38 protein-coding genes and 1 pseudogene are annotated in these 43,517 nt (G+C 71.0%); 23 read left to right on the plus strand and 16 right to left on the minus strand.

Annotation, left to right across the window (positions count from 1 at the left end):
* Both ACFUNE_RS36625 and ACFUNE_RS36630 read right to left on the minus strand, forming a co-directional pair.
* Nucleotides 1–513, minus strand: a 513-nt coding sequence (locus ACFUNE_RS36625) for an aromatase/cyclase (protein WP_383577161.1), incomplete at its 3' end; no start/stop codon positions are given.
* A 282-nt stretch (nucleotides 514–795) separates the two neighbouring features.
* On the minus strand, nucleotides 796–1,488 hold the full coding sequence (locus ACFUNE_RS36630) for an antibiotic biosynthesis monooxygenase family protein (RefSeq protein ID WP_383577163.1): 693 nt from the start codon (nucleotides 1,486–1,488) through the stop codon (nucleotides 796–798).
* A gap of 229 nt (nucleotides 1,489–1,717) precedes the next feature.
* Here ACFUNE_RS36630 and ACFUNE_RS36635 point away from each other — a divergent pair, with 229 nt between their 5' ends.
* From ACFUNE_RS36635 to ACFUNE_RS36645, 3 genes are all read left to right on the plus strand, one after another.
* Nucleotides 1,718–2,161, plus strand: coding sequence for a nuclear transport factor 2 family protein (locus ACFUNE_RS36635; protein ID WP_383577165.1), 444 nt, complete (start codon nucleotides 1,718–1,720; stop codon nucleotides 2,159–2,161).
* The gene (locus ACFUNE_RS36640; protein WP_383577167.1) at nucleotides 2,158–3,507 is read left to right on the plus strand and encodes a cation:proton antiporter; all 1,350 of its coding nucleotides are present in this window, start codon (nucleotides 2,158–2,160) and stop codon (nucleotides 3,505–3,507) included. Before ACFUNE_RS36635 ends, ACFUNE_RS36640 begins: the two co-directional genes overlap by 4 nt.
* 88 nt (nucleotides 3,508–3,595) lie before the next feature.
* Complete coding sequence (locus tag ACFUNE_RS36645) at nucleotides 3,596–4,135, plus strand: flavin reductase family protein (RefSeq protein ID WP_383577169.1); 540 nt, start codon at nucleotides 3,596–3,598, stop codon at nucleotides 4,133–4,135.
* Nucleotides 4,136–4,167: 32 nt separating this feature from the next.
* On the opposite strand, the gene ACFUNE_RS36650 is transcribed toward ACFUNE_RS36645, so the two are convergent.
* Nucleotides 4,168–4,590, minus strand: a complete 423-nt coding sequence (locus ACFUNE_RS36650; RefSeq protein ID WP_383577171.1) for a winged helix-turn-helix transcriptional regulator — start codon at nucleotides 4,588–4,590, stop codon at nucleotides 4,168–4,170.
* Between the two features lie 284 nt (nucleotides 4,591–4,874).
* Here ACFUNE_RS36650 and ACFUNE_RS36655 point away from each other — a divergent pair, with 284 nt between their 5' ends.
* The 5 genes from ACFUNE_RS36655 to ACFUNE_RS36675 all read left to right on the plus strand — a co-directional run bounded on the left by ACFUNE_RS36655 (nucleotide 4,875) and on the right by ACFUNE_RS36675 (nucleotide 11,952).
* Nucleotides 4,875–6,362, plus strand: a complete 1,488-nt coding sequence (locus tag ACFUNE_RS36655) for an MFS transporter (RefSeq protein ID WP_383577173.1) — start codon at nucleotides 4,875–4,877, stop codon at nucleotides 6,360–6,362.
* A gap of 15 nt (nucleotides 6,363–6,377) precedes the next feature.
* Entirely contained in the window at nucleotides 6,378–6,782 is a 405-nt protein-coding gene (locus ACFUNE_RS36660) for a pyridoxamine 5'-phosphate oxidase family protein (RefSeq protein ID WP_383577175.1), read from the plus strand.
* A gap of 199 nt (nucleotides 6,783–6,981) precedes the next feature.
* Nucleotides 6,982–8,457, plus strand: coding sequence for an FAD-dependent monooxygenase (locus tag ACFUNE_RS36665; protein WP_383577177.1), 1,476 nt, complete (start codon nucleotides 6,982–6,984; stop codon nucleotides 8,455–8,457).
* A 58-nt stretch (nucleotides 8,458–8,515) separates the two neighbouring features.
* A complete protein-coding gene (locus tag ACFUNE_RS36670; protein ID WP_383577179.1) occupies nucleotides 8,516–10,231 on the plus strand; it encodes an NAD(P)/FAD-dependent oxidoreductase in 1,716 nt (571 codons plus the stop codon).
* A gap of 194 nt (nucleotides 10,232–10,425) precedes the next feature.
* Nucleotides 10,426–11,952, plus strand: coding sequence for an FAD-dependent oxidoreductase (locus tag ACFUNE_RS36675; RefSeq protein WP_383577181.1), 1,527 nt, complete (start codon nucleotides 10,426–10,428; stop codon nucleotides 11,950–11,952).
* 64 nt (nucleotides 11,953–12,016) lie between these two features.
* Here ACFUNE_RS36675 and ACFUNE_RS36680 read toward each other — a convergent pair whose 3' ends face one another.
* Nucleotides 12,017–12,631 carry a TIGR03086 family metal-binding protein gene (locus ACFUNE_RS36680; protein ID WP_383577183.1) on the minus strand — a complete coding sequence of 205 codons (615 nt, stop codon included), beginning with the start codon at nucleotides 12,629–12,631 and terminating at the stop codon, nucleotides 12,017–12,019.
* 59 nt (nucleotides 12,632–12,690) lie between these two features.
* On the opposite strand from ACFUNE_RS36680, the gene ACFUNE_RS36685 reads away from it, so the two are divergent.
* The 3 genes from ACFUNE_RS36685 (at nucleotide 12,691) to ACFUNE_RS36695 (ending at nucleotide 16,579) form a co-directional block, all read left to right on the plus strand.
* Nucleotides 12,691–13,815 carry a helix-turn-helix transcriptional regulator gene (locus tag ACFUNE_RS36685; protein WP_383577185.1) on the plus strand — a complete coding sequence of 375 codons (1,125 nt, stop codon included), beginning with the start codon at nucleotides 12,691–12,693 and terminating at the stop codon, nucleotides 13,813–13,815.
* Nucleotides 13,812–14,657, plus strand: a complete 846-nt coding sequence (locus tag ACFUNE_RS36690) for an NAD(P)H-binding protein (RefSeq protein ID WP_383577187.1) — start codon at nucleotides 13,812–13,814, stop codon at nucleotides 14,655–14,657. The genes ACFUNE_RS36685 and ACFUNE_RS36690 overlap by 4 nt, the downstream gene beginning before the upstream one ends.
* A gap of 197 nt (nucleotides 14,658–14,854) precedes the next feature.
* Complete coding sequence (locus ACFUNE_RS36695) at nucleotides 14,855–16,579, plus strand: class I adenylate-forming enzyme family protein (protein ID WP_383577189.1); 1,725 nt, start codon at nucleotides 14,855–14,857, stop codon at nucleotides 16,577–16,579.
* A gap of 4 nt (nucleotides 16,580–16,583) precedes the next feature.
* Here ACFUNE_RS36695 and ACFUNE_RS36700 read toward each other — a convergent pair whose 3' ends face one another.
* Entirely contained in the window at nucleotides 16,584–17,861 is a 1,278-nt protein-coding gene (locus tag ACFUNE_RS36700) for a M6 family metalloprotease domain-containing protein (protein ID WP_383577191.1), read from the minus strand.
* A 260-nt stretch (nucleotides 17,862–18,121) separates the two neighbouring features.
* Here ACFUNE_RS36700 and ACFUNE_RS36705 point away from each other — a divergent pair, with 260 nt between their 5' ends.
* A complete protein-coding gene (locus ACFUNE_RS36705; protein WP_383577232.1) occupies nucleotides 18,122–18,784 on the plus strand; it encodes a TetR/AcrR family transcriptional regulator in 663 nt (220 codons plus the stop codon).
* Between the two features lie 191 nt (nucleotides 18,785–18,975).
* Nucleotides 18,976–20,496 (plus strand): MFS transporter, encoded by a 1,521-nt coding sequence (locus ACFUNE_RS36710; RefSeq protein ID WP_383577193.1) that lies wholly within the window; start codon nucleotides 18,976–18,978, stop codon nucleotides 20,494–20,496.
* An 86-nt stretch (nucleotides 20,497–20,582) separates the two neighbouring features.
* On the opposite strand, the gene ACFUNE_RS36715 is transcribed toward ACFUNE_RS36710, so the two are convergent.
* Entirely contained in the window at nucleotides 20,583–21,095 is a 513-nt protein-coding gene (locus tag ACFUNE_RS36715; protein ID WP_383577195.1) for a MarR family winged helix-turn-helix transcriptional regulator, read from the minus strand.
* Nucleotides 21,096–21,277: 182 nt separating this feature from the next.
* Between ACFUNE_RS36715 and ACFUNE_RS36720 the strand changes: the two genes are divergently transcribed.
* Nucleotides 21,278–22,060, plus strand: coding sequence for a dioxygenase (locus ACFUNE_RS36720; RefSeq protein WP_383577197.1), 783 nt, complete (start codon nucleotides 21,278–21,280; stop codon nucleotides 22,058–22,060).
* Here the strand turns inward: ACFUNE_RS36720 and ACFUNE_RS36725 are convergent.
* Nucleotides 22,008–22,589 (minus strand): annotated as a pseudogene (locus ACFUNE_RS36725) (GNAT family N-acetyltransferase). The gene ACFUNE_RS36720 and the pseudogene ACFUNE_RS36725 overlap by 53 nt on opposite strands.
* A 147-nt stretch (nucleotides 22,590–22,736) precedes the next feature.
* Here ACFUNE_RS36725 and ACFUNE_RS36730 point away from each other — a divergent pair.
* Entirely contained in the window at nucleotides 22,737–23,738 is a 1,002-nt protein-coding gene (locus ACFUNE_RS36730) for a sigma-70 family RNA polymerase sigma factor (protein ID WP_383577198.1), read from the plus strand.
* 115 nt (nucleotides 23,739–23,853) lie between these two features.
* Here the strand turns inward: ACFUNE_RS36730 and ACFUNE_RS36735 are convergent, their stop codons facing one another.
* Nucleotides 23,854–24,843 (minus strand): helix-turn-helix transcriptional regulator, encoded by a 990-nt coding sequence (locus ACFUNE_RS36735; protein ID WP_383577200.1) that lies wholly within the window; start codon nucleotides 24,841–24,843, stop codon nucleotides 23,854–23,856.
* 61 nt (nucleotides 24,844–24,904) lie between these two features.
* Between ACFUNE_RS36735 and ACFUNE_RS36740 the strand changes: the two genes are divergently transcribed.
* Nucleotides 24,905–26,476, plus strand: coding sequence for an MFS transporter (locus ACFUNE_RS36740; protein ID WP_383577202.1), 1,572 nt, complete (start codon nucleotides 24,905–24,907; stop codon nucleotides 26,474–26,476).
* A gap of 14 nt (nucleotides 26,477–26,490) precedes the next feature.
* On the opposite strand, the gene ACFUNE_RS36745 is transcribed toward ACFUNE_RS36740, so the two are convergent.
* Together ACFUNE_RS36745 and ACFUNE_RS36750 are read right to left on the minus strand one after the other, a co-directional pair.
* Complete coding sequence (locus ACFUNE_RS36745; RefSeq protein WP_383577204.1) at nucleotides 26,491–27,237, minus strand: DUF6227 family protein; 747 nt, start codon at nucleotides 27,235–27,237, stop codon at nucleotides 26,491–26,493.
* 154 nt (nucleotides 27,238–27,391) lie between these two features.
* Nucleotides 27,392–28,483 (minus strand): P1 family peptidase, encoded by a 1,092-nt coding sequence (locus tag ACFUNE_RS36750; protein ID WP_383577206.1) that lies wholly within the window; start codon nucleotides 28,481–28,483, stop codon nucleotides 27,392–27,394.
* Between the two features lie 173 nt (nucleotides 28,484–28,656).
* Between ACFUNE_RS36750 and ACFUNE_RS36755 the strand changes: the two genes are divergently transcribed.
* From ACFUNE_RS36755 to ACFUNE_RS36780, 6 genes are read left to right on the plus strand one after another with little or no spacing between them, the layout of a single operon-like run.
* On the plus strand, nucleotides 28,657–29,817 hold the full coding sequence (locus ACFUNE_RS36755; RefSeq protein WP_383577208.1) for an MFS transporter: 1,161 nt from the start codon (nucleotides 28,657–28,659) through the stop codon (nucleotides 29,815–29,817).
* Nucleotides 29,814–32,138, plus strand: a complete 2,325-nt coding sequence (locus tag ACFUNE_RS36760; RefSeq protein WP_383577210.1) for a molybdopterin oxidoreductase family protein — start codon at nucleotides 29,814–29,816, stop codon at nucleotides 32,136–32,138. Before ACFUNE_RS36755 ends, ACFUNE_RS36760 begins: the two co-directional genes overlap by 4 nt.
* Before the next feature lie 7 nt (nucleotides 32,139–32,145).
* On the plus strand, nucleotides 32,146–32,748 hold the full coding sequence (locus ACFUNE_RS36765) for a 4Fe-4S dicluster domain-containing protein (RefSeq protein WP_383577212.1): 603 nt from the start codon (nucleotides 32,146–32,148) through the stop codon (nucleotides 32,746–32,748).
* Nucleotides 32,745–33,545, plus strand: coding sequence for a ubiquinol-cytochrome c reductase iron-sulfur subunit (locus ACFUNE_RS36770; RefSeq protein ID WP_383577214.1), 801 nt, complete (start codon nucleotides 32,745–32,747; stop codon nucleotides 33,543–33,545). Before ACFUNE_RS36765 ends, ACFUNE_RS36770 begins: the two co-directional genes overlap by 4 nt.
* Nucleotides 33,542–33,946, plus strand: a complete 405-nt coding sequence (locus tag ACFUNE_RS36775) for a hypothetical protein (RefSeq protein WP_383577216.1) — start codon at nucleotides 33,542–33,544, stop codon at nucleotides 33,944–33,946. Before ACFUNE_RS36770 ends, ACFUNE_RS36775 begins: the two co-directional genes overlap by 4 nt.
* Nucleotides 33,947–33,967: 21 nt before the next feature.
* A complete protein-coding gene (locus tag ACFUNE_RS36780) occupies nucleotides 33,968–34,201 on the plus strand; it encodes a hypothetical protein (protein ID WP_383577218.1) in 234 nt (77 codons plus the stop codon).
* 29 nt (nucleotides 34,202–34,230) lie between these two features.
* On the opposite strand, the gene ACFUNE_RS36785 is transcribed toward ACFUNE_RS36780, so the two are convergent.
* From ACFUNE_RS36785 to ACFUNE_RS36810, 6 genes are all read right to left on the minus strand, one after another.
* Nucleotides 34,231–34,692 (minus strand): MscL family protein, encoded by a 462-nt coding sequence (locus ACFUNE_RS36785; protein ID WP_383577220.1) that lies wholly within the window; start codon nucleotides 34,690–34,692, stop codon nucleotides 34,231–34,233.
* Between the two features lie 119 nt (nucleotides 34,693–34,811).
* Nucleotides 34,812–35,372, minus strand: a complete 561-nt coding sequence (locus tag ACFUNE_RS36790; RefSeq protein WP_383577222.1) for an RcpC/CpaB family pilus assembly protein — start codon at nucleotides 35,370–35,372, stop codon at nucleotides 34,812–34,814.
* Between the two features lie 419 nt (nucleotides 35,373–35,791).
* On the minus strand, nucleotides 35,792–36,640 hold the full coding sequence (locus ACFUNE_RS36795) for an S-methyl-5'-thioadenosine phosphorylase (RefSeq protein WP_383577224.1): 849 nt from the start codon (nucleotides 36,638–36,640) through the stop codon (nucleotides 35,792–35,794).
* A gap of 89 nt (nucleotides 36,641–36,729) precedes the next feature.
* Entirely contained in the window at nucleotides 36,730–37,068 is a 339-nt protein-coding gene (locus tag ACFUNE_RS36800) for an FmdB family zinc ribbon protein (RefSeq protein ID WP_383577226.1), read from the minus strand.
* A gap of 66 nt (nucleotides 37,069–37,134) precedes the next feature.
* Nucleotides 37,135–38,415, minus strand: coding sequence for an MFS transporter (locus tag ACFUNE_RS36805; RefSeq protein WP_383577228.1), 1,281 nt, complete (start codon nucleotides 38,413–38,415; stop codon nucleotides 37,135–37,137).
* Between the two features lie 434 nt (nucleotides 38,416–38,849).
* Nucleotides 38,850–40,454 carry a potassium/proton antiporter gene (locus ACFUNE_RS36810; RefSeq protein WP_383577234.1) on the minus strand — a complete coding sequence of 535 codons (1,605 nt, stop codon included), beginning with the start codon at nucleotides 40,452–40,454 and terminating at the stop codon, nucleotides 38,850–38,852.
* Between the two features lie 244 nt (nucleotides 40,455–40,698).
* Here ACFUNE_RS36810 and ACFUNE_RS36815 point away from each other — a divergent pair, with 244 nt between their 5' ends.
* Nucleotides 40,699–43,446, plus strand: a complete 2,748-nt coding sequence (locus tag ACFUNE_RS36815) for a penicillin acylase family protein (RefSeq protein ID WP_383577230.1) — start codon at nucleotides 40,699–40,701, stop codon at nucleotides 43,444–43,446.
* The last annotated feature ends 71 nt before the right edge of the window (nucleotides 43,447–43,517 follow it).

Here is a 43,517-nt window from a genome sequence, read left to right on the forward strand (position 1 = left end):
GGAGCCGTTGATGTGGACGGTGTCCTCGAAGGAGAAGGTGACGTCGTCGGTGGCGTGGACCCGCTCGACGTTCTCCTTCAACGCCGCCAGCTCCGCCGCGGCCTCGCTCCCGACCTCCGCGGCCGCCCGGTCCAGCTCCGCCTCGTCGTCGCCCGGGACCCGGAACTCGTGCAGCAGCCTCACCCGCGCGGAGTCCTCCCCGAGCGGCTCGACGAGCCATGCGCCGCCCAGCGAGGACAGCGGCGGCTCGACGTGCAACCGCTCGAAGTTGACCCGGAGTTCGGCGTCCTGGACGATGCGGCGCAGTCTCCGGGACCGTGGCGTGCCGTCGCCGGACGCCTCCCAGACGCGCAGCAGCTGCTCACCTTCCGGCGCCTCGTCGTGGGCGACGTGGACGGTGTCGGGGAAGATCCTCGGCCAGTTCTCCACGTCGGCCATGAGCCGGTGGACGGTGGCGGCCGGTACCGCCACGGTGATCTCGTGCGCCGTCCGGCGCACGCCCGCTTGCTTCATGTTCGGACTCCTCGTCCTTGAAGGGCGCGGGGAGTACGGGTGCCGGATTCGCCGAAGGGGCCGTGTCCGTCGCCGCGTCGGCCGTGACGACGGCACGGACCCGGGGGAGCCGGCGCCCGTCTCGCCCGCGAGGGGGCATCTCCTGTGTGCCGGGCGGGCCGGAAACCGGGACTGCCGCTGCCGGTCGGTCCCGGCAGCGGCAGTGCGGCGGTCCCGCTCAGGCCCGCCCGAGGTGTACGTCTCCGTACGCGCGCCCGGCCGGAACACCGGCCGGGCGGGCCGTCACTCGCCCGCGGCGCGGGTGTGGACGACGCGGTAGGTGTTGGCGTCCTGCCAGGTCGACAGCGCGGCGACGCGGGCGTCGACCTTCTGCCGCTCCGGGGCGCGGTCCGCCTCCGGCGTGTTGCGGAAGGCGTCGTACGTCTCCTTGCTGTCCCACTGCGAGTAGGAGACGACGAACTTGCCCTCGATGCCACGGGCGCGCAGGCCGCGCAGCACGGTGTGCGTGCGGTAGCCCGGGACGTCCCGCAGCCACTCCTGGGAGGCGCCCAGCGCGTCGACGAGGTCCTCCTGCTCCTCCTCGGACACGCCGAACAGCTCGATGGAGGTGTAGTCGTCGCGGTCCGGGGAGATCTCGGTGCCGTCGAGACCCGGCTTCGACTGGGTGAAGGCGATCTCGTTCTGCAGCAGACGGATCGAGGTGGTGATCTCGCCGAACAGCGGCAGCGTGCGGTGCTTGAACTCCTCGCCGGCGTAGCGGGCCTCGAGGTCCTCGGTGCTGTTCCACTGGATGAAGTTGGCGGTGCCCGGCTTGTCCTCGCCCGCGTGGACGGTGCTGGAGATCCAGCCCTGGTAGGCGGCGGAATCGACGATCTCACGCATCGCGGCGAGGAGCTTGACCTGCTTCTCGGGTGCGTCGGTCGAGAACAGGTTGAGGACAGTCAGGTGCTGACCGTCTGCTGCAATCTTCGGCATTCTCTTCTCTTCCATTCGAGGAAAGGGGCTGCGAACGGCCATAAACACTCGGGCCGGGTGTTCCCGTCAGAGCCTGGCAGGAGAAAAGCGGCCGGGGAAAGGCCTCACTCGTCATGTTCCGGCGCGGTTCTGTCAAGTTTCCGGTGCGGGCTCCAAATCTTCCGCATATTCGTCAGGTCTCTGAAAAGCGGCCTTGGCCCGCCATTGGAACGGGCGCCATGCTCGGGTAATGCATCCAGGCCAGGCAATAGCCGACATACGTACGCTGCTTGACCGGTATCTCATCGGTCTCGACGACGAGGAACTGGACGACGCGTGGGCCGCGGCGCTGTTCACCCGTGATGCCCGGGTCGAGTTCCCCATGAGCGGTCACAAGGGCCTCGAAGGGCTCGCCGCGTACCACCGCGATTCGCTCGCGGCCTTCGCCGCCACCCAGCACCTGGGCTCGGCCGCGGTGGTGGACATCAAGGAGGAGGGGCAGGCGGTACTGCGCGCCAACCTCGTCTCCACGCATGTGCACCACAGGGGCACCCCGGGCCCGCCGCTGTTCACCGCCGGCACGCTGGCGACGGGCGAGGCCCGGCTGACCGGCGACGGCTGGCGGCTCGCCGCGCTGTCGTTCCGGGTGCTGTGGACCGACGGGGCGCCGCCCGCCCCGCAGGACTCCCCGTGAACGCCCTGGCGGCCGGTGGAGTCAAGGAGTCCACCCTCGCGATGCTGCTGCTCGGGATCGGCGTGGTGCTGCTGGCCGGTGCCCTGCTCGGCCGGCTCGCCCAACGGCTGCGGCAGCCCGCGGTGGTCGGCGAGATCACCGCGGGCATTCTCCTGGGCCCGAGCGCGCTGGGGCTGCTACCGGGCGACCTGACCGGGCGGCTCTTCCCCGACGAGGTGCGTCCGCTGCTCTCGGCGGTGGCCCAGGTCGGCCTGGTCCTCTTCATGTTCGTGGTCGGCTGGGAGTTCGAGAAGCGCCTGGTCCGGCCGCACGCCGGCCTCGCGGCCGGCGTCTCGCTGTCGTCCATCGTCCTGTCGTTCGGCCTGGGTGTCGCGCTCGCGCCGGTGCTCTACGACGAGCACGCGACCGTGGCCGGCAAGGAGATCTCCTTCGTCGCCTTCGCCACCTTCCTCGGCACGGCCATGTCGGTGACCGCCTTCCCGGTGCTGGCCCGCATCCTCACCGAGAACCGGCTCCTGGACACCCGGGTCGGCTCGCTCTCCCTCGCCAGCGCCGCGGTCGACGACCTGCTCGCCTGGTGCCTGCTCGCCTACGTCTCCGCGCTCGTCAGCTCGGACGGCGACTACACGCAGCTGGGGCGGATCGGCCTGCTCAGCGTCGCCTACGTGGCGATGATGTTCCTGGTCGTCAAGCCGCTGGTGGCGCGCATGGTGTGGCGCTGGGCCGCGGCTGAGCGCTGGCCGACGCTGCTGGCGGTGCTGTGCGCCGGGGCGCTCGGATCGGCGGTGCTGACCACGTGGATCGGCATCCACGCGATCTTCGGGGCGTTCCTCTTCGGCTTCGTGATGCCGCGCGAGCCCGCCCGGGTGCTGACCGAGCACCTGCGCAAGCCGATGAGCAACGTGAGCACCGTCCTGCTTCCCGTCTTCTTCATCGTGACCGGACTCGGTGTGAACCTCGGTTCGCTGACCCGGACCGACTACGTCGGCCTCGCCCTGATCATCACCGTGGCCTGCGCGGGCAAGCTGATCGGCGCCATCGTGCCCGCCCGGCTGGCCGGCTTCTCGTGGCGGGACTCCAGGGACCTCGGGCTGCTCATGAACACCAGGGGCCTGACCGAACTGATCATCCTCAACGCGGCCGTGAGCCTCGGCGTCCTGGACGGGCGCATGTTCACCATGCTGGTGATCATGGCGCTGGTCACGACGGCGATGGTGGGCCCGCTGCTGTCCCGGCCCGCGCCGCCCGCCGCCGGCTCCGTCCCGCACGGGACGGGGGAGGGGACGGACGCGGAGGAGCAGCGCGCGCCGGAGGCCACCGCGCACCTCATCACTCCACGCACCTGAGTTCCACGCACCTGAACCCCACGCACCTGAGTTCCACGCACCTGAACCCCACGCACCTGAACCCCACGCACCTGAGAGAGGGCATGTCGTGATTCCTGTTCAGTCAGCAACTACGAGGGAGCCGGCCCCGGTCGACGGGCGCGCGCTGCGCGACGTGTGCGGAAACTTCGCCACCGGCGTCACCGTCATCACCTCCGGTGCCGGACAGGACGCCTCGGGCACCACGGTGAACTCCTTCACCTCGGTCTCGCTGGAGCCGCCGCTGGTGCTCATCTGCCTGCACCGCGCGTCCAGGCTGCTGCCGGTGGTCCAGGAGTCCGGCGGCTTCGTCGTCAACTTCCTCACCCAGCACCAGCAGAGCGTGGCCTGGGCGTTCGCCGGCCGGGCCTCCGCCCGGATGGACGAGGTGGCCCACCACCGCTCGGCGGCCGGACTGCCGGTCCTCAGCGAGGCGCTGTCCTTCCTGGACTGCCGCCTGATCGCCGAGTACGACGGGGGCGACCACGCCATCCTGCTGGGCGAGGTCGTCGAACTCGGCGCACCCGCCGCCGAGGAGGATCCGCTGATCTTCTTCCAGGGATCCATGCGGGAGCTGGACGCCGGTGCGGCAGCCGTACGGTCACGCTGATGGCCGGGAGCCCCGCTTCCCGGCCCGCCGGTTCAGTGGCCGCGGGAGACCGCGTCCTCCGTGCCGTCGAACTCCTGCCGTGCCTGCTCGACGCGCTGCAGGTTGTCCGCGGACCAGTCCGCGAGGTGGGCGAAGAGGGGCGCCAGGCTGCGGCCGAGCTCGCTGATCTCGTACTCCACCCTGGGGGGCACCTCCGGGTGGTAGGTGCGCACCACCAGCCCGTCGCGCTCCATCTGCCGCAGGCGCTGGGTGAGCACCTTCGGCGTGATGGTGCCGATGTTGCGCTGCAGCACGACGAAGCGCTGGCAGCCGAAGGCGTTGAGCGTCCACAGGATCGGCGTCGTCCACCGGCTGAAGACGATGTCGAGCACCGGAGCGATCGGGCACGCCTGCGCCGAGGTCGCGCCGTGCGCCGGGGCGCCCCCGGTGCCCGGCAGTGCGGTGCTGGTGTTCATGCGAACCCTCCAGGTAGTCACTTTCCTCTAGGTACCTACTTTACCCAGGATGCTAGCTTCCTGGAAGACGCAACAGAGCACCGCCGTAAACGGCCGTCAGCCGTGCCGTTCTCCCCGCGCCACCGGGCTCCACCCCAGCTCGACCGGGCTCCACCCCCGGCTCCACAGGCTCCACCCGGTTCACCGGCTCCATCCGGTTCAGAGGCTCCACCTCCGCTCCACCGGCTCCGTCCGATCCTCCGCAGTCCCGTCCCCTCATCCGTTCCGCGTCACGAGGAGTTGTCATGTCAGTCCAAGAGTCCCTGAGCACACCGGCATCGAAGCCGGAGGGCGGGCCCGCCCACCGGCCCGGCCTCATCCTGGCCTTCCTCTGCCTCGCCGGCTTCATGACGTTCCTCGACGTGTCGATCGTGAACGTCGCCCTCCCCACCATCGAGGACGAGCTCAACATCTCCCAGACGGCTCTGCAGTACGTCGTCACCACGTACGGCATGCTGCTCGGCGGCTTCCTGCTGCTGACCGGTCGGCTCGCCGACACCCTCGGCCGTCGCCGGATGCTCCAGACCGGCCTGGTCCTCTTCGCCGTGGCCTCGCTGTTCGCGGGACTGGCGCAGAACTCCGCCATGCTGATCGGCGCACGCGGTGCGCAGGGCCTGGCCGCCGCCTTCATGGCCACCGCCGCACTCAGCCTGCTGACCAACAACTTCGAGGAGGGCCCGGCGCGCAACAAGGCGCTCGGCGTCTGGGGCGCCCTCAGTGGCGTCGCAGCCGTCGCCGGTGTCACCCTGGGCGGTCTGCTCACCGACGGGCCGGGCTGGCGCTGGATCTTCTTCCTCAACGTGCCGATCGGTCTCATCGGCGCCCTGGTCGCCCCGATGATCGTCGGTGAGAGCCGTGCCGCCGAGCGCACCCGCACCTTCGACGTCGCGGGCGCCGTCGTCCTCACCGCCGGCCTGATCCTGCTGATCTTCACCCTCGGCCAGACCGTCGACGACTCCGACGTCCCCATGGCCCGCATCTACGGCGGGTTCGCCCTCTCCGCCCTGCTGCTGGTCGGCTTCCTGTTCATCGAGCGCCGCGCCAAGGCTCCGCTGATGCCGCTCGGCGTCTTCCGCCGCCCGTCCCTGCGCGCCGCCAACGTCATCGCCATCCTGCTCCTCGGCACCTGCGTCAGCCTCTTCTTCTTCGCCAGCCTCTTCATGCAGCAGGTGCTCGACTACTCGGCGATCACCACCGGTCTCGCCTACGTCCCCCTCGCCCTGACCACCGCGGTCGGCGCGGGCATCGCCTCCCAGGTCGTCACCAAGGTCGCCGCGAAGCCGGTCCTGATGACGGGTCTGACCCTGGTCGGCACCGGCATGCTGCTGCTGTGGAGGGCGCCGTCCGACGCCGCCTACCTCGTCGACCTGCTGCCCGCGTTCATCATCTGCGGCCTCGGTCTCGGCGCCTCCTTCGTGCCGCTCCAGATCTCCGCCTTCGCAGGCTCCGAGGAGCACGAGTCGGGTCTGGCCGCCGGCCTCATCAACACCTCCCAGGAGATCGGCGGAGCCCTCGGCCTCGCCGTCGCCGCCACCTACGCCTTCCGCCGGATCGACGAGCTGGAGGCGCAGACCAAGGGCCACCCGGAGCTGGTCGACGGGGCCCGCACCACGGTCTTCCACGACGCCTTCCTCATCAGCGCGGGCTTCGCTGCGGCCGCCCTCCTGGTCACCCTGGTGCTGCTGCCCCTGACCAGGGCCAAGGACGTCCCGGCCGGCGCCCCGGTCCACTGAGGAACGGAACATCCCATGGCACCGACACAGACACCCCTCCCCGCACTGTCCGCCGAGGCCGAGGCATTCCTCGCCGAGAACCACCTGTGCACCTTCACGACCCTTCGTCCCGACGGCAGCCCCCACACGGCGCCGGTCCGCTTCACCTGGGACAAGGACACGGGCCTGGCCCGGGTCATGACCGCGGTGACGCGGCGCAAGGCCAGGAACCTGCTGGCCTCGCCGGGCGGGCGGGTGTCGGTCTGCCAGATGGCCGGCTGGCGCTGGATCACGCTGGAGGGCAGGGCCACGGTCTCCACCGAGCCCGCCCGGGTTGCGGAGGGTGTGCGCCTCTACACCAAGCGGTTCTGGTCGCCGCCGCCCCGCCCGCCGGGCCTCGCCGTCGTCGAGATCCGGGTCGACCGGGTGCTCGGCGGCTGAGACCCGCGGACACACGAACCGAGAGGGTGCCGGAAGCACAGCTTCCGGCACCCTCTCGCGTCTCCCCGAAGCAGCGCCGAAGCCCCTCCTGACACACATACCGGAGATCTGACGAACTTGTCAGAGCCCTGTACCGGAGACCGTTCAGCTTCCCCCGTCGCGTCGGAATACTGAAGAAAACACCAGCGGGAGAGGGAAGATGGACGACTTGAATGCCGACGTAATCGTTGCCGGAGCGGGTCCTGCGGGACTCATGCTTGCCGGGGAGCTCCGCCTCTCGGGACTTTCCGTCATCGTGCTCGACCAGCTCACCACGCCCATGCAGCAGTCGCGCGCCCTGGGATTCTCCGCCCGCACCATCGAGGAATTCGGCCAGCGCGGCCTGCTCGAGGAATTCGGCGAGCTGGACACCATTCCCGGAGGCCACTTCGGCGGCCTCCCCATCGACTACCGGATCATCGAGGGCGGCAACTTCGGCGTACGAGGCGTTCCGCAGTCACGTACCGAGGCCATCCTCCACACGTGGGCCGTGGGCCTGGGTGCCGAGATACGCCGCGGCTTCAAGGTCGTGGGCATGACGGAGGGCGAGGACGGCGTCGAGGTCGAGGTCGAGGGCCCCGACGGCACCGAACTCCTGCGCGCCGCCTACCTGGTGGGCTGTGACGGTGCCCGCAGCATCGTCCGGCGCCTGGCCGGCATCGACTTCCCCGGCTTCAACGCCACCATCGAGATGAAGATGGCCGACGTGACCGGCGTGCCGCTCCGGATCCGCCCGACCGGCGAGGTCGGCGAGGCCGGCATGGTCGTGGTCCTCCCCCTCGGACCGCACGCCACCCGGGTCGTCGTCTTCGAGCGCGGTGCGGGCGTCCGCCCCACCCAGGAGCCGCCCACCTTCCAGGAGGTGGCCGAGTCCTTCCAGCGGGTGACCGGCGAGGACATCACCGGCGCCACGCCGCTGTGGACCAGCTACTTCACCGACGCGAGCCGCCACGCGGCCGAGTACCGAAAGGGCCGGGTCTTCCTCGCGGGCGACGCCGCCCACATCCACCTGCCCATCGGCGCCCAGGGCATCAGCGCCGCGGTCGGTGACGTGGTCAACCTGGGCTGGAAGCTCGCGGCCGTGGTCAAGGGCCAGGCCCCCGACAGCCTGCTGGACACCTACCACGCCGAGCGGCACCCGGTCGGCGGCATGATCGTCGCCAACACCCTGGTCCAGCGCTCCCTCTACCTCGGCGGCCCCGAGATGCAGCCGCTGCGCGACATCTTCGCCGAGCTCGTCAAGATCGAGGACGTACGCCGCCACCTCGTCGGCCTGGTCACGGGTCTGGACATCACCTACGGCGCCGCCCCCGGCGACCACCCGCTGCTCGGCCGCCGGCTTCCCGACCAGGACCTGCTCGTCGGCGACGAGAAGTCCACCACGTACGCACTGCTCCACCAGGGGCGTCCGGTCCTGCTCGACCTGCACGACAGTGCCGCGCTGCGCACGGCCGCCGCCGGCTGGGCGGACCGCGTCGACATCGTCACCGCGACCCGCGCCGACGTGGACGCGCCCGCCGCGAGCCTGCTGGTCCGCCCCGACGGCTATGTCGCCTGGGTGAGCACCGACGGCGTCCCCGACGGACTCGAAACCGCTCTGACCACCTGGTTCGGCGAGCCCCAGCCCGCCGCCTGATCCCTACCGGCCCGGCGCCGTGCGCGCCCGTCGAATCCGAGAAAGAAGGAGTGCGGTCTTGTCCACCAAGGATCAGGCAGTCAAGGCTCAGGCAGTGGAAGAGGCCCCCGGGGCCGGCGAACGGAACGAGTGCGACGTCCTGATCCTGGGGTCGGGCCTCGCGGGCTCCATCACCGGCGCCATCCTGGCCCGGCAGGGTGCGAACGTCGCCCTCATCGACGCCGGCCAGCACCCGCGGTTCTCCATCGGTGAGTCGCAGAACCCGCAGCTCGTCGAGTGGCTGCACATTCTCGCCGCGCGCTACGACGTGCCCGAGATCAAGCACATGCTGGACATCAAGGCGATCACCGAGAACATGGGGCCGCACCACGGCCGCAAGCAGAGCTTCGGCTTCGTCCTGCACCGGAAGAACCGCGAGCCGGACCCGCGCGAGGCGAACATGTTCGTGATCCCCAAGATGCTGACGGAGGCCATCCACCTCTACCGGCAGGACACCGACTCGTACTACCTCAACGTCGCCGCGAAGTACGGATGCACGCTGCGCCAGAACTGGCGCGCCACCGACCTGGACTTCGACGACGACGGTGTCACCGTCACGGGCGCCAACGGCGAGGTCTTCCGCGCCAAGTTCCTGATCGACGCGAGCGGTTTCCGCTCCCCGCTGGCCGAGAAGTTCGCCCTGCGCGACAACCCGCCCCGGCACAAGCACCACGCCCGTTCGCTGTTCACCCACTACGTGGGCGTCAAGCCGTACGACGACGTGTGCAACTACCCCGAGGAGCTGCGGCCGCCCGCCGAGTCGCCCTTCCACGGCGGCACCCTGCACCACCTGATCGAGCGCGGCTGGTTCTGGATCATCCCGTTCGACAACTACAAGGACTCCAAGAACCCGGTCTGCAGCGTCGGCCTGACCTTCGACGAGCGGCTGTACCCCAAGCCGAAGGACATGACGCCCGACGAGGAGTTCAACCACTACCTCGACATGTACCCGGCGGTGAAGCGCCAGTTCGACGGTGCCAAGCGGGTGCGTGAGTGGGTCTCCACGGACCGGATCCAGTACTCCTCCAAGCAGACGGTCGGCGACCGCTGGTGCCTGATGTCCCACGCCGCCGGCTTCATCGACCCGCTGTTCTCCCGTGGGCTGTCCAACACGTTCGAGGTGGTCGACGCCCTCGCCTGGCGTGTCCTGGACGCCCTGCGCGAGGACGACTTCAAGGCGGAGCGCTTCGAGTACGTGGAGAGGCTGGAGCAGGGCCTGCTGGAGTACAACGACAAGATCGTCAACAGCTCCTACATCGCCTTCAGCCACTTCCGTCTCTGGAACGCGGTCTTCCGGGTGTGGGCCTGCTTCACCACTCCGGCGACCATGCGCCAGATCGCGGCCCGCCAGAACTTCGAGCTGGACGGTGACGACCGGCACTTCAAGGAGATGGAGAACTCCCCCTACACCGGGCTGTGGTGGCCGGACAGCCACGCCTTCAAGCACCTCTTCGACGTCACGGCCGAGACCTGCGAGCGGTACGAGGCCGGCGAGATCGACGGGGACAAGGCGGCCGACATCGTCTTCGAGGCGATCCGGAACTGCGAGTCGGTCAACACCCCGTTCGGCTGGAAGGGCCCCGAGGACCAGCGGTTCTTCCGTGCCACCACGCCCACGATGATGAAGTTCATGTGGTGGGCGAGCACCTCGGGCCCCAAGGAGATGCGCGACCTCGGGCGCTCCATGCTCAAGGGCGTCGTCAAGCAGGGCATGCGCGGCCGCAAGGTCTCCTGACCCTTCCTCCCCTTGTACGCGGCGCCGGCGCCACGGCTCCCCGGGGCCGGCCGCACCACGTGGCCGGCCCCGGCCCCTCCCCCCCCGCGGGCACGGGAGCCATCGCCCGGCGCCGCCCCCCACGCGCACCTCACCTCGCTCAGCTCTCACGCGCACCTCACTTCTCTCAGCCCACTTCGACCCATGGGACACCCGTGATCACTCGCAGAGCACTTCTCGGTGCGGGCACGGCGGTCGCCGGCCTGGCCGCCCTGCCCAGCACGTCCGTCGCCGCGAGCACCGGAGGCGGCTCGGCTCCCTGGGCCCAGCTCGCCCGGAACCTCAAGGGCACGCTGGTGCTGCCCACCGACGCCTCGTACGGCGTGGCCAAGCAGCTGGAACTCGCACAGTTCGACGCGGTCGCGCCCAAGGCCGTCGCGTACTGCACGGGGCCGGCCGACGTCTCCGTCGCGCTGCGGTTCGCCCAGGACAACTGCGTGCCCGCCGCCGTCCGCAGCGGTGGCCACAGCTACGGCGGCTACTCGACGACGCCGGGCCTCGTCATCGACGTCTCCAGGATCAACGCGATCGCCGTCGGCAACGGCACGCTGAGCGTCGGCCCCGGCGCCCGGAACGTGGACATCCTGAACGCCCTCGCCCCGCACGGCCTGGTGGTCAGCGAAGGCGGCTGCCCGACCGTCGCGACCGGGGGTTTCGTGCAGGGCGGCGGCTTCGGCTTCCTGACGCGCTCCACGGGCATGGCCTGCGACGCGCTCACCTCGGCCGAGGTGGTCCTGGCCGACGGCCGGGTGGTGACCGCGTCCCCGACCCGGCACAGCGACCTGTTCTGGGCGATCCGGGGAGGCGGCGGCGGCAACTTCGGCGTCGTCACCCGCTTCACGGTCACCCCGCACGTCGGCGACCAGATAGCCATGGCGAACCTGATCTTCCCGTACGACCGCGCGGCCGATGTCCTGGACGCCGCCACCCGGTGGCTGGTGGACGCGCCCCGCACGATCGGCGGCGGCGGATACGTCGTCCAGCCGGACGCCGCACCCGGGTCGGTGCCGAACGTCAACATCATGCTGGCCTCCCGCGGCACCCCGACGGAACTGGCCTCGGAGACGGCGCGGCTGCTCTCCATGACGGGAGCGCCCGCGGCCCGACAGGAGGCCGTCATGACCTACCAGCAGCTGATGATGATGGTCTTCGGCTGCGGCACGCTCACCCAGGACCAGTGCCAGCGCTCGGAGAAGACCCCCACCGGTGTCCTGACCCGCCCCGAATTCGGGCTGGAGCGGACCAGGATGGGCAGCGCGCCGTACGCCGGAGGCGGCTGGGCCGACGTGATGACGGCCTTCGACGCCGACCGGGCGGCCGGCCAGTCCCGCTACCTCGACCTGCACTTCTTCGGGGGAGCGGCCAACGACCCCGCCAGGACCGACACGGCCTACGTGCACCGCGACTCGCTGTTCTCGGTGAACTACCGGGCGCTGATCAACGATCCGCAGCAGAACACCGCGGCGGCCAGGGCCGTCGCCACCCGCTGGGTGGACAACGGGTTCGCGGTCATCGACCCGCTCTCCAACGGTGAGACCTACCAGAACTGGATGGACCCGGCCCTGACGGACTGGAAGCAGTCGTACTACGCCGAGAACTACTCACGGCTGGCCACGGTCAAGACGACGTACGACCGCCACCGGTTCTTCTCCTTCGCCCAGGGCATCGGATCGGCCGGCTGACCCGGCCCGCACCGCAACGGGAAGGGGCCGCCGTCGTCGGACGGCGGCCCCGGTCCGGAGCGGGTCAGGGACGGCGGCCGTACCAGCCCACCAGCTTGTCGATGTCGGGAGCGTCCTCGTGAACCTCCACCACCGGGCCGAACGGGACCTGGCCGCCGCGCGGCTCGGCCGGCACGGCACGCCGCATGACCGACAGCGGGGCCGCCAGCATCTCCGGGTCCCACTGCGGGCTCTGGCCGGTGGCCTTGGCGATGTCCCAGAGGTGCAGCACGAACTCGTTCGTGTAGATCACCGAGGCGACCGCTCCGGGGACCGGGCCCCAGGGCAGCCCGATCTGCCGGCCCAGGACCGCCGGGTCGGACCAGACGGCGTCGAACTCCTTGGCGGCGCCGGTCCAGGCCTCGGCCCAGGTGCCGTCGGCGACGTCGTCGGCGAGGTTCGGGACGCTCATGAAGGAGCCGCCGCTGCCGAGCACGGTGACGCGTCGCAGGACCGACACCAGGTGGTTGGACAGGTCGCGGACCGAGTACTCCGGGCACGGGGTGCCCTGGTCGTACTGGTCGGGGCGGATGGCGGCGAGGACCGAGGGGGCCAGCTCGACGGCCTTGAAGAGGCCGCCCCGGGGGTCGGTGGCCGGGCGGCCCGCGGGGGCGCCGGATGCATTCGAGGTATCAGTCATAACTTCATCTTCCCTATAAAACAGGTCACCTCATGGCCTATTAGAAAGAGCTGGACAAAATGAAGGCAGACCGTCTGGTGGCAACTCTGCTCTTTCTCCAGGCGCGTGGGCGTGTGACCGTACGTCAGGTCGCGGAGGAGCTGGAGATCTCCGAGCGCACGGCCCGCCGTGACCTGGAGGCGCTGTCCGCCGCCGGTGTGCCCGTCTACTCGCAGCGGGGGCGTGGTGGCGGATGGAGCCTGGTGGGCGGTGCCCGTACCGATCTCACCGGCTTCACCCAGCGGGAGATCGGGGCACTCTTCCTGGCCGCCGGGCCGCTGTCCGCGTCGCCCGAACTCCGCGCCGCGCTGCGCAAGCTGGTGCAGGCGGTGCCCGCCCCGATGCGCACGCACGCCGAAGCGGCCTCCAAGGCCCTCGTCGTCGACGGTCTCGACTGGTCGCGCGCGGCGGTGCGCGCCGCGGGCGGGCCACACCACCACGCCCTGGAGCAGGCGGTGCTGGACCGGGTGCGCATCACCGTCGGGTACGCCGAGGAGGGCGCCCCGGGCCAGGAGTGGACCGTCGACCCGCTCGGTCTGGTCTGCAAGGCCGGCCGGTGGTACACCGTCGCCGCCGACGGGCGGGGGCTGCGCTCGTTCCTCCACACCCGGGTCACCTCCGTGGCCGTCACCGGCGAGCCCGCCCGGCGGCCGGAGGGCTTCGACCTGGCCGAGGCCTGGCAGGGGCTGGCTGCCGACGCCGAGCGGCGGCTCCGTGCCGCGACCGTGCGCGCGGCAGCGGACCCCGCCGCGGTGCCCGGCCTGCGGGAGCTGCTGGGGGACCGCCTCCGGACCGGCGGGTTACGCGCCGACGGGCGGTGCGCGATCGAGGCCGACGGCCCGTCGGTCGACGTGCTGGTCGCACAGCTGGCGGGCGCCGGAGCCCACGTGGAGGTCCTCGGTCCGCCGGAGGCGCGCGCCCGGCTGGCGCGCCTCGGGCAGGAGCTCGCAGCCGCCCACGGGGAGGGTGTGCGGAGCGACGCGCCGACCCTCCGAAACGAAAGCCACTTTCCTCTAGGTACCTACTATGTTGAGGATGCTAGCGTCGACGGTGTCACGGAGAAAAGCACCGTGCGGCCGTCGCGGCGGCGTCCCCGACAGCGGTTGTCCACCCATCACGTCCCTTATCGAGGAGCTGTCTCATGATTGTTGTCACCGGAGCCACCGGCAATGTCGGCCGCACGCTGGTCGCCTCTCTCACGGCACGGGGCGAACAGGTCGCCGCCGTATCGCGACGGCCCCTTCCCGTCGAGCTGCCCGAAGGCGCCCGCCATGTGCAGGCCGACCTGGGACAGGCGGAGAGCCTCCGCGGTGTGCTGCAGGGTGCCGACGCGCTGTTCATCCTGCTGGCCGGAGAGCTGCTGGCCGGCGGCGAGAGCGCGGAGACCCTGCTGGGCGTCGCCAAGGAGGAGGGCGTGCGCAAGGTCGTCCTGCTGTCCTCGCAGATCACCGCGACCCGTCCGGAAGCGGGTTCGCACGACCGGCTGCGGGAGTACGAGGAGGCCGTCCGCGGTTCGGGCCTGGAGTGGACGGTCCTGCGGGCCGGCGGCTTCGCGTCGAACGCCTTCGCGTGGGCCGAGTCGGTGCGCACCCAGCGCACCGTGCTCGCGCCGTTCGGCGACGTCGCGCTCCCGGTCGTCGACCCGGCGGACATCGCCGAGACGGCCGCGGCCGTCCTGAGCGAGGAGGGCCACGCGGGCCAGACCTACGAGCTGACCGGCCCGGTCGCGGTCACCCCGCGTGAGCAGGCGGCGGTCCTGGCCGGACTGCTGGGCGAGGAGGTGGCGTTCGTCGAGCTGTCCCGCGAGGACGCCTTCGCCCACATGTCGCAGTTCATGCCGGAGGGCGTCGTCAACGGGACGCTGGACATCCTCGGTCTGCCGCTCCCGTCCGAGCAGCAGGTCAGCCCGGACGTCGAGAAGGTCCTCGGCCGCCCGGCCGCTCCCTTCGCCGCCTGGGCGGAGCGCAGCCTGCCCGCGTTCCGCTAGAGGCGGACCGCCGCCTGCCGCGGCCGGCGGCCGCACCCCCACCCGGGTGCGGCCACCGGCCGTTCCCGTTTCCGCCCGGCTCGTTCCCGGCCCGTTCCCGTGTCCGCCCGCGACCGGGAGGGTCCTGTTGACGACGGCACGGCACGGGCATAGCGTCGCCGGGCCGCTGAGTCAGTCCGCAGTCTGAGAGGCCGTTCGTGCCGCACACCGACCCCAGCAGTTCCCCTTCGTCCGCGCCCGCCGACGATCCGGCCGCCCGCATCGAGGCGTCGCTGACCGGCCCCGGTGCCCCGTTCGCCGTCGTGCGGGCGGAGCACGGCCCGCTCGTCTACGCGAACGGCCCCCGCACCCTGCGGGAGTTCGTCGAGGCCACCTGGGCGTTCGGCGACCAGCCCTTCCTGGTCGCGGGCGAACGCGTCTGCTCGTACGGGGAGTTCTTCGCGGCGGCCTCGTCGCTGGCCCGGCGGCTCACCGACGTGTACGGGCTGCGCCCCGGCGACCGGGCGGTGGTGGCGATGCGCAATCACCCCGAGTGGCAGATCGCGTTCTGGGCGGCGCAGCTGGCCGGCCTCGTCGCCGTACCGCTCAACGCCTGGTGGACCGAGGCCGAGTTCGGCCACGCCCTCGACGACTGCCAGCCGGAGGTGCTGCTGGTCGACGGGGAGCAACTCCCCAAGACCGCGGCCTGGGGCCGGAAGGCCGGCGCGCGCTTCGTGGTCTTCCACCACGGGGGAGAGGTGCCGGAGGGGGCCGAGCGGTACGCCGACCTGCCGGAGCCCGATCCGTCGGCCGCGCCGCCCGACGTGGAGGTCCGGCCCGAGGACGACGCCACGATCATCTACACCTCGGGCACCACCGGGCGACCCAAGGGCGCCGTGGCCACCCAGCTCGCACAGGCGGGCGCGGCCCTCAACCCGCGCTACCAGGCGGCGGCCTCGGCGCTGGGCCGTGGGGTCATCCCAGGTCAGGGCCCGGCGCCGGTCACCCTGATGACGTTCCCGTTCTTCCATGTCGCCGCCTTCACCAGCCTCTACTCGGCGATGGCGGCGGGCGGCACCCTCGTCCTGATGCCCAAGTGGGACGCAGACGAGGCCCTGCGGCTGATCCGCCGCCACGGGGTCACCGCCTTCGCGGGCGTTCCGGCCACGGCGCTCCAGCTGCTCGCGGCGGCGGACCGTGCGGGCGACGGGCTGGACGGTCTGAAGATGCTGAACACCGGCGGCGCGGCGGCTCCGCCGGACCTCGTCGCACAGCTCACGGCGCGGCACGGTGAGCGGATCGAGCCGCGCAACGGTTACGGCCTGACGGAGACCAGCGGCGGGGTGCTGGCCAACTTCGGCGCCGCGTACCGGGCGCACCCGGAATCCGTCGGTACCCCGACGCCGGTCACCGAGGTGCGGATCGCGGGTCCGGCGGGGGAGGAGCTGCCCGACGGGGAGGCCGGCGAGCTGTGGCTGCGTGGCCAGTCCCTGGTCCGCGGCTACTGGCGCGACGAGGCGGCGACCGCCGGGGCGTTCACCGGCGGCTGGTTCCGTACGGGGGATCTCGCGGTCCTGAGGGACGGGCGGGTGAGTGTCGTCGACCGGATCAAGGACATGGTGATCCGGGGCGGCGAGAACGTGTACTGCGTGGAGGTCGAGGCCGCCCTGCACGACCATCCCGATGTCGAGGACGCGGCCGTGCTCGGTGTGCCGCATCCGGTGCTCGGCGAGGAGGTCGCGGCGGTCGTCCGGCTTCGCCGGGGTGCCACCGTCACGGCGGACGCGCTTCGCGCGCACGTCGGCCGGAGCCTGGCCGCGTTCAAGGTGCCGGCCCATGTGCTGGTGACGCCGGAGCCGCTCCCGCGGAACGCCACGGGGAAGATCCTGAAGCGGGAGCTGCGCGGGGTGCTTCAGGAGCACGCGCGGGACGGCGGGTGCTGAGAGCTCACGGCCTGGTGATCCGCACGCGGTAGTTTCCGTCACCGTCCTTCTCCAGCACGGATATGCGTATGCCGTTGGCCCGGTCGGTGAAGGTCTCGCCGGGCTGGAACGGGGCGTCGGAGAGTTCGGCGTGCACATTCGGCCGACGGGTGCAGCCACCGCTGTCCTCGGTGCTGTCCTCGACGGAGACCGGCCCCTGGCCCGTGTCGACGTCGGAGCTCACCTTGTAGACGAGGACGCCGGGACGGCAGACCGCCTCGTCGTTGCCCTCCTCGGTCCGCACCTCCACCGCGTAGCCGGACTGCGCGCTCACCGGCACGAAGGCCAGCTTCGGCCCGCCCGTCGTGGCCAGCGGCCGGAGGACGTGTTCGCTGGTGCCGGGCATCGCGGCACAGCTCACCTGATCGCCGTCCAGCCAGCCGAGCTTCCACTTGTGCCAGCCCAGGAGGTCGTTGTTGGCCCCCCAGTCCTCGGACATGATGTCCCAGTGCCCCACGGAGCCGCCGCCCTCCATCGTGTAGAGGTCGGGCAGCCCGAAGACGTGGCCGTTCTCGTGGGGCAGGACGCGGTAGCCGGTCTCCTCGTACGAGCCCGAGCCGTCGTCCTGTCGGCTGTAGACGAAGGACGTGTTGGCGAGCGGGATGCCGTCGGCGAACGGGGCGTCGTCGTTGCCGGAGAAGGTCACGGACAGGACGGTGTCCAGCGCGGAGGGGCCGGCGTTCGGCGTGACCAGCACGTTGACCAGGTCGTACGCCGCGAAGTCGACCTTCGGATCGGCGACGGACACCAGGTCCTTGACCATCTTGCGGTAGCCCGGTTCGTAGGGGGAGCCGCGCTCGATCCCGTACTCGGAGAACGGGAGGGGCATCCGCAGCCAGTCCTTCACGGGCGCTTCCGGCAGGTACGTGAGCCGCCCGTAGGAGCTGGTGCGGAACCAGTCGGCAGTCTGCGGGAAGAATTCCGCGAGCCGGTCCGCCGCCGGTTCCGTCGCCTCTGCGTCGGGGAAGTCGATCATCAGGTTGAGGGCCCTGATCTGCCCGGTGGAGCGGGCGTAACCGGGCGGTGTCGGCATTCCCTCCGACATCTGCACGCCCATGGCCGTGGGTATCCGGCACGGCGTGAGACCGGTCCCCCGTGGTGCGGCCACCGGTCCGGCGGAGGCGCGACTGGCGATGGGGAGGGTCGAGCTCGCCGAGGCCATCGTGGCGATGACCAGGGCCGACGCCCCGGCGAGGGCGAGGGGGCGGCGGTAGGCGCGTATCCGGCGGCGGGGTTGCTGCATAGGGCGTCGCCTTCGGTCCGCGGCAGCCGGCCGGCCCTGACTGCGCTCTGGCGCTCAGCCTCTGCCGGGTGGCGGGGGACCGCTCGCTGGGTGCGCCGATGGAGGGGTTCTGTCGCGGATGTCGTGTGACGCAGGTCACAGAAGGCCGGGAAATAACCGGGGACCCTCTCCCCGTTTGAACCTGTGTCCTCGCGAAACGGGGACGCGGTCCCCGGTTGGTCGGGAGGCCGCCCGGACATCCGAAGGGAAGGGCCGTGGCTGTGGAGTCCGTCGCCGGAACCGCCCCCTGCGCCACGCAGCGCCGTACGCCCCGTCCGCGGGCCGACGCGCTGCGCAACCGGGAGCGGATCGTGACGGCCGCGCGTGAGATGTTCGTCGAGTTCGGGCCGGATGTGCCGCTCGACGAGGTCGCGCGGCGGGCCGGGGTCGGCAACGCCACGCTCTACCGGAACTTCCCCGACCGGGCGGCCCTGATCCACGAGGTCGTGCTCGCCGTCACCTCCCGCACCACCGAACGGCTGGAGGAGGCCGTGGCGGCCGAATCCGACCCCTTCGCCGCGCTCAGCCGCTTCGTGCACGCGGCGGCCGACGAACGGATCGGCGCCCTGTGCCCGATGCTGTCCGGCGGCTTCGACGGCGACCACCCTGAACTGCTCACCGAGCGCCGTCGCCTCGAAGAGGCCGTCGAAAGCCTCGTGGGGCGCGCCATGTCCGCAGGGAGGCTGCGCACCGACATCGGCGTCGGTGACGTGCTCGTCGCCCTCTCCCAGCTCACCCGGCCGCTGCCCGGCATCGCCTGCCCGGACATCGACCGGTTCACCCACCGCCATCTGCAGCTCTTCCTGGACGGTCTGGAAGCCCCGGCCCGCTCCGAGCTGCCCGGATCGGCAGCGACCTTGGAGGTCCTGCGCAGCGGGCGCTGACGTCCGCGCACCGGAGAACCGACACCCTCAGCCCTCAGCCCTCAGCGGGCCGCACCAGACCCGGAACCGGACCGGACCCGACAGGTCCGGCCACCGGTTCCCCTCGCCCTTTTCCGGTTTCGCGCCCGGGTCCGTTCGCACGGCCCGGTCGCCGACCCAGCAACTCATCGTGTCCTTAGGTGGCTACTCCCATGTCGAAAACAGCCGGCACCCTCCCTGATCCCAGTCGCTGGAAAGCGCTGGCCTTCATCGCCCTCGCCCAGCTGATGGTCGTGCTCGACGCGACCATCGTGAACATCGCCCTGCCCTCGGCCCAGACGGACCTGGGCATCTCCGACGGCAACAAGCAGTGGGTCATCACGGCCTACGCCCTCGCCTTCGGCGGGCTCCTGCTCTTCGGCGGACGCATCGCCGACCTCTGGGGCCGCAAGCGCACCTTCGTCGTGGGCCTGATCGGCTTCGCCGCCGCCTCGGCGCTGGGCGGCGCCGCCCAGGGCGAGGCGATGATGTTCGGTTCCCGCGCTCTGCAGGGTGTCTTCGGCGCACTGCTGGCACCCGCGGCCCTGTCGCTGCTCGCGGTGATGTTCACCGACGCCAAGGAGCGCGCCAAGGCCTTCGGCATCTACGGGGCCATCGCCGGTGGCGGTGGCGCGGTCGGCCTGATCCTGGGCGGCTTCCTGACCGAGTACCTGAACTGGCGCTGGACCTTCTTCGTCAACATCCCGTTCGCGATCGTCGCCGCCGTCGGCGCCTATCTCGTCATCCGTGAGCCGGCCGGCGGCCGCAACCGCGCGCCGCTCGACATCCCCGGCGTCGTCCTGTCCACGCTGGGTCTCGTCTCGCTGGTCTACGGCTTCACCCGCGCCGAGGCGGCCGGCTGGTCGGACTCGCTGACCATCGGCATGTTCGTGGCTGCCGCCGTGCTGCTGCTGGCGTTCGTGCTCACCGAGGCGCGTGTGAAGTCGCCTCTGCTGCCGCTGCGCGTCGTGACCGACCGCAACCGCGGGGGCGTCTACCTCTCGCTCGGCCTCGCCATCATCGCGATGTTCGGGCTGTTCCTCTTCCTGACCTACTACCTGCAGGTGGTCAAGGGCTACACCCCGGTCAAGACCGGCTTCGCGTTCATGCCGATGATCGTGGGCATGATCACCGGCTCCACGCAGATCGGCGCCCGGCTGATGACCCGGGTTCCGCCGAGGCTGCTCATGGGCCCCGGTTTCCTGACGGCGGCCGTCGGCATGCTGCTGCTGACCCAGCTGGACATCAACACCTCGTACGCCGCAGTCATCCTGCCGGGGCAGCTGCTGCTCGGCCTGGGCATGGGCACGGCGTTCATGCCGGCCATGTCCCTGGCCACGCACGGCATCGAGCCGCGTGACGCGGGTGTCGCCTCCGCGATGGTGAACACCTCGCAGCAGGTCGGCGGCGCCATCGGAACGGCGCTGCTCAACACCATCGCCGCCAGTGCCACCACCGCCTACGTCGTCGATCACGCGGCAGGTGCGAGCGATCCGAAGCTGCTCCAGCTGCAGGCCATGGTCAGCGGATTCGCCGCGGCGATCTGGTGGGCGGTCGGCATCCTGGTCGTCGCCTCGGCGATCGCGGTGACCCTGATCAACACCGGCCGCCCGGGCTCCGGTGCGGTCGACGGCTCGGGGGAGCCGGTGGAGGGTATCGAGGACGAGTTCAAGATCCCGGTCGTCGCTCACTGAGCGTGGCGCCGGGCCCGGGCCGGGGCCCGGCCGCCCGGCGTGACGCCTGACGGCCTCCGGCCCTGTGCTCTCTGCCCTGGTTCCGCTCAGCGGAGCCAGGGCAGATCCGCGTCGGTGTCCTCCGGCTGCAGGCCGACGGCGATGACCTGCATGATCTCGCCGAGGCTCTGCACCTGCTGAGGGCTGAGGCGGGCGAACATCGCCTGACGGACGGCCTCCACGTGCCCGGGGGCGGATCGCTCCAGCATTTCGTAGCCCTCGTCGGTCAGGACGGCGTTCTGGCCGCGCTTGTCCGAGGGGCAGTCCTCGCGGCGCACCCAGCCGTTCTTCTCCAGCCGGGCGACGGCGTGCGAGAGGCGGGAGCGGGTGATCTTGGCGTCCTTGGCCAGCTCGGTCATGCGCTTCTGCCGCCGGGGGGCCCGGGAGAGGTGGACGAGCAGGCCGTAGTAGATGTGCGGCATGCCCGCGTCGCGCTGCAACTGGCGGTCGAGGTGGTCCTCCATGAGCGTGGTGGCATGGAGGTAGGCGCGCCACACGCTCTGCTCTTCGTCGGTGAGCCACCGGGGCCCGCCGGGGGATGCCGTGGTCATGTACTCCACTGTACGACCTTTTCTTGAAAGTTGAACTAGATAGGGCTAAGGTCTCCGGTAGTTGGAACTTGAAGATTCAAGAACTCGCGCCCGAAGAGCCGATCTGCCGAATCCCGGTGCCTGCGCAGATGCCTGTTCCCGGTACCTGTAGAGAACACACATACCTTGATCGGCAGAGGAATGGGAGTGTCATGACAGTCGCCGCGGAACGCATGCCCGCCCTCTATCTTTCCCACGGGGCCCCGCCGCTCGCCGACGACCCGGTCTGGCCCGGCGAACTGGCCGCCTGGTCAGAGGGGCTGCCGCGCCCCAAGGCCATCCTGATGGTCTCCGCGCACTGGGAGGAGGCGCCCCTCGCCCTCGGTGCCACCACGACCGTGCCCCTGGTTTACGACTTCTGGGGCTTCCCCGAGCACTACTACGCGGTGCGGTACGGCGCCCCGGGAGCCCCGAAGCTCGCGGACGACGTCCGCAAGCTGCTGCGCGGCGCGGGGACCCCGGTGCAGGACATCCCGGACCGCGGCCTCGACCACGGTGCGTACGTGCCGCTCGTCGAGATGTTCCCGGACGCGGACATCCCCGTCCTCCAGATCTCCCTGCCGACGCTCGACCCGCAGAAGCTGATGGCCATCGGGCGCAAGCTCGCCCCGCTGCGCGACGAGGGTGTGCTGATCGTCGGGAGCGGCTTCTTCACCCACAACCTGGCGGCGCTGCGGCACGCCGGCGGCGGCACTCCCGGCTGGTCGGCGGAGTTCGACGACTGGGGGCACCGTGCGCTCCAGGCGCAGGACGTCGACTCCCTGCTGGACTTCGAGCACGCGTCGCCGGCGGGCCGCCTCGCCCATCCCCGTACCGAGCACTTCGCGCCGCTGTTCGTCACCCTCGGTGCGGCCGAGGGTGACCTCGACCGGGGTCGCAGCGTCATCGACGGCTTCTGGATGGGTCTGGCGAAGCGCTCGGTGCAGTTCGGCTGAGCAGCGGCTTCTCGTACCAGGACACGTCCCGGTAGCGGCCGAACTTCCGGCCCACGTCCGTGTACGTCCCGACCTGCCGGAATCCGAAGGCGTCGTGCAGCCGGACCGACGCCTCGTTCGGCTGCGCGACAGCGGCGTACGCGCGGTGGACGTCCTCGCCGGCCAGTGCCTCGAACAGGGCCCCGTAGAGGAGTGTGCCGACGCCCCGCCCCGTGGTGCCGGGCGCACAGTGGACGCTCACCTCGACGGAGGTGCTGTACGCCGCCTTCGGGCGGTACGGGCTGCTGGTGGCATGGCCGAGGACATGCGAGGCGCCGTCCCGGGTACGCGGGTCCAGAGCAACCAGGAGCCGGTGGGGGCCGTCTTCCGGGTGGGAGCGCAATCACGGCAGGCGCTCGTCCGCGGTGAAGGCGACCGTGTCGAAGGTGGGCGCCGTCTCGCGGACGTAATGGTTGTAGATGTCCGTGAGCGCCTCCAGGTCCGCCTCCACGCCAGGCCTGACCTGCACTTCTGTGGGTATCTGCACCATGTGTCCTCGGAGTGGGGCCGACAGGGTACTGCATGATCTCGAAAGTGAATGGCCTCCGTGGGAATTCTGTCCGGATTCCAGTCGTTGTTTCCATCGGATGCAGGGCACCCGGAAGGGTGTCGCGACCTACTCAGCAAGGGAGCACGCATGGCAACCCGTGCCGTCGCCCGTCGTTCGTCCGCCAGCACCGGCGGGACCGACCGGGCAAGCAGTGTTCGCGCCGTGGGCGGGGAGATCGCCGATCGCGACCTGGTCGGCATGTACCTGGACGAGATCGCTCGCACACCGCTGCTCGACGCCGCCAAGGAGGTCGAGCTCTCACAGACGATCGAGGCAGGCGTCTTCGCCCAGCAGATCCTCACGGGCGAGGTGGAGAGCGAAGCCGGCGGAGCGAAGCGTGAGGAGCTGGAGGCGCTGGTCGCCGAGAGCGAGCGCGCCAAGGACATATTCATCCGCTCCAACCTCCGGCTCGTCGTTGCCGTGGCCAGGCGCTACCCGAGGGCGGGCCTGCCCCTGCTCGACCTGATCCAGGAGGGGAACGCCGGCCTGGTGCGCGCGGTCGAGAAGTTCGACTACGCCAAGGGCTTCAAGTTCTCGACGTACGCCACGTGGTGGATCCGGCAGGCCATCACCCGCTCCATCGCCGACCAGTCCCGCACGATCCGGCTCCCCGTCCACCTGGTGGAGGAGCTCGGCAGGATCCGGCGCGTGCAGCGCGAGTTCAACCGCGAGAACGGGCGCGACCCCGAGCACGCGGAGATCGCCGCCGAGCTCGACTCCAACGCCGAGCGCGTCGGCAACGTCCTGGACTGGGCCCGTGACCCGGTCAGCCTGAACATGTCCGTGGACGACGACGGCGACACGCAGTTCGGGGACCTCCTGGAGGACACCTCCGCCATCTCGCCCGAGCAGTCCGTGATGACGCTGCTGCGCAGCGAGGAGCTCGAGGAGCTGATCGGCAAGCTCGACCACCGCACCGCCTCCATCATCAAGATGCGGTACGGGATCGAGGACGGCCGCGAGCGGACCCTCACCGAGGTCGGCAAGCAGCATGGTCTGACACGGGAGCGGATCCGCCAGATCGAGAAGCACGCACTGCTCGAATTGAAGCGAATGGCTCACGACACGGGCTTTGACGCTGCGGCGTGAGCCGATAACCCGTAATCTCCCTATCAAGCCGGTTTCGAACCGGCCCGACGACCGGTCTCCTTCCGGTCCCATGAGCTGAGTCCCGGCGCCCACCCCCCCCGGCGCCGGGGCTCATTCATGTCCGGCCCACCGCCGGCCGGGGTGACGCGGCGCGCGTCAGGCGGGCGCCCAGGGCGCCGAGGTGCTCCACCAGGTGGGCGGGACCGTGCACCTCGAACTCGCAGTCCACGAGCGCCAGCCGCAGAGCCACCCACTCCAGTGAGTCCGCCGAGACCGTGCGCAGCCGGCAGCTCCGCTCTCCCGTCGGCTCCACCGCGCCGAGCGTCGCGGGCAGCCGGGCCGTCACGAAGCCCGCCGGGGCCCGGAAGGTCACGTCGAGGTGCAGCTCGGGCTGCGTGCGCGACATCGACGCGGCGAAGAACTCGGCCGCGTCCCCGCCGCCGGTGGGCAGCTCGCGCGGGGTGAAGCGGGAGCCGGTGGCGAACGGCTCGCTCACCCGGTCCACCCGGAAGGTGCGCCAGTCCTCGCGGTCCAGGTCGTACGCGACGAGGTACCAGCGGCTGCCCGTACTCACCAGCCGGTACGGCTCGGCCTGCCGCCTGGACGCGGTGCCGTCCCCCGAGCGGTACGCGAAGCGCAGCCGTTCCTGGCCGGTGACCGCCGAGGCGATCGCCGTGAGCGTCCGGGGGTCGATGGTCGATCCGTCGCCGCGGGTGAGAGGCACGGTGGCGTTCTGCAGGGAGGAGACCCGGTGCCGCAGCCGCGACGGAAGCACCTGCTCCAGCTTGGCCAGGGCCCGTACGGACGCCTCGTCGACCCCTTCGATGGCGTGACCGGCCCCGGCCCGCAGGCCCACCGCGATGGCCACCGCCTCCTCGTCGTCCAGGAGGAGCGGCGGCATGGCGGAGCCCGCGACCAGGCGGTAGCCGCCGACGGAACCGCGCGACGCCTCGACCGGATAGCCGAGGTCGCGGAGCCGGTCGATATCACGGCGGATGGTCCGCGGGGTGACGTCGAGCCGGCCGGCGAGCTCGCTGCCCGGCCACTCGCGCGGAGTCTGGAGGAGCGACAGCAGTTTCAGCAGTCGTGCCGGGGTGTCGGTCATGGGAACAGGATGCCCGTCTATTAGGTCATTATCTGACCTGTTGGGCCGCTAGCTTCCTCCCATGACTTCATCCGAATCTCTGCCGGCCACGGCAGCCGCCCGCACGGCGTCAACAGGGCCGGCCACGCCGCAGGACCCGGCGGACCGGCGCCGCTGGTTCGCGCTCGCGATCGTGATGACCGCGGCCTTCATGGACCTGGTCGACGTCACGATCGTCAACATCGCCATTCCGAGCATCACGCGGGACACCGGCGCCTCGTTCACCTCGATCCAGTGGATCACCGCCGGATACGCGCTCGCCTTCGCGGCGGGTCTGATCACGGGCGGCCGGCTCGGTGACATCTACGGCCGCAAGCGGCTCTTCCTGATCGGCATCGCAGGCTTCACGGTCGCCTCCGCCCTCTGCGGCTTCGCCGTGAACCCGGAGATGCTGGTCGCCTCGCGCATCCTTCAGGGGGCGATGGCCGCGCTGATGGTGCCGCAGGTGCTGTCGATCGTGCACGCCACCTTCCCGGCGCACGAGCGCGGCAAGGTCTTCGGGCTCTTCGGTGCGATCGTCGGGCTCGGTGCGGTGTCCGGGCCCCTGCTGGGCGCCCTGCTCACCGAGTGGAACCTCTTCGGTCTGGAGTGGCGGCCGATCTTCCTGATCAACCTGCCGGTCGGCATCGCGGGACTGGTGCTCGGGTGGAAGTACATCAGCGAGTCCAAGGCGCCGAGGGCGCTCAGGCTGGACCTGACGGGCGTGGCCCTGGTGACCCTCGGCCTCCTCATGCTGCTCTACCCGCTGACCCGGGGACGCGAGCTGGGCTGGCCGCTGTGGGGCCATGTGTCGATGGCCGCGAGTCTCCTGGTGTTCGCGGTGCTCGTCGTGTTCGAGCGCTGGAAGGCGAACCGGGACGGCTCGCCGCTCATCGAACTGTCGCTGTTCCGAGTGAAGAGCTTCGCGGCGGGCACCGCCGTGCAGCTGGCCTTCGGCGTCGCCCTCGGCATCTTCTTCCTGGTGTGGACGCTCTACCTGCAGATGGGGCTCGGCTGGAGCGCCCTGCGGGCCGGCTCGACCGGGATCCCGTTCTCGATCGCCGTCTCGTGCGCCGCGGGTGTCTCCGTGCAGAAGCTGGTGCCCCGCTTCGGCCGCAAGGTGCTGCAGGCGGGCGCGCTGCTGATGATCGCCGGGCTGCTGCTCTACATCTGGGAGGCCGGTCGGTACGGACTGGACATCAGCCCCTGGCAGATGGCGCTTCCGCTGGTGGTCATGGGCGTGGGCATGGGGCTGATCGTGGCTCCGCTGACGGACACGGTGCTCTCCGGGGTGCCGAAGGAGCACTCCGGCTCGGCGTCGGGGCTGATCAACACCGTCCAGCAGATGGGTACGGCGCTGGGGCTCGGCCTCGTCTCGGTCGTCTTCTTCGGCGCGATCAGCGACCGGCTGCCGCCGGAAGCCATGGGGGCGGCCTTCGTGGACGCGTTCCAGCAGTCGCTCTGGTGGGTGGCCGGGGTGCTCGCGGTGATCTTCCTCGTGATGTTCGCCCTCCCCGCGAGGCCCCAGCTGCATCTGGAGGGCGGCGAGGACGACACGCCCCCCGTGCGGGCTCAGGACGACGCACCCCCGAAGGAGCCCGCGCTGACGAGCTGAACCCGCCTGCCGGGTCAGCAGATGCGGGTGCGGTTCTCCATGGCCAGCCGCGCGGTCCGCTCCTCGTCGTAGACCTCGCACATGTGGCGGCCGTCGGGGGTGGCCGTGTGCTCGACCTCCCACAGGCTCGTCTCGGTGCCGTCGAGGAGGAGGAAGGCGTGCTCGTAGAGCGTGAAGCCGGCGTCCCGTCCGTCGACGCGGTACTGCCGGCCGAAGACCTGGGTGATGTGGTGGGCGAAGGCGGCCCGGAGCAGCCGGGCCGTCCCGTCGCCCGGCCGGTCCCCGTTCTCCGCACGGCGCAGGACGCGCCGGGCGTGGTCCGCGGAGTTGTCCGGTGCGTACGTGCGGGGCAGGGGGGCCGGGGGGACGCTCATCAGCAGGGTGAGCGCCTCCAGGTCCTCCCGCATGCCGTCGTCACCGAGGGCGGGGGTGTCCCAGAAGCTGCCGGCGAGGCGGGCGGCGGCGATCCGGGCGTCGGCCTCGTCGTCGTACAGCTCGTGCCGGCGGGGGGCCGGGACGTCCCTGCCGCCGCCGTGCACCAGCTCCCACAGCGTGAGCGTGGTGCCGTCGGTGAGCAGGTAGGAGTGCCGGTAGGTCTCGCGGTGCAGCTCCGCGCTGTGGTGGGACGAGTGCAGGGCGCTGCTGTGCGCCATCGCCGTCCCCAGCCGGTCGACCGTGGTGTCGGACAGATCGAAGGAGTTGAGGGCGCATCGCAGGAGTCGCTCGAGGTGCTGCTCGGTTGTCTCGTACGGATCGCTCAAGGTGCTGTCTCCAGGCCGTTGCCGCGTGTTACCCGATGCGTGCATAACGTAGTCCCTGGGTCTGACATCGTGACCGGGGTTCGCAAAAAACGTACCGCGCACGCAGAAAGTTCCCGGTCTGTCCGCGCTCCCACGCAAGAGGTTCCCGGCCGGCTCAGGATGCGCCGTAGAGCTCGCTGTACGAGGGGAACGCGCCTCCGGGGCCGTCGACCCCCCGGGCCGCCCTCGCGGCCTTCACGACGGCGCGGCTCAGGACGTCGGCCCCGGCCGCCAGGACGGCGTTGAACGCGGCGACGGTATCCGGAGGCAACGGGTGCCTGTCGGTGGAGAGGGTGAAGACGGTGTCCCCGTCGGTGAGCAGGTGGACCGGCCGCACGGCGCGCGCCAGGCCGTCGTGCGCCGTACCCGCGAGCTTCTGCGCCTGGGCGCGGGTGAGGGAGGCGTCGGTGGCGACGACGGCGATCGTCGTGTTGAAGGCGCCGCCTCCCCGCGCTCGGGTGCCGTCCTTCTTCGCCGCGGCCTCCCGAGCCCTCCGGATCTCCGCCAGCCGGCGGCTCGCGGCCTCGTGCACGGTGGGCGCCGGGTGCGCGGGGGGCTCTCCCGCGCCGTACTCGCCGTAGAGCACCCCGGTCCGCGGGTCGATGACGGAGCCCACCGCGTTGACGACGACCAGCGCGGCGACCGTCGCCCCGGAGGCCAGCCGCACGCTCGCCGTGCCGACACCGCCCTTGAGCCCGCCGGCCACCGCGCCCGTACCGGCGCCCACCGTGCCCTCCGGGACCCGTGCACCCGGCCCGGAAGCGGCGGCGGCCTCGACGGCGGCCCGGCCGGTCGACGCGTCGGGGCGGGCACGCCAGTCACCGCCCCGGCCCAGATCGAAGAGGCAGGCCGCGGGCACCACGGGCACCACCTGGGAGGGGTCCGGGCCGACCCGGACGCCGCGCCCCTGCTCCTCTAGCCAGGCCATCACGCCGGACGCGGCGTCGAGCCCGTAGGCGCTGCCGCCGGTCAGGACGACGGCGTCGATCCGCTGCACCAGATTGCGCGGGTCGAGCGCGTCCGTCTCCCTGGTGCCCGGCCCGCCCCCGCGCACGTCGACGGCCGCCACGGCGCCGCCCTCGGGGGCGAGGACGACGGTGGTCCCGCTCAGTGCGCGCTCGCCCGGCACCCCGGCGTGTCCGACGCGGATCCCGGCCACGTCCGTCAGTGCGTCCAGCGGGCCCGGGGCGGGCAGGTCCTCGGTCATGGGGAGCTCCTCGGGGGTGCGGTGGTGCCGTGTACCGGCGAACGTACAGGCGGCGGCCGGGGAGTGAAGGCGTTCGGCAACACCCGTCGGCACGCGGGCCACCTGGGCGACGTGGCCACGCCATCGGCGTAGATAACGGGACCGAAGGTGCATCTCGGCCCTACGGTGGCCGGGTGACCGAGCCGCCAGAACCGCCCGCCGCCGCCGAGCAGCCCGATTCCGGTGTCCGCACCGGCACGTCGGGCGGGACGGAGGTCCGGCCGTCCGGACCGGAGCCCTCCGCGGCCGCCCGGATCGCCCGGCGGCTGCCGCGGTCGGTCTCCGGCCGGGCGACCCTGGCCGGCGCCGTCGTCTCCGGCCTCCTGATCCTCGCGATCGTGTTCGGCAGCCGCCTGCTGCACGACTTCGACTCGGCACTGCTCCCGTACGCCGTCGCCTCGGTCTTCCTGGCCTTCGGCGTGGCCTACCGGTACACGGTCTGGGTCTCGGCCCCCGGTGCCCGACGGCTCTTCAGGAACGGCTGGCGCAGCCTGTTCTCGGCCGAGAACTTCCGCAGGGCCCCCACCGCCCTGCCGAAGATGGCCGCGACCTATCTGGGCTTCCAGAAATTCCTCGGTGCCCGCTCCCACGCGCGCTGGATCGCGCACCAGCTGATCTTCTGGGGCTGCATCCTCGCCGCGCTCATCACCTTCCCGCTGATCTGGGGATGGTTCACCTTCACCTCCGGCAGCGGCGCGGGGCCCGGCTACGAGATGCGCGTCTGGGGCATCAAGATCCTCGGCTTCGACTCGCTGAACTTCATCGGCTGGCTGATGTTCCACGGCCTGGACCTCGCCGCGGTCCTGGTCATCCCCGGCGCCTCGTACTTCCTCTGGCGCCGGATGAAGGACCGCGGGGCCATCACGGGACAGCGGTTCGCCTACGACATGGTGCCGCTGCTCGCACTGATCATCATCTCCGTGACGGGCCTGCTGCTCACCTTCTCGTCGATCTTCCTGCACGGCGGAGGCTACGAGTTCCTGGCGATCCTCCACATGGTGTCGGTGGTCTTCACCCTCATCTACATCCCGTTCGGGAAGTTCTTCCACATCGTGCAGCGCCCGGCGGCGGTCGGCATGCAGCTCTTCAAGTACACCGGGCGCCAGGACGACACGGTCTTCGCCTGCCGGCGCTGCGGCGAACCCATCGACACCGGCCCGTACGTCGAGAACCTGCGCGGCACCATGCGTGACCTCGAACTCGGCTTCGACGCATGGGCCGAGTACTGCCCGCGCTGCAAGCGCGTGCTGCGCGGCAACGCCTATCTCACCCAGGTCAAGAAGGGCTTCAAGTGACCGCGGATCCACGCGCAGCCGACGGCCGTACCGTCCTCCCGCTCGACCCGTCCCTGGCCCCGCCGGGCACCCGCGGCTTCCGGGACGCGGGCGGCATCCCGGCCGACCGGTGGCACGCCGACCAGAACGGCGAGACGCTCGTCCCCACGCACTGCTGCTTCTGCGGGGTGCAGTGCGGGATGTACCTCCGGGTGGACCGCGGAGGCAAGGTCTTCGGCGTGGAGCCACGCAACCACGACATCAACCGCATGCGGCTCTGCCCCAAGGGGATCAACGCCTACCAGCAGGTCAACCATCCCGACCGGCTGACCGCCCCCCTCATGCGCCGCTCCCGGGACGAGGAACTGCGGGAGGTCTCCTGGGACGAGGCGCTCGACTTCACGGTCTCCGAGATCGAGCGCATCCAGCACGAGCACGGGAAGGACGCCTTCGGCGTACTCGGCGGGGCGAGCCTCTTCTCCGAGAAGACCTACCTGGTCGGCAAGTTCGCCCGGGTGGCGCTGAAGACCAGGCACGTCGACTACAACGGCCGGCTCTGCATGGTCAGCGCAGCCGGCGCCAACAAGCTCGCCTTCAACATCGACCGGGCGGGCAACCCCTTCTCCGACATCCTGCTCACCGACTGCCTCCTGCTGGCCGGCGCCAACGTCGGGGAGTGCTTCCCCGTGCTGACCCAGTACGTCTGGGGCGCCCGGGACCGAGGCGCCACCCTGATCGTGATCGACCCGCGGGAGACGGCTGTCGCGCGCACCGCCGACATCCACGTCGCCCTCAAGTCGGGCACCGACTCGGCGTTCTTCAACGCCGTGCTGAACGTGGTGATCGAGGAGGGTCTCACCGACGAGGCCTACCTCGCGGACCACGTCACCGGATGGGAGGAGGTGAAGGCCAACGTCGCCCAGTACCCGCCGTCCCGCGCCGCCGAGATCTGCGGGATCCCCGCCGAGCAGGTCGTCCAGGTCGCCCGCGCCTTCGCCCGCGCCCCCAAGGCCATGGCCTTTCACGCCCGGGGCATCGAACACCACACGCAGGGCGTCGAGAACTGCCTCAGCGTGATCAACCTCTGCGCCGCCACCGGGCACATCGGCAAGCCCGGAGCGGGCTACGGCACCCTCACCGGGCAGGGGAACGGCCAGGGAGGCCGCGAGCACGGCCAGAAGGCCGACCTCCTCCCCGGCGGGCGTTCCATCCTCAACGAGGAGCACCGCCGGCAGATCTGCGAGATCTGGGGCATCGACGAGTCCGAACTCCCCGCCGCCGGGACCTCGATGATGGAGATGGTCTGGCAGATGCAGCGCCGTGAGATCCGCGGCCTGATCGGCATCTGCAACAACCCCTTCGTCTCGCTCCCCAACTACGCCGTGGTCAAGGAGGGGTACGACACCACCGAATTCCACGCCCAGTTCGACTTCTTCCTCTCCGAGACCGCGGCCAACGCGCACGTCGTCTTCCCCGTCACCATCTGGGCCGAGGACGAAGGGGTGATGGCCAACGCCGAGGCGCGCGTCGTCAAGCACAACAAGGCGCAGGAACCACCGGCCGGCGTGCGGACCGACACCTGGGTGATGTGCGAGCTGGCCCGTCGCCTCGGAGCCGGGGACAAATTCGCCTTCGACAGCTCCCGGGAGGTCTTCGACGAGCTGCGCAGGGCATCCGCCGGCACCATCATCGACTACTCCGGCATCACCTACGAGCGGCTCGAGGAGACCGGCGGGATCGCCTGGCCCTGTCCCTCGACCGACCACCCCGGCACCCCCCGGCTGTTCGAGGACGGCACGACCTACCACGCCGACGGCAGGATCCACATGCAGGTCGTCGAGTGGCATCCGCCGGCGGACCCGTACGACGACGAGCACCCCATGACGCTGACCACCGGACGCACCGTCGCCCACTTCCTCTCGGGCAACCAGACCCGCCGGCTGGGCGCCCTGGTCGAGCAGACCCCGCGTCCCTGGGCGGAGGTCCACCCCTCCCACGGCTTCCGCAACGGTGAGCCCGTCCGCGTCGTCACCCGGCGCGGCAGCGAGGTCTTCCCCGCCCTGGTCACCGAGGCGATCCGGCCCGACACGGTGTTCATCCCCTACCACTGGCCCGTCCCGACAGCGGCCAACGCACTCACCATCGACGCCCTCGACCCCCGCTCCAAGATTCCCGAGTACAAGGTCTGCGCCTGCCGCATCGAGCACGCCGGAGCGATCGACGAGGTCCCCGCGCCCCCCGTCGCCCCCGGCCACGTTGCCTATCCCGAGACCCAGGTCTCCCGCACCGACCCGCTGCCTCCCACGGCCCCGCAGGGCCGCGGCACCTCGGAAAGGAGCTGATGCCCGGATGATGGGCAGAACGATGTTCATCGACCCGGGGCGCTGCATCGGCTGTCAGGCCTGTGTCTCCGCCTGCCGGGAGTGCGACTCGCACCGGGGCAAGTCGATGATCCACCTCGACTACACCGACGAGGGCTCCTCCGTCGCCTCCCTTCCCACGGTCTGCATGCACTGCGAGGACCCGGTGGCCCCCTGCGCCGAGGTCTGCCCGGCCGACGCGATCCTGATCACCGCCGACGGCGTCGTGCAGCAGGCCGACACCACCCGCTGCATCGGCTGCGCCAACTGCGTCAACGCCTGCCCCTTCGGCGTCCCGAAGATCGACCTCCAGGCGAAGCTGCAGATGAAGTGCAACCTCTGCTACGACCGGACCGCCTACGGGCTCGCCCCCATGTGCGCCACCGTCTGCCCCACGGGCGCGCTCTACTACGGCACCGTCGAGGAGCTCCAGGCGGAGCGCCCCGGTGTGCAGGTCGCCGACACCTTCGTCTTCGGCGAGAGCGAGGTCCGCACGGGCGTGGCCATGGTCGTGCCCGCGGAGCGCGTCCAGTGGCCGGTCCCCGGCGGACTTCCCGTCGTCGAGATCAACGGGAAGGACGTCCGCCGATGAGCGTCACCGAACAGCAGCAGCCGGGCCCCGACCACGGCTCCGGCAGCGACCCCCGTGAGGCGCTGCGCGACAGGATCGCGGCCGATTCCCTGACCACCCGGCGCGACTACCTCCGGATCGTCGCCACGGTGTCCGGCGGTCTCGCCGTGGGCGGCCTGGCCGTGGCGGGCGGCATCCTCCACCGGCACGGCGAGACGGAGGACGGGAAGGCACCGGCCCCGAAGCGGATCGCCGCACAGCTGCTGCCCGGAGAGTCCCTCGCCTTCCGCTACCCGGGCGACGAGGACCGGGCGGTCGCGGTGCGGATGGACGACGGCACTCTCGTCGGCTACTCCGCCGTCTGCACCCACCTGGCCTGTGCCGTGCTCTGGCGCAAGGACCGGGGCACCGAGGGCGAGCTGTACTGCCCCTGCCACGAGGGCGTCTTCGACGCCCGCACCGGTGAGGTCACGGCCGGTCCGCCGCCCCGCGGGCTGCCGAAGGTGGCCATGACCGAGCTGGAGGACGGCAGCGTCTGGGCCGTCGGCACGACCCGCTCCGGGGAGAGCGTCGAGGAAGGGCTGTGCCGCCAGCTGGGCGAGGACCGCCCGGATCTCGCCGAACGGATCGGCTGCCCCGGCACCGGAGGAGGAGCGGAAGCCCCGCCCGCGCTGGCCCCGCCCGCGCTGGCCCCGACCGTGCAGGCCCCGTCCGGGCAGGCCCCGTCCGGGCAGGGTTCGCCCGCGCTGGCCCCGTCCGGGCAGGCCCCGTCCGGGGAGGGGTCGTCCGGCGCCACGGGCGCGGGGGCTCGGTCATGACCGAGCCTCTGGACCCGGTCGAGCCGCCGAGGCCCCCCAACCCCACCGGATCGGCGTATCCCGAGTACCACCCGGGCAGCGCGCGTGCCGAGCTGAACCGTCCCGTCCACGAGCGCTATCCCCAGATCCGGCCGACCAGTGGCTACGCCGATCCGCGGGTACGCCACACCGGTCCGGGCCCCGGGGCGGGCTCCGAGCAGGAACCCGAGCGTTCCGCGAAGCTGACGGCCCGCCTGGTGCTGGCGCTGAGCGTCGTCGTCGGACAGCTGTGGGCACTGACGGAGGTCGTCAACGTGTGGATGGAGGGCGACACGGGCACGGCCTGGTGGGGTGCTGGTTTCCTCTGTCTCTCGTTCCTCGTAGTGCTGGGGCTGTGGCTGCTCGATCCGAAGGATCGCTGAGCTCGGCCGTACCCTGGACGTATGAGTACCGCCCCCGCCCCCGGACCGCGAGAGTCGAAACCGCCGCAGCAGCAGTCGCGGCCGGAGCAGCCTCGGTCGGAGTCCAGGCCCAAGCCGCCGGCTCTGATCTTCGACGATCCGCTGGACCGGCAGTCCTCGGACGACACGGACCAGGGATGGGGCGAGCGGGCTCCGGGCGGCAGCGCGGCCGACCTGTCGCGTTTCCTCGACGAGAAGCCGCCCCACCACATCTGACCGCCGCGGCCGGCGGCGCCTCCGGCCGGCTACACCGGGCCGCTCCTGGCTGCCAGCGCGTCCCGGATCTCCTTCAGCACCTCCAGCTCGCTCACCTCCAGCGTCTCCCGCACGCCCTCCTTCGCCGCCTGGGCGGCCGCGCGCCGGGCGAGGTACTTCGCCATGGGCAGCACCATCAGGAAGTAGACGACGGCGCCTGTGATCAGGAAGCTGAGGGCGGCACTGAGCACCGAGCCCCACAGGATCTCGATGCCGTCCGTCCTGCCGGTGCCCGGGTCCACCACGCAGGGGCCTCGGAGGCAGGACCTGTACTTCTCCAGGTCCTGGGTGCCGAAGGCGCCCACCACCGGATTGATGATTCCCTTCACGACCGCGTTCACCACGTTCGTGAAGGCGGCGCCGATGACGACGGCCACCGCGAGGTCGATCACATTGCCGCGCGTCAGAAAGGCTTTGAACCCCTCCAACAGGCTGACTTTCTTCTCGCTCACAGGTGGGCCTCTCTCCGCGCGTGCCGTCAGGGGGGCGAACCGCCCCGCCACATAAGGCAGCAGACGCCCGTACTGTCCAATCCCGTACGCCCGAAGGGTGAGTTGCCGCTACACCCGTTCTATTCGGCATGGGACACCGCCACCGCGAGCCGCCCCGAGGCGCCGGCGCCGGCCAGGGCCGCCGCCGTGTCCCGCTCCACCGACAGGACCACCAAGGCCCCGCTTCCCGGCATCGCTCCGCCGTCGGACCCCGGGGCCGATCCGTCTCCGGTGCCCGGGGCGACCGGGACGTCTGCCACCCGTACGTCGCGCGCCACCACTCTGGCCTCGGACTCCCCGTCGACCGAGGCGATCACGTCGACGCGGTCACCCGGCCGCAGCAGCCCGACCGTGGCCGCGTCGGCGATCCGTACGGGAGCGGAGACCAGCCGCACAGCCCGCCGCTCGGGGCCCGGCGGCGCGCCCCCGTGGTCGGCGACCGCACCCTTCTCGGCGCCGAGCCCCGAAGCGGCGAGCACGGCGGAGGTCAGCGCGAAGCCCGCGGCCAGCGCCCGGCGCTGTCCGCGCAGCAGCCGCCTGAGTCGCCGCCCGCCGCCGCCTCGGACTCGTAGGGGCCCGAAAGCCGGGACCCCGCGCGGTGCGGGAGGCGCGGGACGTGTATCGGGCGCCGAAGGGAACATGGCCAACACCACCTGGCGTGAAGGAGATCCGCGAAGGACCTCCGGGCGAGGGAACGCGTGAGGGGAGCCCGGCGGGGTGATGCCCCGACGAACTCCCCTCACGATCCACCGTCCGTGGCGATCCCGCTCGGCCCTGTGGACAGTCCGCACGATGTGGACAACCCGGTCACCCGTAAGCGCGGCGAGAGCCCACGCCGAGACTCCGTCCCACCGGGCTCACGACGGCAGCCCGTCCCGCCGGCCCACGACGGCAGTCGGCCCCGGGCGGGTCCGGCCGTCCGACAGCCGGACCCGTCCGACAGCCGGACCCGTCCGACAGCCGGACCCGCCCGACAGCCGGACCCGGCCGACAGTCGGCGTCATCCACCGGCCCCGCCCCGCCCGCCCGATCAATGGCCCGCAGCACGGTGCCGCCGCGGCTACGGCAGCTCGATGCCCGGGTCGATGCCGTCCAGCGCGTGTGCGCAGACGCAGTCACGGCCCTTGTTCTCGGGCAGCGCCGCCACCGCGTCGAACAGCACCGACCTCAGCCGGTCCACGTTGGCCGCGAACACCTCCAGGACCTCCGCGTGGCTGACGCCCTCGCCGGCCTCGGCCCCCGCGTCGAGGTCCGTCACCAAGGTCAGCGTCGTGTAGCAGAGCTCCAGTTCACGGGCGAGCACCGCTTCCGGGTGCCCCGTCATCCCGACGACCGACCAGCCCATCGCCGCGTGCCAGCGCGACTCCGCGCGGGTCGAGAAGCGCGGGCCCTCGACGACGACCAGGGTTCCGCCGTCCACCGCTTCCCAGTCGCGTCCGCGTGCCGCGGCGAGGGCGGCCTTGCGGCCCTCGGGGCAGTACGGATCGGCGAAGCCGAGGTGCACGACGTTCGGCTGGGTCCCGTCGGCCCGCTGCTCACCGTCGTAGAAGGTCTGCGTGCGTGCCTTGGTCCGGTCGACCATCTGGTCCGGCACGAGCAGGGTGCCCGGGCCGTACTCGGGGCGCAGGCCGCCGACGGCGCACGGGCCGAGGACCTGGCGTACGCCGACGGAGCGCAGGGCCCAGAGGTTGGCGCGGTAGTTGATCCGGTGCGGCGGGAGGTGGTGGCCTCGGCCGTGGCGCGGGAGGAAGGCGACCCGGCGGCCCGCGAGCTCGCCGAGGAAGACGGAGTCGCTCGGCGCCCCGTACGGGGTGTCCACCTGGATCTCGGTCACGTCCTCCAGGAAGGAGTAGAAGCCCGATCCGCCGATGACACCGATTTCCGCTGTACCCGTTTCTGCGTTCACCATGCGGTCACACTAACCGGGCGCGCACGACCGGGACCCCGCCGAGTGGATCAGCGGGGTCCCGGTGAAACGTATGGGGTACGCGAGAGGCCTCAGGCGGCCGACGTACCGCTCGACGACGCGGAAGAAGCCGACGAGGAGGTCGAGGACGACGCCGAAGCGGCAGGCTTCGACTCCGGCTTCGAGGCGGAGGAACCGGCGGACGAGTCCGACGCCTTGGTGGTCGACGTGGCCGGCGTGCTGCTCGACGAGGAGCCGCGGCTGTCGTTCCGGTAGAAACCGGATCCCTTGAAGACGATGCCGACGGCCGAGAACACCTTCTTGAGGCGTCCCTCGCAGTTCGGGCACACGGTCAGGGCATCATCGGTGAACTTCTGCACCGCTTCGAGGCCCTCGCCGCACTCGGTGCACTGGTACTGGTAAGTCGGCACTTGCTCCTCCTGGCACTCTCACTCAGTGAGTGCTAACGACGATCCATACTGACGTATTCCGAGCGATCAGTCCACCGTGACCGGCTCGCGGTGACCGATCCCACGTGCCACGGTCCGCCCGGCGGGCCTCGGTGTCAGCCGTGAACGCAGGGCCAGCAGGGTCGCCAGGGCCAGCGCCGTACCGGCCAGCGGGACCACGAAACCGGTGCTCGCACCATGCGAGTCCGCGAGCTGTCCGGCCACCGTGACGGCCGCCGCCTGGCCGAGCGCCACCGCACCCGTCAGCCAGGTGAAGGCCTCGGTCCTGGCGGACGCCGGGACCAGCGCGTCGACCAGGGTGTAGCCGCTGATCAGCGCGGGAGCGATGCACAGCCCGACCAGCAGCCCCAGGCCCGCCAGCAGCGGTACCGAGTGCACGGCCCACAGCCCGGACGCGGTCAGCGTCAGGGCCACGTAGCCGATGATCAGCCGGCGACGCGGGCTGCTCTTCCAGGCGATGGCGCCGCAGGCGATGCCGGCCAGCATGTTGCCGGCCGCGAAGATCCCGTACAGCAGCCCGTTGACGCCGGGCCGGCCGATCTCCTCGGAGAACGCCGTGAGGGAGACCTGCATGCCGCCGAAGACGGCGCCGATGCCCAGGAAGGTGATCGCCAGCACCCGCACGCCGGGTACGGAGAGTGCCGAGCGGTGCGGCTCGGCCTCCGTGGCGGCGCCCCGGGGGGCCGGCTGGGTGGAGCGCTGGGCCGCGAACAGGACGCCGCCCACCAGTGTCAGTGCCGCCTCGGCGACCAGTCCGGCCGCCGGGTGCACGCCGGTGCACAGCGCCGTCGCGAGCACGGGGCCGACGACGAAGGTGAACTCGTCCGTCACGGACTCGAAGGCGGCGGCCGTCGTCATCAGGGGTGAAGCGGGCCGCCCCGGGGCGGCGCCGAGCCTGGCTGCCCAGCGGGCCCGCACCATCGGGCCGATCTGCGGAATGGAAGCACCGGTGGGCACCGCCGCCAGGAACAGCACCCACAGGGGTGCGTCCGCCAGGGCGAGCGCCGTGAGGGCGCCGACGGACGCGGCGTGCACCAGGACGCCGGGCAGGAGGACGGCTCGCTGGCCGAACCGGTCGGCGAGCCTGCCGGTCTGCGGCGCGAACAGGGCCATGGAGACGCCGGAGGCGGCTGCCACGGCGCCGGCACTGCCGTACGAGCCGGTGGTGTGCTGGACCAGGAGCACGATGCCGATGGTCAGCATCGCGAAGGGCTGCCGGGCGGCGAAGCCCGGGAGGAGGAAGGTCCACGCACCCGGGGTGCGCAGCAACTGCCCGTAACCGGGGCGGTCGGAGACCGTGGACGCCACGGTCCATGCCTTTCTGCCGCCTGGTGGCCGTGCTCCCCGGGCGCCGGCACCGGGGTGTCGGGGCGTGCGGGAGCTGCCGAGAGCTGTCCTCTTCGCGCGGGACTGCGGTAGATGCCGGGCGCTCGCTCCACAGGCGAAAGGACGCCACGACCGCCATACGGTCGCGCCAGCTCTGCATCAGACAGAGTTGGTCGATCAGGGTTCACATCGTGTGGATCAAGAGATCCGGTCCTTCATGTTACAGGCCCTGACACCGGCAGGCCTGCGATTGTGCGCGGTCACACCCTTCCGTCGCGGTCACACCCCTCTGCCGCCGCGGGCAGTGGTGGGCCCTTTCTTCGCCCCGGGGCAGCGCGTGGCCCGCCCGACGTCCCGGTCAGTGGCGGGCTCGCCCTGCTGACCGGGACAGGGGCGGGCTCGCTCTGCCGACCAGGTCAGTGGCGGGCTCGCCTGTCGCCCGCCCGGTCTCCCGGGCGGTCCTCGCCGCTCTTGCCCAACTTCTTGGCGAGCCTCGCGAGGTGCGGCGTCTCCGCGGAGCCGCTGTCCTTCCGGCCCGCACCGCCCGCACCGCCCGCACCGCCCGTCCCGAGCCAGCCGGCCAGCTTGCCGCCTTCGCCGACCGCGCGCAGCCGTGCCTCCGTCGCGTCGCGGACCGGATCGGTCGCGACGACCAGCAGTTCGTCCCCGCGGCGCAGCACGGTCGAGGGTGCGGGCACGAAGCTCTTGTCGTCCCGTACGACGAGGGTGACGGCGGCGCCGGCGGGCAGTCGCAGTTCCCCGACCTCCACGCCGTGCATCTTGGACCTGCCGGGGACCTCCACGGAGAGCAGGTGGCCGCGCAGCCGTTCCAGGGGGGCCGACTCGATCCCGAGGTCCGCGGTCTCGGACGGGTCGTCGCTGATCTTCAGGGCCTTGGCCAGCCAGGGCAGTGTCGGCCCCTGGATCAGCGTGTAGACGATGACGAGCACGAAGACGATGTTGAAGACCCGAGTGCTGCCCTCGATCCCGGACACCATCGGAATGGTCGCCAGGATGATGGGCACCGCGCCGCGCAGCCCGGCCCAGGACATCAGGGCCTTCTCGCGGTGCGGCAGCCGGAACGGCGCGAGGCTGATGAAGACCGACAACGGCCGTGCGACGGCGGTCAGCACCAGGCCCACGACCACGGCGGGCCAGAAGTCGGCGATCAGGTCGTGCGGAGTGACCAGCAGGCCGAGCAGGACGAACATGCCGATCTGCGCCAGCCAGCCGAGCCCGTCCGCGAACCCCCGGGTGGCCGGCCAGTGCGGAAGCTTGGAGTTGCCGAGGACCATCGCGGCCAGGTAGACGGCCAGGAAGCCGCTGCCGTGGGCCATGGCGCCCGCGGCGTAGGCGGACACGGCGATGGCCATCACGGCGATCGGGTAGAGCCCGGACGCGGGCAGTGCCACGTGACGCAGCCCGAAGGACCCGAGCCAGCCCACCGCGAGGCCGATCGCCGCGCCGATGGCCAGCTCCAGGGCTATCTCACCGACCAGGAAGTACCAGTGCTCCACGGGGCCGACGGCGGAGAACGCCACCACCAGGATGACCACGGGGGCGTCGTTGAAGCCGGATTCGGCCTCCAGGACACCGGTGATCCGGGAGGGGAGGGGGACCTTGCGCAGGACCGAGAAGACGGCCGCGGCGTCGGTGGACGACACGACGGCGCCGATGATCAGGGCCTGCCGCCAGTCGAGGCCGACGAGATAGTGCGCCGCGCTCGCGGTGACGCCCACGCTGATGCCCACACCGACGGTCGACAGGACGGCCGCCGCCGGCAGGGCGGGTTTCACTTCTTTCCACTTCGTGCCCAGACCGCCCTCGGCCAGGATGACGACCAGGGCGGCGTAGCCGATCACCTGGGTCAGCTCGGCGTTGTCGAACTTGACGTCGAAGATGCCGTCCTGCCCCATGGCGATCCCGATGCCGAGGTACAGGAGCAGGCTGGGGAGCCCGCTGCGTGACGAGATGCGTACGGCCGCGACGGCGACCAGCAGGACGACAGAGCAGATGAGCAGAAGTTCGTTGAGCGCGTGGACAGTCAGGGTCCGTTCCTTCCCTGCGTACGCCTTCCGGATCGGCCTCCGGCGGCCAGTACTTCGTTACCTTACCTAATCTTTAACGCTTTCTTGACGCCTTCGACTGTTCGTGCGAACCAGGGCGCAAATGGATGCATCCCCATACCGCGTCCGAGTGGCTTCGGCGGGGCGCCTATGGTTGCTCCTGCACTCCCAGGACCACCCTGCCCCTCGAAGGACAGCGATGCCCGCCAACACAACCGCCCCTTCCGGGTCTTCCGATGCGAAGAAGTCCGGCAGGAAGAAGGGGCGACGCGCCCGCCTGTTCGTGATCGTCCTGGTGCTGGCGCTTGTCGCGGGTGTCGGGTACGGCGCGTACTGGTCCGTCTCCACGGTCCGGGCCTCGTACCCGCAGACCACCGGATCGATCGAGCTCAAGGGTCTCTCCGGCGACGTCGACGTCAAACGTGACAGCTACGGGATCCCGCAGATCTACGCGGACACCGACAGCGACCTCTTCCGTGCCCAGGGCTTCGTCCAGGCCCAGGACCGCTTCTGGGAGATGGACGTACGCCGTCACATGACGTCGGGACGTCTCTCCGAGATGTTCGGCTCCGGCCAGGTCGAGACCGACTCCTTCCTGCGCACGCTCGGCTGGCGCAAGGTGGCTCAGGAGGAGTACGACACCGTCCTGGACGAGGACACGAAGAAGAACCTCCAGGCTTACGCGGAGGGGGTGAACGCGTATCTGGACGGCAAGGACGGCAAGGACATCTCCGTCGAGTACGCGGCGCTCGGTCTGACCAACGACTACAAGCCCACCGAGTGGACCCCGGTCGACTCGGTCGCCTGGCTCAAGGCGATGGCCTGGGACCTGCGCGGCAACATGCAGGACGAGATCGACCGCTCGCTGATGACCAGCAGGCTCAGCTCGAAGCAGATCGAGGACCTCTACCCGGACTACCCGTTCGACAAGAACAAGCCGATCGTCGACCAGGGCGCGGTCTCCCCGGTCACCGGCAAGTTCGACCCGGACGCGGAACCGTCGGACAGCATCGGTGCGGAGACCCCCGAGGGCGCGACCCAGGGCGTGAACACACAGCTGTCCGCGCTCTCCGACACCCTCGACAAGATCCCGGCGCTGCTCGGGCCCAACGGCAACGGCATCGGGTCGAACTCCTGGGTCGTCGCCGGCGAGAACACGACGACCGGCAAACCGCTGCTCGCCAACGACCCGCACCTGGCGCCCCAGCTCCCCTCGCTCTGGTACCAGATGGGGCTGCACTGCCGTCAGGTCTCGGCGTCCTGCCAGTACGACACGGCCGGCTACACGTTCTCCGGGATGCCCGGTGTGGTCATCGGCCACAACCAGGACATCGCCTGGGGCTTCACGAACCTCGGAGCCGACGTCACCGACCTCTTCCTGGAGAAGGTCTCCGGCGACGGCTACCAGTACGACGGCAAGACCGAGCCCTTCGTCAGCCGCGAGGAGACCATCAAGGTCGCCGGTGGCAGGAGCAGGAAGATCACCGTCCGGGAGACCAACAACGGTCCTCTGGTCTCCGACCGCAGCGGCGAGTTGGAGAAGGTCGGCAAGAAGGCCCCCGTCACCAACTCCGCGCCCGACCGCGGTGACGGTTACGCGGTCTCCCTGAAGTGGACGGCGCTGGACCCCGGCAAGTCCATGGACGCGGTCTTCGAGCTCAACCGGGCCAAGGACTTCACGACCTTCCGCAAGGCCGCCGCGCACTTCGAGGTGCCCTCGCAGAACCTCATCTACGCGGACACCAAGGGCAACATCGGCTACCAGGCGCCCGGCAGGATCCCGGTCCGCACGCAGGGTGACGGCACGCTGCCCAGCCCCGGCTGGAACGCGAAGTACGGCTGGGAGAAGGACCCCATCCCGTTCGACGAGCTGCCGTACGAGTACAACCCGGACCGTGGCTACATCGTCACCGCCAACCAGGCGGTCATCGGTGAGGGTTACGACCACATGCTGACCAAGGACTGGGGCTACGGGACGCGCAGTCAGCGGATCAACGACCTGATCCAGAAGAAGATCGACGGCGGCGAGAAGATCTCCACCGACGACATGCAGACGATGCAGATGGACAACCAGAGCGCGATCGCCGCGAAGCTGGTGCCGAAGCTCAAGAACATCGCCGTCTCCGACAAGAACGTCCGCGAGGCCCAGAAGCTGCTCGAGGGCTGGGACTACACCCAGGAGCCCGATTCCGCCGCCGCCGCGTACTTCAACGGCGTGTGGCGCAACATCCTCCTGCTGGCCTTCGGCAACAAGCTCCCCAAGGAGATGCGGGCCAAGGGCGACTGCGTCTACGTGGAGCCGGCCGCCGGTGCCGGGCCGGTGGACGAGCAGGACAAGCTCGTACGCGAATGCGGTCAGCGCGCCCCGGACGCGGCGCAGCCGGACGGCGGTGACCGCTGGTACGAGGTGGTCGAGAGCATCCTGGACGACCAGGACAACGAGTGGTGGAAGGTCCCGGCCAAGGGGCGCGAAGAGGCCATCGACAGCCGCGACGAGCTCTTCGCCCGCGCCATGGAGGACGCGCGCTGGGAGCTGACCGCCGAGCTCGGCAAGGACATGAGCACCTGGAGCTGGGGCCGGCTGCACCAGCTGACCCTGCGCAACCAGACGCTCGGCACCGAAGGCCCCGATCTTCTGCAGCGGGCCCTCAACCGCGGACCCTGGGACCTCGGCGGCGGCGAAGCCGCGGTCGACGCGACGGGCTGGAACGCGGCGGGCGGCTACGAGGTCATCTGGGTCCCGTCGATGCGGATGGTCGTCAACGTCGGCGACTGGGACAAGTCCCGGTGGATCAACCTCACCGGTGCGTCGGGACACGCGTTCAGCGCGCACTACACCGACCAGACCGACAAGTGGGTCGACGGCGAACTGCTCGACTGGTCCTACGGGGCGGACGCGGTGGGCGAGTCCACGGTCGACGCCCTCACGCTCAAGAAACCCCAGTAGTACTGCCCGAGCGGGATTCGACGGTTCCAGCGGGCGGCGACGGGCCGCCCACCCCCGCGCAGGGGTGGGCG

This window comes from Streptomyces sp. NPDC057287, assembly GCF_042667905.1.
In the GTDB taxonomy this organism is placed as follows: domain Bacteria; phylum Actinomycetota; class Actinomycetes; order Streptomycetales; family Streptomycetaceae; genus Streptomyces.

Coding starts and splice junctions, on each gene's coding strand:
- ACFUNE_RS36795 (WP_383577224.1), bottom strand. CDS start 36,640: ATGGTGAACGCAGAAACGGGTACAGCGGAAATCGGTGTCATCGGCGGA.
- ACFUNE_RS36720 (WP_383577197.1), top strand. CDS start 21,278: ATGACAGTCGCCGCGGAACGCATGCCCGCCCTCTATCTTTCCCACGGG.
- ACFUNE_RS36780 (WP_383577218.1), top strand. CDS start 33,968: ATGAGTACCGCCCCCGCCCCCGGACCGCGAGAGTCGAAACCGCCGCAG.
- ACFUNE_RS36750 (WP_383577206.1), bottom strand. CDS start 28,483: ATGACCGAGGACCTGCCCGCCCCGGGCCCGCTGGACGCACTGACGGAC.
- ACFUNE_RS36690 (WP_383577187.1), top strand. CDS start 13,812: ATGATTGTTGTCACCGGAGCCACCGGCAATGTCGGCCGCACGCTGGTC.
- ACFUNE_RS36635 (WP_383577165.1), top strand. CDS start 1,718: ATGCATCCAGGCCAGGCAATAGCCGACATACGTACGCTGCTTGACCGG.
- ACFUNE_RS36765 (WP_383577212.1), top strand. CDS start 32,146: ATGATGGGCAGAACGATGTTCATCGACCCGGGGCGCTGCATCGGCTGT.
- ACFUNE_RS36680 (WP_383577183.1), bottom strand. CDS start 12,631: ATGACTGATACCTCGAATGCATCCGGCGCCCCCGCGGGCCGCCCGGCC.
- ACFUNE_RS36685 (WP_383577185.1), top strand. CDS start 12,691: ATGAAGGCAGACCGTCTGGTGGCAACTCTGCTCTTTCTCCAGGCGCGT.
- ACFUNE_RS36740 (WP_383577202.1), top strand. CDS start 24,905: ATGACTTCATCCGAATCTCTGCCGGCCACGGCAGCCGCCCGCACGGCG.
- ACFUNE_RS36665 (WP_383577177.1), top strand. CDS start 6,982: ATGGACGACTTGAATGCCGACGTAATCGTTGCCGGAGCGGGTCCTGCG.
- ACFUNE_RS36815 (WP_383577230.1), top strand. CDS start 40,699: ATGCCCGCCAACACAACCGCCCCTTCCGGGTCTTCCGATGCGAAGAAG.
- ACFUNE_RS36735 (WP_383577200.1), bottom strand. CDS start 24,843: ATGACCGACACCCCGGCACGACTGCTGAAACTGCTGTCGCTCCTCCAG.
- ACFUNE_RS36650 (WP_383577171.1), bottom strand. CDS start 4,590: ATGAACACCAGCACCGCACTGCCGGGCACCGGGGGCGCCCCGGCGCAC.
- ACFUNE_RS36790 (WP_383577222.1), bottom strand. CDS start 35,372: ATGTTCCCTTCGGCGCCCGATACACGTCCCGCGCCTCCCGCACCGCGC.
- ACFUNE_RS36730 (WP_383577198.1), top strand. CDS start 22,737: ATGGCAACCCGTGCCGTCGCCCGTCGTTCGTCCGCCAGCACCGGCGGG.
- ACFUNE_RS36710 (WP_383577193.1), top strand. CDS start 18,976: ATGTCGAAAACAGCCGGCACCCTCCCTGATCCCAGTCGCTGGAAAGCG.
- ACFUNE_RS36655 (WP_383577173.1), top strand. CDS start 4,875: ATGTCAGTCCAAGAGTCCCTGAGCACACCGGCATCGAAGCCGGAGGGC.
- ACFUNE_RS36660 (WP_383577175.1), top strand. CDS start 6,378: ATGGCACCGACACAGACACCCCTCCCCGCACTGTCCGCCGAGGCCGAG.
- ACFUNE_RS36700 (WP_383577191.1), bottom strand. CDS start 17,861: ATGCAGCAACCCCGCCGCCGGATACGCGCCTACCGCCGCCCCCTCGCC.
- ACFUNE_RS36770 (WP_383577214.1), top strand. CDS start 32,745: ATGAGCGTCACCGAACAGCAGCAGCCGGGCCCCGACCACGGCTCCGGC.
- ACFUNE_RS36630 (WP_383577163.1), bottom strand. CDS start 1,488: ATGCCGAAGATTGCAGCAGACGGTCAGCACCTGACTGTCCTCAACCTG.
- ACFUNE_RS36775 (WP_383577216.1), top strand. CDS start 33,542: ATGACCGAGCCTCTGGACCCGGTCGAGCCGCCGAGGCCCCCCAACCCC.